Origin of the sequence: Pedobacter steynii, assembly GCF_900103665.1 — a bacterium.
Lineage (GTDB): Bacteria > Bacteroidota > Bacteroidia > Sphingobacteriales > Sphingobacteriaceae > Pedobacter > Pedobacter steynii.
Genome location: NZ_FNGY01000014.1, coordinates 115,343 through 173,013, shown reverse-complemented (window position 1 = coordinate 173,013; position 57,671 = coordinate 115,343). Strand labels below are relative to the sequence as shown.

Below are 57,671 nucleotides of genomic sequence, written 5' to 3'. Positions count from 1 at the left end.
TCCGCTTCGTGGTTAAACTGTTCCGGCAGGTTCAGACAAATACAACCACCCTCAGCAGTGGTGATGTTCTTCACGGCATGGAAGGAATAGATGGTAATGTCGCTGGCCAATGCGGCAGATTTACCGCCATAGCGGGCACCGATAGAGTGGGCGGCATCTGCGAGGAGTAAAATCCTTCCTAAAGCACGTTGTTTTTCTGAGGCGGGGATAAATTGTTCCTGAATCTCTGGCTGTTTGAGGAGGGTATTGATGGCCTGATAGTCGCAGGGCAATCCTGCAATATCTACAGTAATGATGGCTTTTGTTTGGTGATTGATGGCTTTCCTGATCTCGGCCGGATCGATGGTCAGGTCGTCGGAAATGTCGACCATCACTGGTTTTGCACCACAATGTAATACGCATAAGGCAGTGGCGCAATACGAATAGGCGGGTATAATGACCTCATCTCCGGCTTTAATGCCAAACCATTTCAGCATCATAATGGCACCTGAAGTCCAGGAGTTTACGCATACTGAGGCTTTAGACCCGGTCAGTTCCATCATTTCTGCTTCAAGAGCTTTCACTTTGGGACCTGAGGTAATCCATCTTGATTCCAGGGTGTCAACCACTTCATCAATTACATTTTGATCAATAAACGGAGGTGAGAATGAGATGTTCATAGCTTTATAGGTTTAGATTTTAGTACTCCTGCGGATCAGTTCCAGCCATTTGGCTGAAGTGTTAGCGAGAGAGTTGGTTTCGTTGATTCGTTTGGCATTGAGGGCAAGCTTTGCTTTAAGGATCGGGTCGTCCAGGACCATTTTTATGGCAGTAGCCATCTGGTAGATATTCCCTGTTTTGATCAGAAGTCCGTTTTTTCCGCTTTCGAGAATGTCTGAAGGGCCATATTCACAATCCGTGGCGATACAGGCGGTGCCCATGCTCATGGCCTCCAGAAGGGCATTGGGATAGCCTTCATTCCTGGAAGAGAGGACAAACAGTTCCGCCTGACGGTAATAGTCCTGCATGTTTTCCCGGAAGCCAATGAGTTTTACACGCTCACTTAAACCGAGTGCGCTGATTTGCTCTTCCAGCAGGGCCCGTTGTTCTCCTTCCCCGGAAATCAAAAGGTGTACGTTTTTTTCTTCCACCCTCCGGAAAGCCGCGATGAGCAGGTCAAATCCTTTTTGTGGACTCAACCTGCCGGCGGCAAGGATAAACCTGCCCGGATAGACAGGCTCCTTGGTCGGGATGGGAAATTCGCTGATAGGGTTGTTGATCACCTCGAAATTGCAAAGCTTTTTAAAGGGACTGGTCTTCCGGAATCCCTCAATCATCCCTTTTGAGGGGAGCACCACTGCCTTTGCCCGTTTGTAAACCGCGAAAGAAAGCCGTTTTAATAAAGGGTTAAACCGGTTCAGGGTATAGTCCGGAGTAATGCGTTCAGAAACAAGGTAAGGTATGTTTAAGGAGAGGCAGGTCAGCCCGGTCCAGATGTTGGCAGAAGTCATAAAAGAGATGGCACATGCCGGTCTTTCCTTTTTTAAAAAGCGCCGTAGCCGGGAAAAACTGAGCCCGGCATACCAGATCCGAAAGAAAAGACCTGTTCTTCTTGTGCTGCTGACCAGGGAAATGACCTGGATGCCCTCCGACAAAAAATAGGCCGGTTTGGAGGCATTCAGGCAAACGATGCTCACCTGAAATCCTGCCGCATCGTAGTAATTGGCGAGGTTGGAAATGACCCGTTCCGCACCACCGCCATGAAGGGAGCTAATGGCAAAAAGTAGTTTTTCAGGAGATTCGGTTACCATAATGCGGTAATGGTTTTAATGGCTTTGTTAAACTTGAAATAGCGGAGGTCAAAAAGAAGATACTGGCGCAGGTAGATTTTCAGCAGCGCTCTCTTTTGAAGGGAAGAGCATTTGAAATTCCGGATCATCAGGTTGAAATCACTGACCATCCTTGATTTCCTGATTTTAGGGTCGATCATGCTCCAGATTCCGCCGGTATGGAGGCGGTAACAAGCCATGACCTGAGGGATGACATAAATCTTCTTCCCGGTACTGATGGCGTGTAGTTTGAACAGGGTATCAGAACCGTAAGTCTGGTAATACCATTTCTTTAAGCCGATTTCCCGTACTTCCCGGCTGTTTCTAACCATCAGAGAACAGATCCTCGTTTCATCTCTCCGGCCCAGCAAGAGGTCTTCGTAGCTGAATTCCATGCTCACCGGAGTAGGGTGCAGGTAAACCGTCTGATCGTAATCATTGATCACCCGGGTATAATGACAGCAGATGATGTATTCCGGATGGCTTTCCAGAAAATCGACCTGCTTTTGCAGTTTGAAGGCATCGGTCCAGAAATCATCCCCATCACACATCGCAATGTATTTTCCACTGGCCACATTCATCGTTCGCAACTGGTTTTTTATAGAGCCTACATTTCCGTCGGACGTTACCATATGGATGAGGCCGGGATGCTTCCGCTGGTAATATTCCAGGATGTTTTTGGTGTTGTCGGTAGAATGATCTTCGCCAATGATGATTTCAAACTTGAAATTGCAGTCCTGCATTAAAAAGCTTTCTATGGTCTGGGCGATGTATTTTTCATGGTTATAGGTGATACAGCAAATGCTGACCATGATGTCTGTCTGAGGTTCCATATCAGGTTCGGATTAAAAAGTATGACCATTGATTCTTTGAAGGTTATTGTCGGCGGGATTGGTTTTGATCTCTTTTCTCTTCAGCAGGACGGGTTCCTGGTAGTTCTGAACCCTCATGATCAACCTGCAGATGAGGTCAAGATCTGCGGTCGTCAATGTATGGTAGAGTGGCAGACAAAGAATCCGCTTCACGACATCATCGCAGATTGGCATTGCAGTTTGGTTCACATAATGCAAACTGGAGAGGGAAGGATAGAAATACCTCCGGCAGTATATTTTTGCACCTTCCAGCTTTTTCATGCATTGCTGCATGAGGACCTCAGAGTCAAAAAGAACGGGGAAATAAGCAAAGTTATAGTCCATGTCTGCATTGAGCTTAGGGAATTTTCCTTTGATATTTTTTAACCTTTTGAAGTAATGGTAGGATAGCTTCCTCCGGGTTTCCAGAATCTCTTCAATGTGCTTCAGGTTACAAAGCCCCATTGCGGCACGGAATTCACAATTTTTAGCATTGATGCCTGGCCCGGAAAAGGATTCAGGGCCATTGTGGCCGAAGTTTCGCATGCCGGCCATGATTTTCAGCAGTTTAGGACTTTTGGTAAATACAGCGCCGCCCTCAATGGTATGGAAGAGCTTGGTGGCATGAAAGCTGGCCGTACTGATGTCGCCGTAAGCAAATACGGATTTGTTTTTATAGGTCGTCCCGAAACAATGGGCCGCATCATAGATCACTTTCAGCTGATGCTTGTCGGCAATGGCTTGTATGGCATCAATATCACATGGGTTTCCATAAACATGCGTGGCAAGGATAGCTGTGGTTTCGGGCGTAATAGCGGCTTCAATTTTAGCAGGATCGATATTGAAAGTTTCGGGATCAATGTCTACATATACGGGGGTACAACCTTCCCACACAATACTGCTGGTGGTGGCTACATAGGAGAAGGGTGTGGTGATGACCTCTCCCTGAATCCCGAGTGCTTTGATGGCGAGTTGAATGGCAATGGTGCCATTGGATACATATAACAGGTGTTTGATGCCCAGATATTCCTGAAGTTTCAGCTCCAGTTCATTCAGGAGGGGACCATTGTTGGTCAGCCATTGGCGTTCCCAAATGGTATCTACATAGCGTTTAAAGTCTTCTGCTTTTGGAAGAAATGGTTTAGTTACCGGAATCATTTTTTAGCGATTAGTTGTTTGAAATCTGTTATTGCAGTAAGCCGGAAAAGGTTGCTCATCAAGAGGTAGATCAGGGCGTAAAATAAACCGCTGATCAGCATCCTTGACCAATCCTTCAGCTGTAAGGATCCGGCGAGGTAGGCATCCAGGAAATAGCAGCACAGTCCAGTGATGGCGGCCATGCCGAGGATGGGCAACAGGTCTGCTACCTGTTCCATAGTCGGGTAATTGATGAGTTTGCCGCTGTAACTGGAGTTGATATAATACCCTAAAAAGTTAAACAGCAGCTGGAAGTATAATAAGCCATAAATTCCAAAACGGATGACGCTGAGGATCCCGATCAGGCTAACGGTTTTCTTGACGACTTCCAGTTTCAGCAGGAGGTCACTTCTTCCTTTTACTTTCAGGATGTTCAGGTTGTAGGCATGCAGGGGGTACATGATCCCGGCGATACAAAGAATCTGAAAATAAGGAACTGCAGGGAGCCATTTTTCGGTGAGCATAAAGCGAAACAGCGGCTCGGCAATAATGCTCAGGAAGATCAAGGCCGGGGCATTCCAGAAAATCACCTGCTGCATGATTTTCCGATAGACGGTCTTCAACTGGCCGTTATTTTCTGCGATCTCGGAAAACATGGGATAAGTCACCTTATTGATGGCGTAAGAAAGGTTGGAGACCGGCAGCTGGCTGATGGCTTCCGCTCTGGAGTAATAACCCAATGCGGTAACGGAATAAAACTTTCCGATAATCAGCACATAAATGTTCTGATGGATGCTGTCAATAATGCTGGAAAGGGCAACCTTATAACCGAAACCAAAGTGATACTTTAACTGCTGCTGGTCGATAATCCATGAGGGCCGCCAGGGAGAAGCCATCCAATGCATCACAGTAGCGCAAATGGCAGCAAAAAGATTCATCCAGACGAGGCTCCATACGCCATATCCCATTCTGGCCAGGATCACGCCAAGGATACCTCCGGCGATGGCGGAGGGAATCTGGATATTGGTTTGCTTCCGGAAGTTCATTTCCTTGGTCAGGATGGTGTTCTGAACGGCAAAAAAAGCGTTTAATATAATGATCAGGCCATAGACCCTCAGTACTGCGCTGAGTACTTCCTGCCGGTAAAATTGCGCCACGAGGGGGGCAATGAAGAACAGGAGGAAATAGATGAAGATGCTTCCGCACAGGTTCACGAAAAATACAGTCGAGTAGTCTTTCTGGTCTGCCTCCCTGGTCCGGATGAGGGACGAAGTTAAGCCGCTGTCCATCAACACATGGCCTACGGATATAAAGACAGATAGCATGGCAATCAATCCGAATTCTGCCGGTGCGAGGATTCTGGCCAGCAGGATAGTGATGATAAAGCCCACAATCTTAATACTGAACTGTTGGCCCAGCGACCAGAATACTCCGGCAATGGTCTTTCTCTTTAATTCCATAAAGCCGTCTTTTTTCCAGCGTTGCTGAGGTAGTCAATCACGGGTTTTTCAAACCAGGTGGTGATCAGGTAGGCGGTCAGGACCATGATAAAAATAGGCCAGAGCAACAAAAGGTAATAATTCGTGATTCCTTCCCGGATGAGCCACAATTGTATGGTATGACCGATATGCTGATGGATCAGGTAAAGCGCATAAGAGATCTCGCCGATAAAGACCAATGGGCGGAACCGGAGGAAACCGGCCTGTCTGTACACAAAGAGGTAAAAGAGGGCACAGAACAACGCAGTAACGATAAAGTCGATGCGATGTGGCGAAAATAAGCTCAGCAGGAGCGCAACCAGAATTTGTAAATGCCAAAGCCAGCTTTTGTCGCCCTTCCAGATCTTATAAAAACTGATCCCCATCAGGAATAAACTGCCGTAATACAATTCCGGATGGTATTTATGCCAGAAGCAAACGGCAAAGTAAAAGAGCAGGAAAGCAAGGCCAACATATTTCATTTTCGGAACCAATTGGAGCAGGAGCAACAGCAGCATAAAGCCATAAAAACACAATTCAATGAGCAAAGACCAGTAGACGCCATCAATTGCCCTGGTTCCGAATAAGGAAGGAACCATACTGATGTTGACGAGCAGCTCTTCTGTTGTCCGCTTCAAAAGCGCCGGGCCAAAGTATTTCATAAGGAAAAATGTAAGGGCCATGCAGAACCAGAAGGTTGGATAGAGCCGGATAAAACGTTTATAGATGAATTCTCCCGGATGTTTTACTTTTTCTATCGTCATGAAGATGACAAAACCACTGATGATGAAGAACAGGTCTACGCCATAGCGGCCATATTCAAATTCCCAGACCGTTCGGGTCAGGTTGGTGTCGAACTTCTGCCCAAAACGGGTGGTATAGTGATAGAGTACTACAGCAAGTGCGGCAATGCCTCTCAATCCGTCTAATTCTGTGATTCTTAACCTAAGGTGTTTCATGTGGCTTCAGGTTAGTGGCGGATGAAAGTGTTTGCAACCAGAGAGGCCTTTGCAGTAGGAGGAGTCTTTGCAGCAAGAGGAGCAGGGTTACTGCTGCTTAACATGACATCAGAAACCGGGATATTGCTCAGCAATGCACAATGCAGGTGGTCAAAGACCATGATGACGTTTTTCCCCTGTACTTTGATAACGGTACCTTCCTGGTTGTAAAAAAGCCCGTTTTTTACCCGAATCCTGTCGCCGGTACTGATTTCACGTAAGCTGACTACTTCTGCATCGGAGCAGTATTGGATGTAATGTTTGATCTTTTCAATCACCTGGTCACGAATCACCGCAGGCTTCGCCATATAATAGACGAAGTTGAGCACCCCCAAAGTCTGACGGACTTTATATTCTTCGCGTTCATTGATGCAGACAAATACATAGGAGCTGAAAAGCGGAAGCTCAACGGCCTTTTTCCGGTCTGTCCATTGACTGATCACTTTTCTAACCGGACAGTAGGATTCAATTCCCTGCATTTGCAAAAGGCGGTCTACTTTTTTCTCCCATCTCGGACGGGTATAAATCACTAACCATTGTTGTTTCATAATGAAGGCGTTTTGTTGAGAAAAGGATACAGCTTCGCTACCTCAGTCACATGAGTGGGTTTGTTGGGCTGGAAAGGTTAACGTTTTGGGTATTAGTTGTTCAGTTGTAATCCGTAGCCATAACCGTATCCGGCGTAGCCATAATTGCGTTTATTCTCGTTTTTTGTATCGTTAAACACGACCATAGGGTTGTTTAACTTTTTATGGTCATAGATATCCCTAAGGATATTCAGATGGAGTTTGTCTGTATAATTGTACCTGACCAGGTAAATACTGGCATCGGTATAGGAGGCGAGGCTGAAGGCATCTGCCACCAACCCGACGGGTGCAGTATCGATGATGACGTAATCAAATTTTGTCTTCAGGGCCTCAATCATTTGACCTATCCTCGGGTGCATCATAGTCTCCGCCGGATTTTCTGGTATTTCACCGCAATCGATCACCGAAAGGTTAGGGGAGAGCTCCGACTGCTGAATGATCTCCTCTATTTCCATATCTTTCTGCTCCAGGTACCCGGTGATCCCAATGCCTTTTTTCATTTTCATTTTTTCAAGGAGGTCGGGCTTCCGCAAGTCAAATTCCAGAATCACCACCCGCTTGTTGACCGATGCGAGGGTCATGCCCAGGTTCAGACTGAAAAAGGTTTTTCCTTCTGATTTCATGCAGGAGGTGACGAGTAAAACCTGATTGGGCATTCCTGAGTTCATAAAATGAAGGTTGCTCCGGATGTATCTGAACAATTCAGACATGGTAGAACGGCTGTTGCTCTCCATCACTTTCGTCTCATTTTTATCAAGATGGCTGAGCACACCGAGCAGCCTGACGCCAGTTAACAGTTCAATGTCTTTAGGGTCTTTCACCTTATTGTTGAGGAGTTGTTTCCCATAAATGGTTGCCGCAGGAACAAGACATCCAAAAAGAACGGCGGAGAGGTAGATCAGTTGTTTTTTTGGCGATACCGGGATAGAATGGTAGGCCGGTTTGTCTATGACCTGCGAGGTGGGCACGGTTCCGGAAAGAGAAAGTGTGGTTTCTTCTCTTTTTTGAAGCAGGTATCGGTACAGGCTCATCTTTACCGCCTGCTCACGACTCCTTTCGAGTAAACCCCTTTCTACTGCTGGTGCAGAATGGATTTTGCTGCTGAATTGGGAGGCCATAGCGCTCAGGTTGTTCCTTTCAATCAGAATTCCCTGTTTGATGTTGTGCAGGTTTTCCTCAATATTGGATTTCAGGGTGATGAGCTGATCGGTCAGGTTCAGCACCAAAGGGTTGTTGGCATTCGAGGTGCGCAACATTCTGTTCCGTTCCTGTTGCAGGGTGTTGAATTTGCTGGTCAGTTCGTTTAACGTAATGTTGTTAATGCTGAGGGAACTGGGCACCATTTTAAACTGATTGTTGTTCTGCCCGAGGTATCTTTCCAAAGATTCGATCACGCGGAGCTGCACTTCGGCAGCAGACAACATTTGACGGTATTCTCCGGATTTAACCATATTGATCTGTGCATCGGCACTCACATCGGTCACCATGTTGTCCTGTTTGTAGCTTTCTACATCCTGTTCTACATTCGATAAATCCCGGCTCAGGTAGGCGAGTCGTTTGTCTATAAAGTTGATGGTGTTGACGGCAATGATGTTTTTCTTAGTCACATTCTCATCGTTATAAGTCTTAATGAGCGTGGTCAGAATGTCGATCCCACGCTGAGGAACGGCATCCTCAAGACTCACCACGACGGTGTTGGCGTCTTTTATGATGGGAAGTACGCTGAGCCTGGTCTGACTGTAAGCTTCGGTCATGGTGTACATGTTATTGAACTTAATCCTCACCGGACTGTTGTTCTTCCACTTTGCAGGTCCTTTCTGAACACGAAATGCATATCCTGTCCTCCTGATTTCTTTTCCGTATTCATAGACCTGATGTTCATCTTTGTCGCCGAGCATAAAGCTGCTTTCGTTTACCGGTTGTATGGTTAATGACTTGGTATAGGCCAGTGGACTAAGTGCAATGACGGTTATTTTTAAGGGTAAGGAGTTTCCATAGAGCTCTTTGTCTTTTAACCCTTCTTTCCGAAAGTAGGAGGTTTCCAAAGAAAGGCTTTTGAGTACCTTATAAATCAGTTCTCTGGAACGCAGTACCTCCATTTCATTGTCTACTTTTTTATCGGTATGGAACATGTTCAGGTCGCTAAAGGCGGTTCCTTTGAGTTCACCATCGCCTTTTTTGTCGTCCTGCATTAATAAGGTACTGCTGACTTTGTATTTGGGGGCAACGGTGCTCAGGTAAAAGAAGGCTGTGGCCATACTGATTACAATAGCGATCAGAAAGGCATACCAATACTTGAGGTATTTCATTACCGATTCCTTCATGTCTTCCGACAGGCCCGTCATTCTATGGTTGGTAGTCATGGTGATTATTTTTACGTTTTTGGAGATGGGTTTACCTGATTAAGGCGGTAACCAGGACGGCGACTGCAGAGATACAGGCCGTGACAATGGGCAGTGCACGGTTATTCGGACTGAATTCTTTCTCTTTCGATTTGTCCGGTTCCACATAAATGACATCATTCTGTTGTAAATGAAAATATGGCGACTGAAATACTTCCTGTTTGTTCAGGTTTAGCCGGACCATGTTGCGCTCCCCATTGATCTCACGGATCACGAGGACGTTTTCGCGCTTACCATAAACCGTCATATCTCCGGCCATTCCCAACGCTTCGAGTAAATTGATCTGTTCGCCGGGAACGGTGAAGGAAGCAGGTTTGTTGACTTCCCCGATCACAGTGATCTTGAAATTAAGGAGTTGTACATCTACAACCGGAGATTTGACGAACTTATTCAGTTCCTGGGTGATCAGCTTCTGGGCATCCTCAATGCGGAGTCCTTCAACTTTCAGACTTCCTACTACAGGGAGGGTCACCATGCCACTATTATTCACTTTGAAACCAGGTCTTTTGTTGCTGCCATCTGCATCTGCCGCTCCGGTACTGCTGGCAAATAAAATATTGGATTCTGTGTTTAAACTATTCACAGATATGCTCAACAAATCATTCTTCTGAATCTTGATTTCTGATTCATACATCCGGATCTGACTTTTGGAAAGTTCAGACAGATTGCTGAAATAAACCAGGTTTCTTTGTGGTGTGCATGCGCATAATGCCAATGCGAATAGGACCAGTGAGCGTTGTAGTTTTTTCATGATGATACGGCGGTTATTCTTTAATAAATAATGTCATTTCTATAAGGTGAATTAAAGTTATGTATTTATAAATCAGAAGAATGTGATGTGATAATGTTGCAGGTAAACTGTTAAATCTGGGCAGGGTATTTTACAGAATTCCGGGGCAGCTGTGCAGGCGATTTACAGTGTTTTACAGGAACGATTTACAGAAGAAAGATGGTGAACGGGGAAAGTACCAACCTGTTTTGCCAGTTTTTCTGTCAGAAAATTTGTCGTTTTGCTTTTTATTGAATAAACCTGAGCATTTATGATAAACCGCAATGAGCGAACCGGATACTGATGTTAGAATAACAGAGGTTGAAAATATTTTATTGAATTGTTATAGGTGTATTTGTTTAGGCAATAATTTGATTTTATAGATAAATATTTGTTTAAAGGAAATTTGTTTAACTCGTTATTGCTATTTAGCTTAGTGTGGTATTTGTTTTTTGTAAAAATATCATTGTTATCATACCGAAAACTTTAAATTATGCACTACAATCATTATGTTATTTTAATGCTGATCATGTTGGGGTCAGGATTACTTGGAGGGCTCTCCAATTACTTTATTCTTTCTGCTGAAGAAGGAGCATCGGTAACGTCTGGAAAGGGGTTTTTGATGAGAAAATCGTTGATCCTGGGGATTACCGCTTCATTTATGGTGCCTTTATTTTTAACCACGATTTCCAGTGATATTCTGGCCAGGCCCGAAGATGGGACATTTGATAAGAATTACCTCGTTCTGGCGGGCTTTTGTCTATTGACGGCAATAATGTCAAAACGTTTTATTGAGGGTTTATATGAGAAAGTGATGAAGGCAGAGGCCAATGCCAACCGGGCAATGGATAAAGCAACGGAGGCCATTGAAAAACTGGAAGCCGTGGAAGAATCACTGAGCGAAGAAGAGCATGATGGGGTGGCAGCTCTTTCTGCTGTTTTTAAGGCTAAAGACCTTACGGATGAAGATAAAGTGTTAAGTTCATTTACGAACAGAAAGTATCTTTACCGCTCTGGTTCAGGAATTGCATCAGAATTGAAGCTGGACCGGATAATCGTAAAAGATACCTTGTCTGCATTGGTTGAAGAAGGAAAAATACGGACCAAATTCAATAAAAGAGGACACCTGCTTTATGCGTTAACGGGCAGTTGATCTTTTGGTTAATTTATCTTTTTTTTGCATTGATCTTAATTTGTAATATGAGTTCAAATTTTTTATATTAGGATTGCACTATAAACTGATCCGCTTCTAAATTTTTGAATTTATGTTTGATGAACTAAGTAAATATAAGCAGGGAAGCTTCTTTTTCCAGTCGACGGACAGTTTGGCAGAGGTATGTAACGTTCCCAAAAATAAGTACGGTTTATATCTGGTATACGCACTAAGCAAGGGAAGGGTGGAGTTGGTTTACATTAACAAATCAGGTCCACCGGAAAAAAAAGGTGCAGTAAAAGACCCCAGGGACATTGCCGATGACCTCAGGGAAAACCTGTTGAATGGTTACCAGTTTGGCGAAATTGAACGTAAAAACTCCTGGCCGGTTCAATTGATGATTGAAGATATAGAAGCACTGCATGTTCATTGGTATGTTACTTCTGATGAGAAGAACAACGATTTACCTGCAACGATTAAATCAAAGATCCTTCAGATCTACAGGGGGATTTATGGACATCTGCCACGTTGGAACGAAGCCTGAAAAAGGTTGTTTATTTTACATAAACCGTTTTGATGTTTACAAATTCCCTGATGCCAAATGCGCTGAGCTCTCTTCCGTAGCCGCTTTGGTTGATTCCTCCAAATGGTAATCTTGGGTCCGACTTCACCAATGAGTTTACAAAACATGAGCCTGCATTTAAGCTTTTAGCTGCCAGTTCTTCTCCATGTTTAACATTAGCGGTGAATATTGCGGCACCCAGACCAAATGGGCTATCGTTGGCAATTCTGATGGCTTCTTCTTCATTTTTTGCGGATAAAATCAAGGCTACAGGACCAAATATTTCTTCTTCATATCCAGGCATCCCTTTCCTGATCCCCGACAATACCGTAGGCGTATAATAAGCATGCTTGCCCTTGAAATCCGGGATTTTGCCACCAAGAAGACATTTTGCTCCGGCTTCGATATTGTTCTTCACCTGCTGGTGGAGCTCGTCTCTCAGGTCTGTTCTCGCCATTGGGCCAAGGTCGGTATGTGCATCAAAAGGATCACCTGTTACCTTCGACTGCATTTTTTTCAGAAAGATGCGGGTAAACTCTTTTTCAATTTCCTTTACCAGAATAAATCTTTTTGCCGCAATACAGCTCTGGCCGTTATTGATGAGTCTGCTTTGCATACAGATTTCAGCCGCCTGCTCCAGATCTGCATCTGCTAATACAAGGTATGGGTCGCTGCCACCCAATTCCAGAACTGTCTTTTTTAAATAATATCCTGCCTGTTGGGCCACCTGTTTACCCGCTTCCGTACTTCCGGTTAGGGTAACCGCTTTTACCAAAGGGTGGGCAATCACCTGTTTTACAAATTTACTGCTGATGACGAGTACCTTGAAGATGTCTTTTGGGAAACCTGCTGCAGTGATCAGTTTTTCAATCGCGACTGCACATCCCGTTACATTGGAGGCATGTTTTAACAATCCGCCATTGCCGGCCATTAATGCCGGAGCCAGAAAGCGGAAAAGCTGCCAGAAGGGGAAGTTCCATGGCATTACGGCCAGAACGACACCCAATGGCTGGAAGCTGACATAGCTTTTGGAGGCTTTCGTTTTTATGGCTTCGTCTTTCAAAAATTCTGCGCCGTTAGCGGCGTAATAATCACATACCGCTGCGCATTTCTCGATCTCCGCAATCCCGGCAGGAAGGGGTTTCCCCATTTCTTTGGCCATCAATGTGGCCAGTTCCAGTTTCCTTGTCAACAGTAGGGCAGCAGCATTTTTTAACAGCTCAGCGCGTGTTGAAAAAGAGGTGTTCCTCCATTTCAACCATGCTGTATGTGCTTTTTCGATTTTTCCGGAAACTTGTTTTTCGGAATCTTCTTTGTAGGATTTGATTAATTTTCCGTTGGCCGGATTGATGGAAATGATACTCATTTTAAATGTTATTGGTCATAAGATAACACTGATTATGGCTTCAGGTTTTCTTTAATAAAAACGAGTGGATTGAAAAAACGCAGGTCCAGTTGTTGTTTATTCATGGTTAACCAGCTGGCACATCCATAATCATCAAAGCTTTTCCGGATTTCGAGGTGTAAATGATGGTAATCACCTCCATATTTCCTGGATTCTGCCGGGGTAAACAAGCGGGCGATTTTTACATTTTCATCTACCTGCTGTCCATTGCTCACATAGACTTCTTTTAAGTGTTTGTAGGAAGTAAATATGAATTTACCATTGGGTAATTTATGTTTCAGGACTACCGTTCTCTGGTTTTCGCCCAGGTGTACCGAACAAACAATGCCTTTTGCCATTGGATAAACGCTCACCAGTTTGCTTTTGGGTTTTAAAGGATTGATGTCTATTGCGGTATGCACATGCCCTTTAAGGTAGCTGTCGCGATGGTCTCCGAAAATACTGACCACTTTAATTTGTTTAGGGTCTTTGCGGTTGGCGACGTCAAAAGGAAGATACCAGGTACTGGCTACCGCTACCGGCGCAGTAGCTGTGTAATAAGGTTTCCATCGGTCTTTATCGCGTTCAATGGTCATAGGTAGGTCTGGAGCCAACCATAAAAGTAACATCGGGAACAATAATAATTTCATATGCTTTGATTAAATAAGACGCTTCAATGCGAGGATGTATCCCAAATGAATGCCTTCGTGTAGTGGTAAGTAACTGATGATGTCGTTAATGTTGTTCAATTCCAGTCCCATACCATTTACCCATGGGGTATAGTTATCGAACTTATGGTCTTCCAGGTCGGCTTCCAATTGTTCTGCTGTGTTGACCAACAGGGATTTAATGAATTCAATGTCTCTCGCTGAGACCTGTTGTTCCGGTTTTGTACCGGGCTTATAGGCCTGAATGAATCCTTGGGGTACCAGGGGGTCTTGTCCTGCTTTGACATAACAAAGATTCTGCTGACTGGCAATTAAATGTGCGATGTTCCAGATGATGTTGTTGTTGAAACCATCGGGGACCTTATTTAATTGTTCCGTGGTTAATTGTTCTACCGTTTTTAATACGGCAAACCTTAGTTTTTTTAGGGTAGTTGCCTGAGGGAAACTTTCGTTGGGCATGACGCGTAGGATATAATGTTTAAAATCGAAAAAATGGTAACTATAATTATTTTGAAAGATAGTTATTTTCTAATTTCAGACAGCTGATTCCTTGAAATAATATCTTCTGCAACGCCGTTTTTTTACTGGTGTAAACCTTTAGTAGGAATACTATAACTGTATAGTTACATCAGGAATAAGCTCGTAAATCTGACCTTGGAAACTGATAAAATTCAGCTTCGGAACATCGAAATACCTGCTTTTACCTAAGCTAGGTCTGACCAGGCTCTAACCTCGGTCTATACTCGGTGCTAACTCGGTCAGAAGCGTATTAAAGGCGGGTAAGCAACGTGTGTAAAATGAGCTTGAAATGCGGATTTCAGTACGCAATTATGGTCTTGTCTGAATTGAGTCAAAATGAGGCCGAAATCGTGGAGTTTAATACGGCTTTTGGAAGTTTAGATAATGCCCTAACTTGATTAAGTTCAGTCCTTCTGATACTGAAAATGAACGGTATGTCCCGTCGGTTCAAAAATGACAAAAAAATGAGTAAGGAGCTGGATGTTATGCCTTTCTATTGTTTTTGTGAATATTACGAGATAGCAGGAAAGAAGGGTGTCAATATACGCAATAAAATTAGATGCAATGAAATTTTACCTCAAATCGATCTCTCCTTTTTGGGCCTGTTCAAAAAAGAGAGAAATAATTAGGGAAATATCTGATTTTTTGAAGTATTATTTGATTATGTATTGTATTTTTGCACAAAAATTCAAATAAATGACTCGTAAGAATAGTAATTCGGAAAAAACTGCGGATGTTGTATTGATTGGAGCAGGGATAATGAGCGCAACACTAGGGATGTTACTCAAAGAATTGCAGCCGGATATCACCATAGAAATTTTTGAAAGACTGGACGTTGCTGCGGCAGAGAGTTCTGATGCCTGGAATAATGCAGGAACAGGACATTCTGCTTTTTGTGAATTAAATTATACCCCACAATTGGCTGATGGTTCAGTGGAAACCGCAAAGGCAGTAGCCATTGCAGAATCTTTCGAAGTATCCAAACAGTTTTGGTCCTTCCTGATTGAAAATAACCTTGTAGGATCGCCGGAAACATTTATTAAGAGCATTCCTCATATCAGTTTTGTATGGGGAGAAAAGAACGTGGAATTTTTGAAGGAGCGTTATGCAAAGCTTCAGGAAAGCCTGCTTTTTCAAGGGATGAGCTATTCTGAAGATCCTAAACAGTTAAAAGAATGGATGCCATTGGTGATGGATCAGCGTGATCCTGCCGAAAAGGTAGCCGCAACAAGAATGACGCTGGGAACGGATGTGAATTTTGGCGCTTTAACGAGAATGATGTTTAATCACCTTCAGAAAAAGGAAAATGTAAACATGCATTTTCACCATGAGGTTAAAAAACTGAAACAGAAAAACGGACTTTGGGAAGTAAAAGTAAAGGACGAAACAACCGGAGATAAAAGAGTTGTAAAAGCAAAATTTGTATTTATCGGAGCGGGTGGCGGATCTCTTCCATTATTGGAGAAGTCTGACATTCCTGAAGGAAAAGGTTTTGGTGGTTTCCCGGTAAGCGGGCAATGGCTGAAATGTATCAATCCGGATGTGATCGCAGAACATGATGCAAAGGTATACGGTAAAGCTTCAGTAGGTGCGCCACCAATGTCTGTTCCGCATTTGGATACCCGAATGATCGACGGAAAAAGAGCTTTGCTTTTTGGTCCTTATGCTGGTTTCTCTACCAGATTTTTGAAACATGGTTCTTTGATGGACCTTCCGTTATCAATTAAAGTAAACAATATCCGCCCGATGATTTCTGCCGGACTGGATAACCTGCCGCTGACAAAATACCTGATCAATCAGGTACGTCAATCTCCGGAAGATAGGATGGAGGCATTAAGAGAATATTTGCCAACTGCTAAAATGGAAGATTGGGAACTGGAAACTGCTGGTCAGCGTGTTCAGGTAATCAAGAAAGATGAAGAGCACGGTGGAATTCTTGAGTTTGGAACAGAAGTGGTTACGGCTGCGGATGGTTCTATTGCTGCATTGCTGGGCGCTTCTCCAGGTGCATCTACTGCAGTATCCATTATGATTACGCTAATGGAGCGTTGCTTTGGCGACAAAGTGAAAAGCCCGGAATGGCAGACAAAGCTGAAACAAATGATCCCTTCTTATGGACAGTTGCTGAGCAATAATGTAGAAATGACGAAAGAGATCAGGTCAAATACGACGGAAACTTTAAACTTGCAGGCTACAGGTTAAGGGTCGACTGATCGAAAAATATAGAAAGGGCTTTTGGTGTTAAAACCAAAGGCCCTTTTTAGTATGTACTTTTTTTATGATTTTGACTGTGATTGATTATGTTTGGTATTTAATTTTAGTGTAATTATTTATCTTATTATTTAATAATAAATTTGTTTAAGTGGAAAGTGAATCGCTATAATTGGTTGATTGTTTTTTTTGATAGGAAACTTTAAGCTGTGTTTTATTGGAATCTGCTGTAGATATTTATGGGAAACTTTTGATTGCTGTTTTTAGCTTTATTGCTCCTTCAATGACCTTGTTAATGGGGCTTTTTGGAACAGGAATAACGATATATAGAAAAAAGAACGAAGATTTTTTAAGACAATCAGAAGACCTGTTAACAAATACCAGTAGCCTTCCTGGTACCAGTAATGAGAATAAAATCAGTTTTATTAGGGATAGAATTAAAAACTTGGATCTGATAAAAAAGGAAATGGAAAGAGATAATAATTTATTAAGCCCAAAACGACAAGTAAAGCGGATTTTTATGCCATTGTTGCTGTCTACGATTCTATTAATAGTTTATTATTACATCAATGAAGAACACTTAAAGGCCCTTGTCTTTATTAGGATTGATCATCTTTCATTATTCTTAAGCTTCTGTTTATTGTTTTATGCAATTGGGGTATTGTGGCAAATTTTTTGCAAAATTATAGAAGTTAAGAACTTTGGTGAGATAGGAAATAAAAGAGAAATGTTAGTAATATAGATTTTGAATAATTTAACCTTGTAATGAAATGACTAGATTTAAAGTAATTGAGATTGTCGATATTGATGTGATTAAGTTGTCCCCTGATTGGAAAGTGATAGAGGATGGTGTTGAAATTTCCGGACAAACGGTAAAAATATTGGGTTATACTGCAACCAGAACAGAAGAATTTGAAGTTGAATATACTATGGATAAATTAAAAATACTACTCCTAAACAAAAGTGTATTTCTTGCAAATCCTGTTTTAATCCCAGATGATGAGAATATGCAGGCAAAAATTTCTTGTAAAGTACTCCTTAATGATATTGATATAGCGAATTACTTTCCGGAATACAGGCCAAAATCGTTACATCTAATCTAAGTAGGTAAGCGCGCAAATTTCCTGGCTGTCAATCTGTGGCAGCCATTATGCATCTCCTCTTGTTAAATATGCTATATTAGTTGTTCATCTAAATAACAAAATGAGATCAATATCCCTTGTCATTCTGCTGCTTTTAGCGCTCAAAAGTTACTCCCAACGCAATCTATATACTTTTAACAATGGCAGTTTTGTAGAGGAAGACAAAATAAAGTTATACTTTGATGCAGCAAAGAAAACACTGCCATCTACCCATGAGATGACAACAGTCATTTATCATAAATTGATGAAGAAGGATACTGTTATCAATTATATAAGTTTTTCAGTTTCAAAGAAAACATCAAATAAGGAATCTGCAGTGTTTAAATTTGAATATAAACAAGATTCTACATTTCTATTGCTAAACCAGATGCTTCCTGCATTCAAATTGAGGGATATGAATGGGAAAGAAATTTCCTCTACCCAGCTTTTGGGTAAACCAACGTTCATTAACTTCTGGGCCATCTATTGTGGTCCTTGTATAGCAGAAATGCCTCAGTTAAGCAGGCTTAAAGAGCGGTATAAGGACAAAGTGAACTTTGTATCTATTACGGAGAATAGTACAGCGGACGATCACCTGTCTGACTTTTTGAAGAATAAAGATTTCAATTTTCAAGTACTGGATGGTGGTCAGGCTTATAAAGATGAGTTGAAAATTGCGGCCTTACCCAGAAACCTTTTTATTGACAAGAATGGGGTATTGAGGTACATACAGGGTAATTATCCAGCGATTACAGGGACAACAGATATGGCCATTGATGACAAGGACAATTACTTTACTAAAATTATTGAGGAGCTGATTAAGAATTCTAAATAGCTTCTTCTTGCTCTGGACATGTGTTTGCATTATAAAAATGATGGTGCCGACACGACCAGCAAAAGTGAGGAATAATCTGGTGAACCAATCTTTTAATAAATAAAGGCAGTACGCAGAAATCCAGATCTTTCCATTCAAATTTTCAATTAAATTTCATTCTTTCCCAGCCATAACCCCAATGCTTCATTACGGTTTTCCATAGTAAGTTCAACAGCCAAATAGATAGTTTTATTGATGACCTTATTACTTTCTCTTACTTTGAAAACAATAGCTTCTGCTTACATCTTTTAAATTCCTTTCTCTAATTTACATAAAAATGGGATCTAAGTTTTTACCTCAAATCCCATTTACACATTTTTTTGGATACTGTCTTCATCTGTAAACCTTGGTTATAATCCTTTTTTACGATGTACGTAAGTAGATGACAAAATTGTTATTGGTGATTGTTTTAAGACCAGAATGTCATTTATCTACTTTACATTATGTTATTGACTTCAATTTAAGTTTCTCAGCCAGACCACTTGGTAGGACGGATACATACCACCTAACTCCAATTCATGCGTAATATTGAGATTAAAATTTGCTTTCTATACGTTTATAAAAAGTCTCTGATAGATATTTAGATTCAATAGAGATTATAAAAGGAGTATTAATAAGTAAATCTCTATCAGAGGTAAACAAATATGGAATTTGTTTTTTATCAAAATCAGGCAGTAAAGATTCCTCAGCAGTTTCATAAATATTTAATTCTATACCTGACCGAAGCAAGAAAATTTTGATTTCATCATCTAAGTGATCTGTTAGGAGAATAATTCTGTCTCTTCCAATTTTCCGTCCCAATAGATTAAGTGAATTTATTTGATCCTTTATGCAAGATGAACATGCAGTCCTGAAAAACCTAAATAAAACCTTTTTGCTGTTTAATATATTACTCAATTTAACATACTGACTTTTTGTTTTTTTTGGATCAAGAAGACTATACTGTATCTGTTTCACTTGAATGTCTCTTATGGGTAATTGTATGATATCTAAATATTTAAGTACAGATGATAAAGAATTCTTTGCTTCAGTTAATTCAGATTTCTGATTAGCAATTAAGCCGTTCATTTTGATTTGATACTGAGCTATTTTGTCTCTGCTATTTGATTTATTGTATAGTAAAATTCCATTACAAATAAGTAAAATCACAAAAAGATATAAGTATATATTTCGCATAATTTTAGTAGTTCCTAATAATAAGTATTCTATATTTTGATTTATTTTAAAGAGTATACCATGATAGCAGGATTCAAATTTTCTATGCCTTGTCTTTTTTGACTGTTTAGAAAAGTTAAACTGCTCATTAATTTTTCTTTGATTTTTTGATCCTTGGTTTTTAATAGCGTATTTATATAATCAATATTAGATGAAATATCATCAGGACGATATACCCCAAATAATTCATGTTGAGATTTACCAACGACAGTAGAAAAAAACATGTAGTTTAAGTCATTAACAATAGTACTTCCATAAATTGGAATATTGTTTTTTTTATCATAAAAGCAGTAATGCTTAACGAAATTAGAAGTAAAAGAAAAGTATGCTAAGTCTTGAAATTCGTAGAAATCGGTTACATTATATGCATATTTGTTTTTAATTAGCGTGTTTAATCTCTTATTCTTGTCATCACCAAAAAGTATTCCAATATCATCCTGTTTTACCTTATATCTTCCAAAATCTATATAATATTTACTGGACATTTTTTCCTCTTTGTGAAAAAAAACGGTGTCGCAATAGGGTTTGGTAACATCTATTCCGTTATTAAAATGACTAAACATTCTTTCACTGAATAAAGATGAGTAGGATGGAATTGGCTTGAAATAGTATTCTTTATTTGAGTTCTTCATCCCATTTACAAAAAGATCACCTATGCCAAAAGAACTATTATTCCGATAGATATAAAATATGTCGTTATTTATAGCAAAATTATCTCCCCAGTGGTTTGTCACAAGTGACTCAATATATACACCATCGGAATTATATTGAATAATTTTATTTTGGTCGTTATCATACATATACAACTTACCCGAATATTCATCTATATCAAAATCTGTTAAATTGATATGCTCTGAAGGTCCCTTGCCAACTTTTCCAATCTTACCCACGTATTTTCCATTCAAATTATACACAAGTATTCCTGAATTGTTTTGTTCATCCAAGATGTAATATCTGTTCTTGAAAGACATTATTTTTTTTATTTTACCAATGGTACTTTCTTTCGAGTATTCGAGTGAAATAATTCTAACGTTATTTGCAAAATTTGATAGATTAATTTCAATGCCTTTGCCTGGATCGGGAATTGATATTGCCTGAATTTTAGTTGAATCTATATCAGGGCGTTTTTTTTTATGATTACATCCAATACCAATCATAGATAAGCAGAAAAAAATAATCATTTTTTTTATATTTTCCATTAAGAAAAGTTTAGCAAGTAGAAGGGTTTCAAAGTAGAATTGGAATAGCCAATCCTACTTTGAAAAAGAAATGATTTAATTAGTGTGGCTGAAAAGATTTTATGTAATCTCCGCAAGAATAGCCTGTACATGAAGAGAGTTCGCCTCCTCTTTCGCAGTTATATGCTGCTTCCGGGATTTCAAATAAAGCACTCCCCGTGCTACCTATGGAAACTGTAAAGAGACCAAATATTTTTACACTAGTATTTGCTTTCGCGGTAACTTTGACGGTACAATTTCTGAATACCTTTTTATAGGTTTTGTTACCATTAAGATCTGTACCTGTGCTTGTATCTGTGCCTGTGTCTTCCTCCGTATCTGTATCGGTTTCGGCACCTTGTAGTTCAATTTCCGGCTCATCTTCCATAGCTGCCTTCTGTTGATGGGAAGATGTTGTCTTTAACCGTAATTCTCTGGCGAAATTGGAATTTACGTTAATGATCATCGCAATTGCAAACGCAATTACAGAAGCAATTTTTAAAAATTTGTTTTTCATTTTTTTCATTTTTTTGTTTAAAAATCTGTTATATATGATGGTGTGCACTACATCCAATTGTATGTGTATATTAAAGTATAGGTCATAAGGCCAATTAGGTATATTGCAGTTATCAGATTAAGAAGAACTTTTCTGACTGGTGGAAGACTGTCTTTGAAATTTATTGTGATGAATGCCAGTATAAAAAAGAATCCTACAGAGCTCAAATAAATATATCTGTCTGCAATAAATGCTTTTCTAGCCATTGGAATGATATGTAAAGCGAGTACAAGATTGATTAGGAAAAAAAAAGATCCAAAAATTATATGCCGTTTATTTTTCTTAAAACACTCGTATAAAGCAGCAAAAAATATGAAGGAGAGAAATGGATAGAACCAATATTTTTCCGGGAAGGGTTTTCCAATTTGCATTGGAAATTTGTAGAATTTAGCAAGATTTATTGGAAGAAATAGTTTAAACAGATATTCACTGAAACTAAAATTGCTTAAAATTAAACGCTGCCAGAAAGGATAATATTTATGCGCTAAAGTGTGATGAAAGCCGGTATTTTGTGCCCATATCTCAATAAAACCAAAAGTAATTGCCAATAGGAAAAATGGAATCTTTTCTTTAATGACATTTTTGCTCAGAAGATTACGATTTAAAAGATAGTCTACCGCTACCAAACAACAAGGAAATACCACGGTTTGTTCTTTTGCTCCAAACGACAAAATAAACAGGATCATAGCTAAGTAATAATTACTAATTTTTTTTTCTTCAATGAATTTCAAATAGGAGATAAGACCAAGTAAGAATAAAAATGAGTACAACAAAATCTTGGATGCTGCTATCCAGGCGACGGATTCGACCTGCATTGGGTGAATGCCGAAAAGAAGAGCTGTAAAAAAAGCGATTTCAACCACTCTGGTTTCAGGAATTTTCTTGTTTTGGTGATTTAATAATGAGAGATTAAGGATCTTTTTAATAAAACAAAATACCAATAAGACATTTGTAATATGTAAAAAAATGGAGGTCAGGTGATACCAAAAGGGCTTTAATCCAAAAAAAAAGTAAATTACCCCATACATTAAAGTATTTACAGGAGAGTATTGTCCGGAATGAAATGTACTGAAGTATTTGATAATATTTTCAGCCGAGAGATTATAGATCTGATAGTTGTTGTATAACATCCATGGATCATCTGTTTTGGAAAAATCTTTCGTTAAAGCTGGTGAGAATAAAATTAAGACAATAAATATTAGGCAGATAGATTCCTTCTGTTTTGAAACGACTTTAAGGTACGAGGCTAATTTGAGATCGCGCATATGAATTATTCTGTTTTTTTTTGATTGATTTTTTTTCCAAACTGCCTCGGATAATATACTAATGAGGTCATAAAGTATTGGCGTAACACATTTTGTGTTCCCAAAACCTGATTGTTTGCAGTAATTCTGCTAATAATGCTCGTATTCTGACGCAGCAGATCCAATGCAGAAAACTTAAACTCCATATTGTTACCTTTTAAGAAACGATAGGATGCACTTGTATTCCAAATGGTGTAATTAATGGGTTTTAATCCGGAGGAGGTATTGCGATTAAAACTAATGTTGTTATTGATGGAAAACTTTTTGGTTAATTTATAACTGGCACTTATGGTAGTCAAGCTATTTACATTGTCAAATTGGACATGGTTAAGTCCGGCCTGTTTTGAGCTGTAAGTGCGATATTCCTCACTTAATTCGAGAGCCAGTAAATCTTTTAGCGTATAAAAGATCTTAATACGACTGGTTGTGCCAAAAAAATTCGAATAATTTAAAACGCCATTGATATACCCCGGATTTCTGCTATGGCTGAAAGAGCTGGAAAGACTGAGCTGAATTTCGCTTGTCTTCAGTTTATAGGCTTTATTTATGCTCCCCCCATAGCTGATATATTTGCTGCCATCTGAATTGACTACATAATTTGTCCTTATATTTTGTGCATCAATAAGCATACTGTCTGTTAAATTGTTTTTGATCATTGCTGCCTCAATAGCCAAACGATAATCCAGCTTGTTTTTCGTTCTTAAAATCCTATTCTCAAAACTGAATGACAATGACTGGGTGTAAGAGGATTTCAGATTCAAATTCCCTTTCTGGATATAATATAAATTAGTACTGTCGACCAGCGGTGCCAGCTGCTCTATATTTGGAATATTCATTTTAGTGGAATAGCTAAGGGAATACTCTTTATAAGAGTGGCCAAATTGGTTATCTGTAAAAATTGCTGAGGCAAATGGTAAGAATCTTTTGTATAAAAGATCTAAATTTTGAAAAGACTTTTCGGAACGATTGGTTTGGGACAAGAAATCCACTTTTGCCTGTACTGAAATTGCCAGGCGTTTAATATATCGGTTTGCCATTCCCTTTGCATAAAGCTTCTGAATTGTAAAAGCCGGCGATTCCCTGATTGACCTATAAGAACTGACATTAGTTAAATGAGGGTTAACTACGTAATCATTTAAAGATGGATTTATATCTTTTATATTGCTCTGCTCTTCTTTATTGAGCAATGTCAGATAATTAACTAAATTTAGAGATACCCGGGGGAGCCTTTTATCTCCAAACAGGACCGTTTTTAAATCAGAGAACGACAGTTTAACTTCCTGGTTTGTATTGGTTGATTTTAGATCATACAAACGGTCAAATCTTTTGTTCTGTTGATGATCAATAAAAGAAATAAATTCGGTAATGTTGTTTTTTGAATTGTGATTTTGCTCGGTTGAGATTTTGTAATTTAAATTAAAACCAAGCGATTTATTTGGACCTAAGAGTTGTTTCTTCCTGGAATAAGCCGGACTTAAATTATAGTTTATACTAAATGTTAAATTTGTCCCATCTCCACTCGAGTTATCTTTACTATTGTTCGTACTTATCAATTGATGCTTTTCATTTTGTGAACTCCTGGAAGTTTCCCCGGTGCCGATGTTATGATTGATACCAATTGAATGCGAAAAATTTACGTTGCTATATTCGTTAGCCCATTTATAGCTGGAGTTAAATATTTGGTGTGTTCTTTCTTTATTGTCATTGCTGCTGGCATTTTCAATTACAGTATTGGCATTCGCTAAGGCGGTAATCGTTTGTGTATTAGACGATGCTTTTTGGTTGGAATTTTGAAGAAAATAATTGCTGGCTAATGTACGCTGCTGATTGGGACCTTTATTGTCTGCGAAATCATAATTGAAAGTAAATCCACCTTCAGTAGGACGCTTTATTCCCGAAAGTCTAAAGTCTGGCATATAGTCAATACCTGCATAAACGCCTTTAAACGTACTGTTTTCGAGTAAAGTACTGATATTGGAAGCAACTTTATTGACATTATTACTGGCTCCTGCGATAGTTAGTTGCATTTTCGGCGAGAATAAATTCAAACTGGCATCAGTTTCATATCTTTTATCCGTTCCAAGCCCAATTCCGATCTTCCCAAAATACCCTATGTTTTTGCCTTTTTTGAGTTTTAAATTCATCTCAAGAGTTGAATCCTGAGGATTGTCTTTAGGGGCTGTATTGTATACCTGTATTTTTTCGAGCGTATTTTTTGGCAAATTTTGTGTCGCAATCTTAGGATTACCACCAAAAAAGGGTTTGCCATTGACCAATACACTTTTCACCTCACGTCCGTTCACCGTAATTTTTCCGTCTCCCCAAAGTGTGATATTGGGTATTTTACGCATTAAATCTTCAACCACAGCATTGGAATCCAGTTTAAATGCGGCTGCATTAAATTCTAATGTGTCACCATTCATGGTGATGGGTGGTACCGAAATGCTGACTTCCTTTAGCGTAACCGTTCCGGGACTGACCTTCAGGGTTTTTAAATCAATAAATTTGGTGTTTTCAGGGATGCTGAAAATTTTGTTAATTGTCTGGTAACCAATGTGACTGGCTTCAATTCTTAAAGGTGTATTCAGAGGCAGATTTTTGAAATTAAATTCTCCATTGTTGTTACTTACCTGATAACTCAACAGGCTGGAATCTGCCACTTTATAAACAGATAAAGTGGCGGAGCGAAGTAGATAGTTACGAACAGTATCCCTGAGGATTCCTTTTGCCGATCCGATGTTCACGGGGATTTTCTGTTGTGCGTATACCGGATGAGCATGGAAAAAAAAGGCAATGATGATAATGATGAGGGGACGTAGCCACATTTTAGTTAATTTTTAATAGGCTTTAATTCCACGATTATCGGATTACTTTTCCTACTCTCCTTATCAAAAAAACGAATCAATTCTGGATTGTATGTTATATTTTTGTTGTCATTAAGTTCTTTCATTTTGAAAAAGGCGTAAGCACTGAAATGAGTATATAAATAATTTCCATCGAAAAAATCAAAATTGGAATTGGAAAACCCATTTCTCTCATTCAGGTCGGTAACAGGTAAAAACGACGATAAACTATCAGGTTCTATATGGCTTATCGAAATCAGGTTCTCAGCTTTGAGGTCATAGATAAAAGCGTCATGATAACTTGACTTTCCATATTCTGCAAGCCGAAAGAATAGTTTGGAGTCAATTTTAAGGACATCAGAGACACCTGCAAGTTTTTGATCATTCCGAAAGTATTCCTGGGGCATCTCTTTTATAGTTAAAGCGGTCTGCTCAAAATCAACTGGCAAATGATACATTGCCGGAAATACAACTCTATACTCTACAGTCAGGCTTTGGGGCGTAGCCTTATAGATCTGGTAATCAAAACGCCTTGTGAAGAAAAGCTCATTGTCAATGTAGGAGTTGTTGAGCCTTGCGTCGATATCGGCTATAAATTCGGAATTTTTATATTGATTTTTCTGATATGGGAAATAGCTGTTTAAAATTTTGTTGGCTTTAAAGGATACCAAACCGTAGCAAGTACTATCTTTCGTCGGATAATTGGTTTGAAAAAGAGTCCCTTCAGAAAAGCGATGCATTCTTGAACGAGGAGGTAGCTTGCTGGATTCTTTTCTAACCAATTGACATTCCAAATTGTAAAAAAGGGAATAATCTCCTACAGATACTTGTATTAAAGGAGATTCCTTATCATCAGTTAGTTCCATTTTACCAACCCGGTAAGAAGCATTGAGCCCGGCATCAGTTCTGATTTTTGATCCGCTGACTTTTTTATAGAACTTTCCTGTTTTATTAAATATTAAAATAGATCCGGTTGAGATATCAAGAATTACAAAGTACTTTGAGGTTGTTTCCAGTCGGTCAATATCACTAAAAAAGCTATCCTTACTGGTTTCCAATGGGATGAAATTTACTTTCTCAAATAATTTTGATACGGTGGTACCATTTGCATTTTCGGGGTCAATACGTAATATTTTTATATGGCTTGTGTCAACTGAAGCTGTTTGTCCAAATAAAGAATTTCCACTATTACAAATAAGTAATGTAACTACAATAAAAACAGTTGTTTTATAATTATAAAACAATAGAGAGCATCTCGTTTTTAACATTTAATTTATTATCATGTCTATTAATGATGATTTTATAGAAGTAATTAAAGTAGTTGTATGTAGTAAATATTGAGAGAGTATTTGTTTACTTAAACTTTTCTATGGGTCTAAGTTATATATTACGCGAAATATTTTTCAGCAGGATACTGGACATTTAAGGAATTGCCCGTTATCATTTAGAATTTATTAGTTATCACTAGGAATTCAGATATCCGTTTCGGTAGAAGTGGAGTTGTAACAATAAAATGGACATTCAGTTAAGCTGCAATATTTTGTTTACTTAAGTTTCATCGATAATTCTTCTGGGGACATGTATGCCAATGCTGAATGTAGTCTTTTACGATTGTACTATGTTTCACATATTCAAATATTATGAGCCTTACCTGCTCTTTATTTATAAATAATCTGGTCAAAAATGCAATTCGATCAGCGTATTTGGGCAGAAAAAAAATCCAGTTCGCGGGTAACCATAAGGATGCAATAGAATAAAAGACCACTATCCTCAAAACTTTAAGAATATAATCCGTTAATCAGATATCTAGTTGTAGGGCGGATGCGAATATCAAATGTTTTAACAAGCCAAGTTATCCGGTTTTTTCGTTTTAGAGCGGCCAACTTTCTTAGGATGACGTAAAATTCCGACTCATTTCGATACTATTCTTAACCATACGGCGGTAATTCTTAAAATGGGTTATTGTCATATCTATTCTCTTTATAAAGGATATATATTTGGGGTAATCTACCTGAGTTTCTTATGTGGCTTCATGTGTGTGATTTAAAATTAAAGTATTATTGTTATTAATAGGTTGCATGAATAATATCTGTTTAGATGCTAAGTATACTAAAAGTTTAGAGGGAATTTTACAATGTAGTCGTATGATTGGCGTAAATGCGAGCGTCCGAAATATTGACGGACAACTATTAGGCAGAATGAGCGTAAACGTCGTTGCTCAACAGCTATTATCAAAGCAATTGACCATTCCCAAAAATGTGGTTTTGGACAGACAGGTGAGAAAAGTAGTTTTTATGGTCAATGGTAACAAAGCTTTCTGGAATTACGTAGAAATTGCTTACGAAAATAGTTCGATATATGTGATTAAGTCCGGTCTGAAACCTGGTCGTAACGTCATTTACGAAGGAAATTTCAATCTTACTCATGATAAATTGATGATATGAATTGTGCAATCCTGTTGGAATCACTTAAACAACCTTTTACAAGGATATTATTAAGACCGTTTTCTTTTATAGCTGTGTTCCTGATTTTTCACTTTTTTAATATACAGTTTGAGCCAGGAGGATATACGTCCCTGTTCATGTTGTGTGGTATTGTTATCAGGGCTAAGGCCATGCTCATTTTGGTGACACAGTTTCTACTATTTTGAGTCTGATCCCATTTTTAATCAATGGGGAGGATAAGGGCTTTTGGTTGAGCTTATCTCTGTCTGATCAGGAGAGTGCAGCTGAAAAAAGGCTGTTGTTAAACTAATTATAGAATGATGATGAGTGAACCACATCCGGAATATAAATTGATTTTGCAAAGAATGCTTGATTTGTTTTATCCATTGTTTAAGTCATTTATATCGCATCGTGTTTATCGGTATTTAGCGGTAGGAGGGGTTTGTTTTTTGATCAACTTCTGCGTCTTTCACTTTTCATATTATTTAGTTTGTGCACATGGGAATTATAGGGTCCTCTTTTTAAAGCCTCATAATCAATCCGTCTTGACTTCGCTATGTATTACATTGCCAATTGGCTTTTATTTGAATCGGAATTTTGTTTTTAAGGATTCCATGCTTGAAAAGAACATTCAATTTTTTAGATATATAAGTTCAACGATTATTAATGCCGGCCTATTTGCTTTTCTGATAGATTTTCTGGTCACTAAAGTTCAATGGAATGTAACGCTGATTTATATGTTTGGTGTGTTTGTTGTTCAGTTTTTTAATTATTTTATACAAAGAGATATTTCATTTAATAAATAGTTTTAATTAAGGATTTGGTTCAATTGGTGGTAATAAAGTTAATCTGTGTGAAGGAATTGGATTTATCACTAATGAACGATGGTAAAATTGAAAGAAACGCTCTTGATAGAGCCTTAAAACGACGCAGAGAAACCTCTGGAAAACATACCATAAATCTGTGCATTAAGTAATCAATCATATACCATGAAGATCTGCATTATAGTACCCTGTTTTAATGAAGAAGATAATATTACTCCTTTTTATGACGTGTTGAAATCAACGGTTGAAAAATATAATCATCAAATCCTATTCGTAAATGATGGCAGTACGGATAAAACATTGGAGCGAATCAAAGGATTAGCTAAAATGGATTCCTGTATCCATTTTTTAAGTTTTTCAAGAAATTTTGGCCATCAGAATGCACTTAAGGCCGGGTACGATTACGCGGATGCTGATTGTGTGATTTGTATTGATGCCGATCTTCAGCAGCCTCCCTCAGTTATAGATCAACTGATACAAAAATGGCAGGAGGGGTATGAAGTTGTTTATACCATTAGAATTGATGGAAATGATGTTTCTCCATTAAAAAAGATAACTGCGTTGCTCTTCTATAAGTTTCTGAATTATATTTCTAAAATTGAACTGAAAGCGAATGCGGCAGATTTTAGATTGATTGACAGAAAGGTGTTAAAAGCTGTGAAATCTTTTAATGAACAGAATATATTTTTTCGGGGACTAATTGCCTGGGTGGGCTTTAAGCAGTTTGGACTTGAATATAAGGTTGAACAAAGGTTACATGGTAAAAGTAAGTATCCGTTCAGAAAAATGCTTTCTTTATCGCTTTCGGGAGTAACATCTTTTAGCATTAGCCCATTGAGAGTCGCTTCGGTTATCGGATTTTGCTTTTCAGGCTTATCATTTGTTTATGGGTTTTATGCACTATATCTTCATTTGTATACACAACATACCATACCTGGCTGGACCTCAATGATCATGAGTTTTCTTTTCATAACCGGTTTGCAATTTATTATGATGGGTATTATCGGTGAATATTTGGGGAAAGGACTTATGGAAGCTAAAGGACGACCGAATTATCTGATTAGTGAAGATAGCTTTTCCGAAAGAACCCCTTTTACTGAAGTGAGGACTGCCATAGAGCATCAGGTCGACAGCCATTTTCTAATGTAGATTGATGAACCCTTTAAATCATCATTTTGTACCGAAAAAATGAATAGTTCATGTATCCAGGAATGAACTACTTCAATCGTTATCGAGCGTGTCTTTATATATACAAATTATAGTTTGAATATGAAATTGCAGAAGATCTGTTTAATATTAAAAAAGCCCATTGTTATTCCACTATGCCATCTGCTTTTATTGAGTATTTGTTATTGTATACTTTTTAAATATGGATGGATTAAAATAGCTCCTTCAGATACAAATTTAAACAATTGGGATGCACAATGGTATTATTCCATCATGGAGAACGGATATAGTTATATTCCCGGGCATACCTGTAATATGGCATTTTTTCCTTTGTTTCCCCTTTTTTGGGAACTCCTGAGTCTCTCATCTACAGGGATATCTATTGTTAATGCTTTAATCTTTGCTTTCAGTTACGCTTTTTTAGTAAGCAGACTAGGATTAAATTATAGATATAGTCTGGTTTTAATCTCCATCCCTTCCTTCATTTTTTTTGGATTACCTTATTCTGAATCCTTATTCTTTTTATTTGCTGCCATTCTAATTATAGGCTATAGAACGAATTCCAAAGCTTTTCTGATCATTGGTTTTTTAGGAACCTCACTCATAAGATCTGCCGCAATGATCGCCATTCCGGCAATTATCATCACTGAGATTTTTAGCTGTGATTCCGGGAAAACCCTATCTAAAAAAGTGTCAAATGCACTCATTTGTATTGTTCCCTCGTTTTGTGGCTTAATGTTGTCAGCAATATTACAAGCCAGTCACACAGGGATGTGGTTTTATTTTATAGAAATTCAAAAATATTGGAAAAGGCATTGGCTTGTACCTAAATTTCCTTTGACAACCTATTCGCCAAGTAGGATTTTGGCGATAGATGGCATCGCATTTGTCATTGGGCTATTGTCTATCTATTTTTGTTTTAAATGGAGCTACGAATCCTTAAAAAAAAGTAGAGAACAAAGAACATTTGCGGTAAGTACAATCAGCAGATATGTTTTTTTTTCTGTGTTATACCTGGCGGCCGTGACTGTGTTAGATACTTTTTTTACGTTTGACCGGAATGGTTATACCAGTATTTGGAGTATTAACAGGCATTTATTGTGTACCCCATTTTTTTTGGTTTTTGTAACGTGGTTATTTAAAGAATTTGAGCCAGGTAAAATTGATAAGATGGTGATTATTGGTGTAATTATCAGCGGGATCTATTTCACCGGAGTTTATCAGTATGTTGGAATGGTTACCTACTATATATTATTTTTTACCAGCTTTGTTTTGTTGAGATCGAAATCTAAGATGGTTTTATGTGTAGCTTTTTTCTATCTATTGAATTTCGCAATTCAGCTTCAATTTTTTCAGGACTTTTTGATGGGCAGGTGGATTGCATAAATCATCCCCACTGAATAGTTATATCCCAAAATATTTGCCTATACTTGAATCGGGGGCATTTTGTAAATCTATTTTATTGTTTGCTACTTTTTATAAACTACGCATTGCGCTAAGTATTTAATAAATATTGGTTGTGGAACAGTATGCTGAATTTTCGGAAACAGAGTTGTTGAACCTGATGAAATCAGGGGATCAAAACGCGTTTGAAAAGATCTATAAAGTGTACAGTCTTAAGATCTACTGGAATATATTAAAAATGGTAAAATCAGAAGAGGATGCCAATGAATTATTACAGGATGTCTTTTTCAAGGTATGGGAAAAAAGAGAATTAATTGATCCCGAACAATCTTTTAAATCTTATCTGTTTCAGATTTCAAAATTCACAGTTTACAATTTTATCAGGAAAAAGAACCTCGATAAAAAGCTTAAAGACTATCTCAGTCGGGAAAGTACCGAACTCTATACCCATATTGATGAATCAATTGCCTATAAGCAAAGTGATGAATTTATTAAGGACCTGATCGAACAATTGCCTCCACAAAGGAAACAGGTATATAAACTTTGTAAAATAGAAGGAAAGAGTTATGAAGAAGCAGGGAAGATTCTGGGTATTTCCAGCTCCACCATCAGTGATCATATTGTGAAAGCCACAAAGTTTATTAAAAACAGACATTCATCGCTTGACAATACCATGCTATTGGCAGTAGTTTCAATTCTCTTTCTGGATATCTAATTTTAATTATCTGTATTTCAGTGTCTTGTGATTTAGTTGCTGGTAATTTAAATTTGGAGCAGAGGACAGCTGCTTTTCAAGTGTATTATCATTAAAACCTCAGACTTTGGATAACTTAGATCAACTTAGAGCATCATTTTTCAAATACGTTAACCACCAGGCGGATATAGAGGAAGCGCGGTTGTTTCTGGAGCATTTGAAATCCGGAAAGGATCAGGAAGAACTATTAAGTTTAATAGAAGAATGTCTGGATAGTCCTGTTGCGGAAGAAGTGACGGTCATGCCGGAGGTATTAGCTGCTTTAGATCATTCTTATAATGCAGTCAAAAGTCGGATCAATGCCCTTCCCAAAAAACGCAAATTGTTTTCATTTCCCCGTATTGCTGCAGCGGCGGCAATATTGTTGGTGACGACTGCTGGATTGCTGTTCTATCTCGCCAATTCGGCACCAGGAATTCAGGATACTTCTACTTATGCAAATGACGTTAGTCCTGCCCAAAATGGGGCGACACTTATACTGGCCAACGGGAAGAAAATAAGGTTATCTGAAGTGTCAAAGGGAGAGCTGGCCAAGGAGGGGGGAGTGATCATCAGTAAAACGGCAGACGGACAGCTAGTGTATCACATACAAAATCAAGAGAAGCAGACCGGAAACCAAATAAATACACTTTCCACTCAAAATGGAGAGACTTATATGGTGGTACTTCCTGATCAATCAAAAGTCTGGCTCAACGCCGGTTCAACTTTAAAATATCCTTCTAAATTTTCTGAAAAGGAAAGGGTAGTTCAGTTAACCGGAGAAGCTTATTTTGAAATTGCCAAAGCTAAATTACCTCATTCCCGACTGGCATTGCCTTTTAGTGTGCAGACGACCTCACAAACCGTGGAAGTGCTGGGCACCCATTTTAATGTCAACGCTTATGCGGATCAGCCTGATACGAGAACTACTTTGCTGGAAGGTTCGGTTCATATCGCTCCCCAATTTGCTAAAGACAAAGGAGTAATGCTGGTGCCTGGACAGCAATCTGTACTGAAAGATAAAGATCGTATTGCAGTGAGGGAGATTAACCTCAATAAAGCAATCGCATGGAAGAATGGAAAATTCGTTTTTGATAATGAAAGTATAGAAGATATTATGCAAGAATTGTCTCGTTGGTATGATGTAGAAATTAAGTATCAGGGTGATGTCAGTAACCGGATCTTCACTGGTAGCATGAGCCGGAAAATGGGCCTTGCAGCAATCCTGACTAAAATTTCCTATACCGAAGCCGTTCATTTTAAAATTGAAGGAAGGAGGGTGACCGTCATGCCGTAGTTTTACCAGCTGAGGGCAGCCGGGAACAAAAAAACGGGAGTGCTTCGACCTACTCCCGTTTTGACGCCTGGTCTGCTGTATTAAAATCTTTTGGGAGAAATCAATCAACTATTACCAAACAACCAAAACTAATGAAAATTAACCATTATTTGGCAGGGTACTGCATGCGCAGTTATTCCCGTCAGGTTTTAAGAATTATGAAGCTAACCACACTCATAATCATCACTTGTCTGCTGCAGCTCAGCGCTGCCAGCCGCGCACAAATTTACCTGAAAGCAGATCGGATCTCCTTACAAAATGTACTGGAATCCATCAGCCGGCAGAGTGGGTACGATTTTGTCTATTCGGTACCGGATCTTAAAGATCTGAAGCCTGTAAGTCTGAACTTAAAAAACGCAGACCTGGAAACAGCTTTGAAGATTTGTTTCAAAGATCAGCCTCTGGTATTTGATATCGCAGACCGTACGGTAGTTATCAAGAAAAAGAAACTCAGCTTGCTGGATCGGATTGTCAGCTATGTAGAAGATAAGGAGATTGACATTAAAGGAACGATTGTCGATGAGACAGGTAAGCCCTTGCCCGGGGTCAATGTGAGCATTAAAGGAAGCACGACCATTGTACGGACAAATGCTTCCGGAGTTTTTAACATTCGGGCGGATATCGGCAGTACATTGGAAATTACCTGCATTGGGTATAAAAAACAGGAGATTTCTGTGCAGGCCAAAACGCTTATTATTCAATTGATACAAGATATTGGTAACCTGGATCAGGTACAGATCATCGCCTATGGCGCGGTTTCAAAACGTTTAAATACGGCAACTGTAGGTACGGTGACGGCAGAAACATTGGCGCAACAGCCGGTTAATAATGTATTGAGTGCATTGAATGGCCGTTTGTCAGGAGTGCGTGTAACTAGTAATGCGGGAGGAGTTGCCGGTGCCGGGATCTCGGTAAAAGTAAGGGGAGATAATTCCTTCGGAATCTTCGGCTCGAGTTCGGGAGACCCTTTATATGTGATCGATGGAATTCCACAGGCATCCGGAACACGTTCTGACTCACAAAACAGCAATTCCAATATCAAAGGCTTGACTGGTGCTACCAATATGTTTAGCATTTTGAATATGGAAGATGTGGAGCAGATCGATGTGCTTAAAGATGCGGATGCAACTGCGATTTATGGGGCCAGAGGCGCAAACGGAGTGGTGCTGATCACGACTAAAAAAGGAAAGGCAGGCAGGGTGAAAATAAATGTAGATCTGAATGCAGGTGCAGGGAAAGTTGGGCATTATATCCCGATGATGAACACGCAGCAATACCTGGAACTTAGAAGAGAGGCTTTTAAAAATGAAGGAATCACCCCTACAGCAGAAAACGCACCTGATTTAACGAGCTGGGACCAAAATGCTGATACTGATTTTCAACGCAGGTTGCTGGGCGGTACTGCTGCCATGCAAACAGCTAATTTAAGTGCTTCAGGTGGCTCTGATCTTGTAAATTACTATATCGGGTTAAATTATCGTAAGGAAGGAACGGTGATTGCTAAAAATCAAAATGTGAACAGGGTTGGCGGACTCATCAATATCGGTTTTACCTCAGCAAACCGCAGGTTCAATGCGCAGATTTCAACCAATTATGCGGTAGAAAAAAGTAACATGACCTCAGATCCGTTTTATGTCGAGATGATCGCTTTACCGCCAAATTTTTCGCTTTATAAAGCGGATGGCACTTTAAACTGGGATAATAACTTTGACAATCCAATGGCTTCATTATTGAGTGTTTATACTGCCAATAATGCTTTCTTATCTGCAAATACAAATCTTAGTTATAAAGTAGTTACCGGATTGACCTTAAGGGCGACTGCAGGATATACGTTAAACCGGTTGGAAAATTCATTCCGGATTCCGGCAGTGAGCAATAATCCGGTAGCTCCGAAAGCAAGCTGGGCCTGGTTTGCTGATTCTCCAAATAGTAATTATACCATTGAACCACAGATTGAATATACGGCCATGACCGGCCCCGGAAAACTGACCGCCCTGCTGGGAGGAACCTTTAGCGAAGCCATTTCAGAATACACTAAAATGAAGGGCGAAAACTATACCTATGATAGCCAGCTGACTAATATTGAAGGTGCAGGTCTGGTGACTACAGAGTTTGATGAGCAGAAGTACCATTATGCTTCGTTATTTGCACGTTTAAATTACGACATCCAGAATAAATACCTGCTCAATCTTACCTATCGCAATGATGCTTCTTCCAGGTTTGGTACCAATAACAGATTGGCGAATTTTGCCGCGGTAGGCGCTGCGTGGCTTTTTTCTGAGGAAAAGTGGATTAAAGAAAACATTTCTTTTTTGAGTTTTGGTAAGCTAAAGATGAGCTATGGTACTACAGGTAACGACCGGATCGACAATTACCGCTATCTGCGTACCTATAGTCCGGGGCTTAATCCCTATCAAAGTATAAGTACGCTTAAACCAAGTTCTGCCGCAAATCCGAACCTCAAATGGGAAAGCACCAAAAAAGCAGAGCTGAGTCTGAGTCTTGGTTTTTTCAAAGACAGGATCCTTTTTAATGGAAATCTTTATCGCAACCGTTCTTCGAATATGCTCAATTTAACGGCATTGGCTTCACAGTCGGGTGGTGGTGGATTGATCACCAATCTGGATGCCGTTGTGCAAAATAAAGGATTGGAACTGGAACTGAATACCCGGAATATTACCGGGGGTGATTTTGGTTGGAACAGCAGCTTTAATGTCTCTTTTGAACGTAATGTATTGCTGAGCTTCAAGGACAAGGATAAGGCAACTTTGGGCGCTTATTATGTAGTTGGCGAAGCTGTGGATGCTTTTCTTTACAGGTCTAAATTTAAGTTTAATGGCATTGACCCGGTAACAGGTGCGCCAACCTATGCCGATCTGGATGGACAACCTGGAATGGGGGTAGGCGACCAGTATGTTGCTGGCTTAGGACATCCATTTTATGGAGGGTTGAACAACAGTTTTACTTATAAAGGGCTCAACCTTGATGTGTTTTTTAAATTTGAAAACAGTAGAGGGGTCATCAATATATTACCTTATGGCATTGCGCCGGGGGGGCTGATGAATCAGAATCAATCCGTATTGGACAGGTGGAAGAAAGATGGAGATACGGGGACACAGTGGCCCCTGGCTGTAACTGGCGCCGGTGCTGCAAGCGCTGCATATGGACTCCTGCCTTCTTCTGATTTTACCTGGGGAAATACGAGTTACATCAAGCTGAAATCAGTAAACCTGAGCTATAACCTGCCTAAGCGCTGGCTGGAAAAGGCCAAGTTTCAGCAGGTAAAATTGAGCCTGCAAGGGTTGAACCTGTTTAGCATTACTAAGAACAAGTATGTGCTGGACCCTGAATTTGGACCAAATGTCTACCCAGGCCTGCGTACATGGATGTTGGGTATCAATTGTACACTTTAATCTTATAGAAATGAAATTAGTCAATAAAAATATAGGTGCTTACCCCTTGTATATCAGTATTCTGGTTTTATTCAGTGTGTTGGTTTCCTGCAAGAAATTTGTAGACGTTTCCCCTCCGGATGGCATGTTGGATTGGGAGACTACTTTTAACAACGAGGGGTCTGCGACCGCTGCCGTAGTGGAACTTTACCCAGCTTATGATAAAGATGTTTTGCCCTTTCTCAGTTATTTATGTGGGCTTTCCGCTGATGAATTGGTCTCTACTACCACTGCATCTGCTGAATTCTTAAATAACAGCATTACCATTACAAATACTAACAATTCTTCTGACTTATGGGCTACCGCTTTTTCGAACATCCGTAAATGTAACCTGGCTATAGAAGGACTGAATCGTTCCACGAATTTAACTACAGGAATAAAGAATCAGCTGTCGGGAGAGATGAAGTTTATGAGGGCAGCATTGTTGTTTAACTTATTGAATTTGTATGGGAAAATACCTTTACCGTTATCAATCGATGAGCTGGAAAATGCGAAGTTGCCGCGTGCCGGAACAGAAGAAGCCTGGTCGAAAATCTTAACCGATCTGCAGTCGGCAAAAGCTTTGTTGAAAGCAGAATATCCTTCTGCAGAACGGGCAAGGGTAAATAAATATGCCGCATCAGCCTTATTGGCCAGGGCATATCTCTATCATAAAGAATGGGCAAAAGCAGAAGCTGAAGCTTCTGAAGTGATTGGTTCGGGCTTGTACACGTTAGGTAATCCAACAGGAACTTTTAAGAAAGGAAGTAATGAAACGATCCTGCAGCTGTATGCTCAGACCGGCAGAAGTCCGCTTGCCACTTATTACGTTCCAGGTAATGCAGGCATAACGCCAAGATACTTCCTAAGAGCAGGTTTTGATCTGGCTTTTGAAAAAAACACTGCTGGAGTGGATGATTTGCGCAAGAGCAATTGGACAGGTAAAAATAATGCAGGCGTCTATTACGTCAACAAGTATAAGATCCTGACGGGAAGTGGAGATGAATATAGTATTTTCCTCAGGCTTGGAGAACTGTATCTGATCCGTGCCGAGGCCCGCGCACAGCAGAATAAGCTTAATCGATCAGGCAGTGCAGAGACAGACCTGAATGTGATCAGAGCACGGGCCGGGCTGGAAGATAAGACAGGCCTGAACAAGGCTGCTATGCTGGCTGCGGTAGAACAGGAGCGTAAGCTGGAACTATTCGGCGAATATCCGCACCGTTGGTTTGACCTGAAACGCAGCGCTGGTTTTGCTGACGCTTCTAAAAGCAGGGCGGATGAAGTACTGATGCCACTAAAGGGGGCTTTTTGGCAATCTACAGACGTGTTGTTTCCAATTCCTTCAGGTCAGATCAGAGTAAATCCTGCCCTGGATCAAAACGCGGGTTATTAACCAGTTTCTAATAATTTAAAAAATCAAAAAAAATATGATCAGAAAGATATTATTCATGTTGACACTTTGCCTGGGCGCAAGTGTGGCATTTAGACAAAAAAGTGAGGTAATTGTAACAGTTAAAGCTACTGCTGCAAAGGCAGATTCCATCTGGGTATCAGATCCAGCAAAGGGGAAAGTGTTTTTTGTGAAACCAAATAAAGAAGGAGAATTCCTATTGTCATTTGCCTCCGATTTCCCACGCACGATAAAATTTGGAATTGATCATCCAAAAAAATGGAGCCTCAGCTTGTTCCTGGAGGAGGGAGATCAGTTAAGTGTGGCAACTGATTTTGATCAGAATACATCGTTTTTGGGTAAGGGAGCTGAAAATGCCAGTGTATTAGAGGAATGTACAAGAGCTTATGTTTCTGCTTATAATAAGAAAGAGCAGGAAATTGGTAAGAAAATATTGAGCCCGGCAGACGCTATTGACACTTATTACGGGCTTGGGCAGATTTCGATAAATACACTGGAAGCCAATAAGCAAAAAGTCAGCCCGGCATTTTATCGGGATAAATCTGTTTCCTTTTTATATCAAAAACTAAACATGCCGGTGATACTTCCAAAATTCTACGCCATGTCAGGGAAAAAACTTTCTGAATGTATTCCTGCCAGCTATTGGAATTTAGAAAAAGAGGTAAAAATAGATGATGAACTTCTTTCAAATTCTGACTACTCTGGATTTATGACAAGTGTTTTTCCTGTTTTTTTGAGCTTTCAGGAAAGGTTTAAGCGGGGAACACTAGACAGTGTGATCTCGGCTGAGGCTGAGACCAGGCTTAAATTGAATCTGGTGGAAAAGATGTACACTGCCAAAGTTAAACATGTCGTCATTATGGGAATCATCAAATCTGCACTAAATAGTTCAAAAAAATTGACTGAGGTTAAGCCTTTAGTCGACGAGTATAGTGCTAAATATGCGACTGAAGCTGAAGCAAAAGACTTGCAGGAGACTTACCGCAAACTGGACAATTTATCCGCAGGAAAAACCCCTCCTCCCTTTACGCTAAAGGACCTGAACGGTAAGGATGTAACCTTAAAAGATTTTGCAGGTAAAGTGGTGTACATGGATTTCTGGGCAAGCTGGTGCTCTCCATGTCGTTATGAGATGAAGAATGGTAGTCCTAAATTACATGCGAAATTTAAAGACAATAAGGATGTTGTTTTTCTTTATGTGAGCCTGGACAGTAAGGTTGATGCCTGGAAAAAAGCGATTAAAGATGATAAAATAGAAGGTGTTCACCTGCTTTCTCAGGCGAAGTCAGGCGTGGATAGTGCAGTAGGGAAGGCTTTTAATATCAGTGGCATTCCGCGTTACGTGATCATCGGTAAAGATGGAAAGATCTTTGACAATGATGCGCCGAGACCGAGTCAGGACATCACTCAGAATAAAATTAATGAGGCTTTAGCTGCTAAATAGAAAGAGCAGTAACAGGAATCCAGTTGAGCAATTTGCATTAGCCTGTTGCCCGACTGGATTTTTTAGTGCAGAGCATATGTCTGAGCTGTTAACAATGAATGAAAATACCGCAAACATTTTTCCTATTTTAGGTATTATATTATCCTAACTAATCAAAACATCATATGACCCTAGTAAAAGCATATGCCGCTCAGAAAGCAGATAAACCACTTGAACCTTATCAGTTAACCCGTCGTGAGCCAGGTGCCGACGATGTGGAGATCAAAATTTTATACTGTGGCGTATGCCATTCGGATATTCATACTGCAAGGAATGAGTGGGGAGGTACAATGTATCCAACGGTTCCCGGACATGAAATCGTTGGAAAAGTAAGTCGTGTTGGCGGCAATGTGACGCGTTTTAAAGTGGGTGATACGGTAGGTGTAGGCTGTTTTGTAGATTCCTGCGGTCATTGCAACAATTGTAAAGACCATCAGGAACAATACTGTGAAAACGGGCATACCCAGACCTATAATTCCTTTGAACAGGATAAAAAAACAATTACTTACGGTGGTTATTCTACCCATATTGTGGTGACACAAGGTTTTGTGCTGAATATTTCGGATAAGCTTCCTTTAGAAAAAGTTGCGCCTTTGTTGTGCGCAGGAATTACAACTTATTCTCCATTGAAATATTGGGGCGTGAAAAAGGGTGATAAACTGGCGGTTGTAGGATTGGGTGGCTTAGGACACATGGCTGTTAAAATTGCTTCTTCTATGGGTGCTGAGGTAACGATGTTGAGCCGTTCTCCGGGAAAAGCAAAGGATGCAGAGGAACTAGGGGCACATCATTTTGCCCTGACTACAGATAAAGAAAAAATGAAGGAGTTGGCGAATAGCTTCGATTTTATCATAGATACGGTTTCTGCCGAACATGATTATAATGAATACCTGGCCCTGCTGGGTACGAATGGTGTGATGATTTTGCTTGGCGTTCCGCCAACACCATCGGATGTGCAGGCATTTCATTTGATTTTTGGACGTAGGAGCCTGGTGGGATCACTGGTAGGAGGAATCAAAGAAACTCAGGAAATGCTGGACTACTGTGCAGAACATAACATCACTTCTGATGTAGAAATGATCCGTATGGACCAGATTAATGAGGCTTATGAAAGAACTTTAAAAGGAGACGTTCATTATCGTTTCGTGATTGATATGGCTTCCATAGATTAGGAATAAACACGTAAGGCGGATGGGCTTTTCATCCGCCTTACGTGTTTATTTTATAGATTTCTGGTCTGATAATTTCTTACCGCAAAGCTGAAAATCAACAGCAACGCATTTATCATAAGGATGATCACCATCATTCCTGCATAGTTTTCAAAAGCCAACGCGCCAAGGTAATGTGCCTCAGGTATTCCCTGAAAAACGATATAAGTCAATGCAAAAAATAGAATTTCGAATAACTTCTTGCTGCCGGTAAGGATCCCCAGACAGACGCTAAGCAATACAATTAGCATGGATCCATTCAAGACCTGGAGCATGCCCATGAGATTTGAGGCCATTAACAAGCGAGCTATGACCGGCAAGGCCAATACCACGAGCAGGCAGAAAGCCGCAATGATTTGTGCCGGAAGCATCCTTTGTAATGGTTTATACGAAGCATAAGTGAAATAATGAACCCGGTTTGTTTTCTCCTTTGTGGTCAACTCTGATATTCTGCTGACTTGTAGAAAGAGGAGAGCCGGTAGTAAAAAGGAATAGGCAAAGGTTAAGGGAACAAACAACGTTGCTACCCAAAGACCGATATTAAGGGCCCAAAGCCATTTTGAGTCTTTTCTGACCATCAGCATCAATTCCGTTTTGATGAATGGAAAGATGCCATAAGCCGGTATGATGGCTGGGAGTGCCGATTTCTGAAATCCCGAGTATGGAACTGCTGCATTGAAAAAGTCTTCCTGAGCTTTTTTCTTTTCTTTTTTTACCGCCTGTTTAAAGTCAAAACGGTGGAAGAAGAAAGACGATAAATAAACCAGCGCGACCGTCAGGCTGATCCATAAGGCCCTGCTGAGCAGGAATAACCAGTCCCAGGAGACACCTTCCCATACAAAAGTTTTAAACGTCCGGTTTTTGTGAATGACATAACCGAGAGATACATTGTTAATGTTTTCATTAAACTCGGTGTTGACCTTGTCTTTAACACTGTTAAAGACTGTTCTTATGCCAAGGGCATCGGTAACCGTCACCATAGAATTTTTGGTGTTGCTATTGACATTGCTCATTAAAACACCGAAAAGAACGAAAAAGATGAGGTATTGAAGGATACTTTTCCGGCCCAGAAATACCTCTGCCACTATCGCCAGTCCGGAGACCAGAAACATTGCCGGAAGAACCATGAATAAGTAGGGGAAGAGAAAGTCGCCGATATGAAAAGGATAACCCGAACTTCTGACAAAAAACATCAATATTCCTACCAAAAAGGCGAGGCCTGAAATCGTCAGCAGGATCAAAAAGTTACTGAAAAGTTTACTGAAGAGATAGCCGAAATTTGAAATGGGAGTAGTCGCGATGATCAATCCAACCTCCGTGTCAACGTCTTTTTTTATCCCGCCAATCACAAGGAAAAAACCACACAGGGAAAGGACGAGCGTACTCATCAGGGCGGTCACATTGCCTACCCAGGCGGAGTTGTAAACGCCTTTATAGCCGAACATCGTCAGGGTCGTATAATTGGCTTCAGGAGGGGGAACAAAAGACCAGGCGGCATAAATGGTCACCGCAATGGTAATGAGAAAGGCATAACTGCGGCTGCGTTGCAGGTAGTCTGCTTTAATGATGGGATATAGATAATTCAAGGCCTTAATGCTAATTTTGAGTTAAAAATAAATAGGCATCTTCTAAACCTGCAGGTACATTTCTGGCTCCTGCTTCGATTTCCTGGAAGCCGGAAATGTAACGCAGTTGTGTTTTATCACCTTGTCTGCTGGTATCGATCACGAGATGTTTTGCTTTAAAAGCCGGAAGATCAGCGTTTGAAATGACGGTTTCAAAGACTTTGTTTTCAATTCTTTTGATGATTTCTGAAGGAATGGCTTTGCCGATGAGTGTCCCGGTTTTCATAATGGCGACTTCATCGGCAATGCTTTCAATATCGGAAACAATATGAGAGGAAAGGATGATAATGGCATCACTGGCCATCTCCGAGATCAATTGACGAAAGCGGACCCTTTCTTCCGGATCAAGACCTACGGTAGGTTCATCGAATATCAGTATTTTTGGATCGTTGAGCAGGGTCTGGGCAATGCCGATTCGCTGTTTCATTCCTCCTGAATAACTGCCTATAGGTTGTTTTGCAGCTGCGGTAAGGTTCACCCCATCGAGGAGCATGTCGATCCGTTTGCGCAGACCAGATCCTCCAACGCCTTTCATAGCTGCAATATATTCCAGAAACTCGTAGGCATTCAGGTTGGGGTAAACACCAAAGTCCTGAGGCAAATAGCCTAGTATTTTTCGGATGGTATCCGGGTTTTTGACAATGTCTTCGCCATTTAGAAATATCGTTCCATGCGTTGGTTTACTGATGGTGGAAATAATTTTCATCAGGGTTGATTTTCCCGCGCCGTTTGGTCCGAGCAGTCCCAATACGCCCTTTTCCATAGTCATAGAAAAATTGGATAATCCTGTTTTTTGTTTGTTGTATTTTTTGGTTAGGTTTTTAATCTCTAAGATCATGGATTTCGTATTTATATAGGTAGGACACCCGGAAAGGCGACAAGGTTACAGATTGCCGGTTAATTGAGGCATATTTTTTGTATTATTGATACTATTCTGCGTTTATCCTGCTTAAAAACAATTTACTGCTCTAAAACGTTAGCTACTTACATGGAAAAACTGCCTCGCTGGTCTAAAATTACGCTCAAAATATTCGGAGGCCTTGTGGCCCTGGTCTTAATTGTTTTTGTTGCTATTGGCCTGTATGTCAATGCCAATAAGAAAACCCTGTTGGAGACGATTACCAAACAGCTGAATAAAAACCTTAACGGGACATTGACCATCGGAAATATGGAGCCTACTTTCTTTAAAGGTTTTCCAGGAGTTTCCATTAGTCTCAAAAATGTAGTCATGAAAGACAGCCTTTGGAAAACGCACCAGCATACTTTGCTCGACGCAAAAGATTTTGATGTTGCCGTAAATACTATGGCGCTGCTCACCGGGACGATTGAGATCAAAAAGATAGAGATCAGCAATGCTAAGATTTACGTGTTTACGGATAGTAATGGCTATAGCAATACGGCGATCTTCAGAAAGAAAGACAAAAAGAAAAAACCGGAAACAGAAGAGGAAAGCTCAGATGCGAGGCTTAAAAAGTTTAGCTTAAAAGAGGTAAGTTTTGTGGTCGACAATAAAAAAGGACACAAGCTTTTTCAGTTTGATGTAGCGATGCTGAATGGAGAGATGGATTATTCCTTTTCGGGATGGGAAGCAAGGCTGAAGCTGAAGACCATGGCCAGAAGTCTGGCTTTTAATACGAGAAGAGGTAGTTTTATCAAGGATAAGATGCTGGAAGGGCCTTTTAAGATCAATTACAATGAGAATACCGGAATCATTGATGTGGCAGAAAATCAATTGAACATCGGAAAAGATCCTTTCCTGATCGGCGCTAAATTTGATACTTCCAAAGAGAATACTGATTTTTCCATCAACATCAAGGCTCCGGGGATTTTATGGAGGGATGCTGCGGCCTTACTTGCACCCAATATCAGCGCAAAACTGAATATGTTCGACCTGAAAACACCAATAGATGTGACTTGTACGCTGGCCGGAAATATGGGGCCTGGTGGTGATCCTGCCATCAATGTCACGGCACTGGTAAAAGACAACGTGCTGACCACCCCTGGTGCGGTCATTGACAGCTGTAATTTCAAAGGGGTCTTTACCAATAATTACCTGAACGGGCAAGGTTTTACCGATGCGAATTCGGCAATCAAACTTTACCAGTTTAAAGGGAGCTATTCGGAGATGCCTTTTTCTATTGATACGATGTTTATTCACAATCTGGATAAACCCATCGCTACAGGTGTCTTCAAATCGAAATTTGAGATCTCGAAGTTGAATAAGGCGATAGGAGAGGAAACTTTGCATTTTACCAAAGGAACGGCAAATGTGAGGTTGGCTTATAAGGCAGATATTGTAGATTTTAAATTGTCAAAACCGATCGTGACAGGCCTGGTCGACATTAGCAATGCGGATGTGAGCTATGTGCCAAGGAAACTCAATTTTACGAATACAGCAATCTCACTGAACTTCACGAGTTCCGATCTTTTTATCAAAAATATCCGTTTGCAAAGTGGTAAGAGTGTGATCCTAATGGATGGAACAATCCGTAATTTTCTAAACCTTTACTATACGGCACCGGAAAAGATTTTGCTGAACTGGCAGATTAAAAGCCCGGAATTGCATCTTGGCGAATTTCTTGGTTTTCTGGGGAGCCGTAAGCCCGCAAAGAAAGCAAAACGACATGCCAAACACAGTAATTTTTCTGAAGATATGAACGAGCTCTTCGAGAAAAGTAAGGTGGACATGCATTTAAGGGTAGCAAAAGTATATTATAATAAATTTGTGGCTACTGATGCTACCGCAGACCTGTTCCTCTCTGAGGCGGGAATCGGATTGAAGAACGTGAGTGTTAAACATGGGGGAGGTTCACTGAAAGTAGATGGAAATGTTTCTCAGAAAGGCAACTTAAATCATTTTTCTATCAATACAACGCTGAGCAACGTAGATATTAAGAATTTCTTTTACTCTTTTGATAACTTTGGAATGACCAGCCTGACTTCAAAGAACCTGAAAGGATTTCTCTATTCTAAAACAAAGATTGCCGGAACCATTACCGATCAGGGGAAACTGGTCACGAATTCCCTGAATGGAAAGGTCGTGTTTGATGTTAAAAAAGGAGCTTTGCTGAGGTTTGATCCGATTAAGAACGTCGGGAAATTCGCTTTCCCTTTCCGGGATCTTGACAATGTTACTTTTGAAAACCTGAACGGTAACTTTGATATCCGTGGCCCAAGAATCACCATTAATCCGATGCAGATCAATTCCAGCATTCTGAATATGGATGTTGCCGGGGTATACTCCATGTCTAAGGGAACGAACATCGCATTGGATGTGCCACTTAGAAACCCTAAAAAGGATGACGATCTGACGGATAAAAGAGAAATCCAGTCGCGCAGAATGAATGGAATCGTACTTCATTTACTGGCGACCGATGGCGAAGACGGAAAGATTAAAATCAAGCTCAACCGTAACCGCAATAAGGGGAAATAACAAGGCTTTCTGCATCTTTCTCCCAATTCCAAAAAAATATTTCATTAAATTTCAATACGCAGGCAACCTATATCAGGTTGCCTGCGTACTTGTTGGTATAGATGATTTAAATTTTTTACGTGGACGAACCAATCATTCAGGAATTAATCGATGGCTGTAAGCGAAAAGACCGGAAAAGTCAGAAAGGACTTTACCAGGGATATTACAGCTATGCCATGAGGATGTGTATTCGCTACGCGAAAGATAAGGATGAAGCTATTGAACTCGTGAATGATGGCTTTTTGAGGGTGTTCATCAATATTCACCGATACGATAAAACAAAACCGTTTAAACCCTGGCTAAGTACGATCATGATCAACACCTCGATAGATCATTATAGAAAGCAAATAAGGCGAATGGAAATGGAAGAGTTAAATGCAAAACATGAGCTGGAGGATCAGGAAAGTATCCTTAGTCACATACATTATGAAGAACTGATCAGGCTGGTGCAAAAGCTTTCTGTTGCTTACAGGACTGTCTTTAACCTGTTTGCCATTGACGGTTACTCTCATGAAGAGATCTCTTCCATGCTTTCTATTTCTGTGGGAACGTCGAAGTCGAACCTCTTTAAGGCAAGAGAACAATTGAAAAAGATGCTTAAAACAACCTGATCAGATTTTGAGAATAAAATATAATATAAACGTTTTAAAACACCATTATGGAATTAAACGATAACGAGTTTGATGCCGCCTTTAGAAAAAGGGTGTTTGATGCTGATCCTCAGTTTGAGGAAGCGGCATGGGACAAAATGGAGGGCAAGCTCAAAAGGAGGGAACGGATTGTGCTTTTCAGGAAGGGGACTGTGGTGTTGTCGTTGTTACTTTTAATAGGATTGATCGGTTACTATTCATTTGATAAAAAAACGGAAAAGAAAGCGAAGTCTGAACTGGCAACAGCAGGAAAGCATGTGGAAGAGCCAGGTAATGGTTCGTTGCAGGTCGATACTACTGCGGGTAGGAAAAAAGATCTGATGGTTAAGGATCAAAAGAATGGTCTGGGGGCAGAGGAACGGGGTGTAGGTGCCGGAAATTATAAGGACGAGCACGCCGTAGCGAGTAAAACAGGCGTAATTCGTCGCATTGCACCCATCAAAAAAGGAGTTGAATACGCTAAAGAACAGCTTGCCGGAAATGAAGTATTGGTTGCCGGGAACAATAATGGGAACAATAGCATGGCCCTAAATAGAAATCTGGCGGATTTACAACAAAGAGATTTTAGTCTTGCAAAGGGGATTGGGGAGCCGGGGGGGGCGTCCCTTTCTCTGCAACTGAATTCAAGTGAGGCAGGAACTTCAGTAGTTCAAAAGAATACGGCGGTATCGCCTAAAAAGAAAGTGACTTTCAAAAAGCGTGTTCCCATGAGCCTGGCGTTGAGTGCGGGACCTGAATTCAATTCTGCTGGGGCACTGATTGGAGGGAAAGGGGGCTTTAGTGCCGGATTAACCTTTAGTCTGGGCATTGCAAAGAATTTTAAACTTCAGACGGGATTGAAGTATAGTGCTAAAGATTATGCCACCGACAGCTATGCTTACCGCATCAGGAACCCCAAAATTCAGGGATTGATTTCCGGGATTGATGCTTCCTGCGTGGTACTTGAAATCCCTGTGATCGCCTCATATACGGTCATGGAGGATAGAAAAAGAAGCATAGACCTGAATGTCGGACTGTCCAGTTACCTGATGTTGAAGGAGGATTATACCTTCAAGTATACACCGGCATCGGGGATTTCAAACCGTCTGATAGAGAAAACGAATGCCAATCAGCACCTGCTGAGTGTAGTTGATCTTTCCGCGACTTACTTTATAAAGCTTAAAACCGAGAAATTTAAAATAGGGGTTGAACCCTTTGTTAAAATACCCTTAACCGGGGTTGGTGAAGGTAGAGTAAACCTGAAATCAAGTGGGATTTCTTTAAAAATACGTTATGACCTGGATAAATAACATCAAAAGATTACTCCTTTCCGGAATCTTTTTCGCCATTCAGCTGAATGCGATGGCGCAGACTTATACCAGCAAAAACATCAAGCTGGCGCTATATTCTTCGACCCCGCTGGAAGACATCCGGGCGGCAACGGATAAATGTACCGGTGTGATCATTAAGGACAGCAGGGAGATCGCTTTTCAGGTCGCTGTAAAGAGTTTTGAGTTCGATCGTAAACTAATGCAGGAGCACTTTAATGAGAATTACATGGAAAGTGACCGATACCCTTATGCAAAATTTAAGGGGGTTCTGGATCAGCAGATCGATTGGAATAAAGATGGAATATATAATGTTACAGTAACGGGAATGTTGACGGTTCATGGGATAGATAAAAAGCGGACGGTTCCCGGAAAGATCAGCATCAGCAATGGACAGGTAGCCGTCAGCACGGAGTTTAAGGTAGCTTGTGTAGATCATGGGATTAAGATTCCAAAGCTGGTGTTTACGAAAATTGCAGAGCAGATCAATATTAAAGTCTCGGGGAAATTTAATCAGTTAAAATAAGAGAAATCATGAATAAATTCAGACTATTACCGGTCGCCATTTTACTCATGGCTGGCGCAGCCCATGCTCAAAATGCGGATTCATTGTTAAAGACTTTGGATACCGCAGACAAAAGGGAAACTGTAGCTGCGACCTTTAAATCTACCCATGTGGTGCTGTCTCATTCCTCTGAAACGGAAAAGAAACATGACCTGGATCTGAGAATCCGCCATCATTTTGGGGATATTGGCGGACAGTTTGGAAGTGCCCATACCTTATATGGCCTTGATGTGGCCTCAGACCTTTTTATCGGCCTGGATTATGGGGTGTCTGACCGCTTTACGGTAGGTGTGGGAAGAAGCAAGCAGGATGAAATGTACAACTTCTCCGGAAAATATAAACTCCTGCAACAAAAGGTAAACGAGCACATGCCAATAAACCTGACCTTGTTTGCACAGATGGGCTGGATTGCCCGTGAGCCTTTTAGCAATAGCGAATTTTCTAAATATACCAACCGTTTTTCCTGGTTTTTTCAATCGATCATTTCCCGTAAAATCTCTTCCAGGCTTTCTTTGCAGGTGATGCCGGGACTGACGGTAAGAAAGAATGTGTCTGATACCCGTGATCCTGAAGCATTGGTTTCGGTAGGCTTTGCAGGAAGAATGAAACTCACTAAAAGGTTCTCATTTGTGGCTGATTATACACTGGTTAATGGATTATCGAGACCTACAGATTTAAGTCAGGCTTACTACAATCCTTTAGGTCTGGGGCTGGAAATTGAAACCGGCGGACACATATTTTCCCTCAACTTTATGAATTCCGAATATATACTGGAGAATAATTTTATTACCAATACTAAGAAATCATGGACCAAGGGTGGGGTCAGATTCGGCTTTACGATCTCCAGGAATTTTACACTGTTTAAATCAAAAAATAAAGACCCCGAAAAACGGTCAGATATCTACTAAACTAAAACGAAAAATTATGGAACGTGACGAATTTATCAAATCATTAGGATTTGGCCTGGCATTGGTATGCACAGGATCCTGCTTTCAGGCATGTGGTGGAAAAGGCAATACAGGTACGCCGGACCCCAATCCAAACCCTCCGGGAGGAGGAGGCAGTACTGCTTCTGTTAATCTGGGCTCTCAACTGCTGGCAGTTGGAGATCAGGCGACCGCAAATGGCGTGTTGTTTTTTAGAATTGCAACGGGTAATGCCAGCAGCTCATTTGTAGCTACCGAGGCGGTTTGTCCGCATCAGCAGGGGGCACTGGTCTGGAAACAGGCTTTAAATAAGATTCAGTGTCAGTTGCATTTTTCAGAATACGGAACAAATGGTGCCGTACTTCAGGGGCCACAAAATACGACAGGCAGTACGAGAACTTTAAAAATATACAGTACCGCTGTTAACAATGGAACACTGACGGCGACTATCGCTTAGATTTATAGGGGAGAAGGGGGATTGAAAAATCGCCCTTCTTTTTTAATCATAATTATCTTTTTGTAATGTGTTTGGCTTATCTTAGCGCAATTAATAATCCAAACGCTATCTTCTATGAACAGATCTTTTCTTGCCGTTTTATTTTCGCTCTCCTTTACAACTGCCTTTTCTCAAACCAATACCTTTCCTTCAAGTGGAAATGTTGGAATAGGTACTGATCAGCCAGGCGCCAAATTGGAAATTAAAGGTGCGCCATACTGGACTTCTCATCATTGGGGGAAAGCTATTAAATTGAATACAGGCAATGCCATTCAGTTTACGTCTGATGGAGGTAATTTTGGGATTGGTGCCACTAATCCCGGAGGATTGTTTTTCTTTACGACGACTGCAGAAGATACCAGTCAGCCTGCAAACCATTTAATGACAATAATTGCTAATGGGAATATTGGAATAGGAACGATAACACCCGATTCTAAATTAGCTGTTAACGGTAACATTCGTGCACGTGAAATTAAGGTAGAAAATGGGAACTGGCCGGATTATGTCTTTGCCAGGTCTTATCAGCTGCCAGGTTTAGCGGAGACAGAAAAGTTCATTAAAGAAAATGGGCATTTAGAAGGAATCCCTTCTGCTTCAGAGGTAAAAGCGAATGGAATTGATCTCGGAGAAATGAATGCGTTATTGCTAAGGAAAATAGAAGAATTAACACTTCATATGATTGAAATGCAAAAATCGAATGAGCTTCAGAATACAAAGAATGAGAAAGAAATTGCATTCCTGAAATCCAAAATCAAGTAAAAAAGATTTGTTTATTTTTTGTTTACAGGAATCTCAAAAAGTGCCAGTTCAATGTTCTCATAATGCTTGGGAAGTATGTTTGAAACTTCAGGAATGATATTTCCGAGGTACTTGAATCCACATTTCTCATAATAGGCGATCAGTCTGGGATTGTCTCCCCAGGTATCCATCCGAATGTATTCTTTTCCTTTCTCTGCCGCAAAAATATGCGCCCAGGAAACGATCTCATTAACGAAGTTTGCCCCTCTGAATTTTGGATTGGTCACAATGCGGTGGAGGTAAATGGAAGGGTCTGCGTCTTTCTCTTTCCAGATCAGCGGATCGTTAAAATCTATCGCAAAAATACAGGCCACCTGTCCGTCGATGAGGATTTTCCATTGCCGTTGCTCATTTAATTCTCTTTCAACCAGGCTGCGCTCGAAGCCCTGCCAGTGTTTGTTGAAGACGGTCTTTTGGTAAGCAATGGCATCATCGTATAAGTCGAAAATCTTTTCTATATCGTTTAAAGTAGAGGGAACGACCTGCATATTTTTTAACATGTTGCTTAAATTGAATTAATGACAAAAATCGTAAATTTATCTGGAGCAGGACAGGTACAAATCTGATTGATTTTATGAGTACAGTTTTTTATTCCTTCAGAGATATTCCAGCGCGTTTGTGCCTGGAAATTCCTGTAAAATGATAAATTTGAGTAGAAAGACCAACCCTAAAAAAGAACAATTATGAAACGTAATGCAACAGCCGTTTGGAATGGCACAATTAAAGAAGGTGCAGGTCACCTGAGTACGGATAGTAAAGTCTTAGACCAGACGCAATACTCTTTTAACAGCCGTTTTGCAGATGGAATAGGAACCAATCCGGAAGAATTAATGGCCGCTGCACATGCCGGTTGTTTTACCATGAAGTTAAGCCTGGACCTGACTGAAGCTGGTTTTACGCCTGGAACTTTAGAAACCAAGGCAACGATATCGTTGGATAACGGCGTGATCACGAGCTCACACCTGGTGTTAAAAGCCAGCATTCCCGGCATCACTGAAGATCAGTTTCAGGAAATTACCGCAGGTGCAAAAGCAAACTGTCCGGTAAGTAAAGCGTACAATATGGAAATTACCCTGGATGCGGCTTTAGTTTAAACAAAAGGAATTAAAATTTTTGTTTAAAAAATATCCCTGACTCTTCAAAGACTGGAATCTTTGCCCTGAAGGGGGCAAATCTTCCTATGTCTTTTCTGAGCAGGGATATTTTTTATTTTAAATTATTGACCAAATATTGGAGAATGATTCCATGCAGTATTTGGTGCTTAAACCTTTAACCTCCAAAAAAGTTAAACAATCTCTATGAAAACTATGAGGGGCCTTCCAGGAAAAAGATGCGTTCTAAGAAAAGGCCTAGGAAGATTTGCCCCCTTCAGGGCAAAGATTCCAGCCTTTGATTAGTAATGCTTCTTTTTCACGTATTATATTCTCATTTTTTTGTCAGTGCTAGATAATTGTGTCAAATGATCCTGCTGAATTCCTGAAAAATCAAGGTAAATTTTCTATTTTCGGGTTTTCAACCATAAAAATCTCAACCACAAACAAATGAATAAGCCGATACTTGTTTTGAAATTAGGTACAGCCTCCATTACAACTCCAAAAGGAGAGCTTGATGAGGGGGTAATTGCCGATGTTGCTGCACAGGTTGCGAAGCTGGCCAAAGATTACCGGTTAATTCTGGTTTCTTCGGGCGCTGTTGCTGCAGGAAAGCAATACATCAAAAATTACAAAGGTAAAATCTCCGAAAGAAAGGCCGCTGCGGCAATCGGAAACCCCATTCTGTTAAACACCTATTCAAAATATTTTTACCCCTACGGCATTCAGATGGCGCAGAGTCTTTGTGAGCGCCGGCATTTTTCCAACAGGACCCAATTTCTTCAATTGAAAAACACTTATGAAGAATTGTGGAAAAACGGGGTGATTCCTATTGCCAATGAGAATGATGTGGTGAGTGACCTGGAGATTAAATTTTCAGATAACGATGAACTGGCGACCTTACTAGGGGTCGGTTTCGGTGCTTCGATGATTTTACTGGGTACTTCTGTTCCCGGAGTATTGGATAAAGAAGGAAAAGTTATTGACAAGATTGATTCCATCAATAGTGATGTCTTTTCACTTGCCAATAAGAAAACTTCGGACCTTGGATTGGGTGGGATGGTTTCCAAGCTGACCTTTGCGCACCTCGCTTCGACGATGGGCATTAAGGTGGTGATCTTTGGAATCCGGACCGTCAATGGAATTCTTGATGCCGTTAAGGAGAAAACAGGAACGTCATGTACACCTAAAAACGCATCCATTTCTGCGAGAAATAAATGGCTGGCCAGTGGAAGCCTGGTAACGGGCAGACTGATGGTGGATGAAGGGGCCTGTGATGCGATCAGGAAGCGTAAGAGCCTGCTGGCGGTAGGTGTAATCGATGTTGTCGAGCAGTTCGGTAACGGAGAGATTTTTGAGGTCATTGATGCGGAAAAGAACATCGTGGCAGTAGCCCGGGCAAAGGCATCTTCGGCCGCCATCCTGAAAGATTCAAAACAGCATAACCTGGAAATTGCCAATGCCAGTGACATCGTTATTTTATAAGCAGCAAATGGAAACTATAGAAAATCAATTGATCAATGCGAAAAAAGCCAGGTATTCCATTGCTTCTTTAAGTGATAACGGCCGACAGGAAATCCTGATCCGCCTGGCAGCAGCCATCCTTGCCCAATCGGCAGAGATTATCGCAGAAAATTTAAAAGACCTGCAAAAGATGCCGGATACGGATCCTAAAAAGGACCGCCTGCTCTTAAATGAAACCCGCATTCTTGCGCTGGCAGAAAGCCTGAAAGATGTGGCGGCTTTGCCAGACCCAACCAATAAGATCATTTCTTCACAGACGATGGCGAACGGCCTTTTTATACAAAAGAAAACGGTGGCTTTAGGGGTGGTAGGCGTGATCTATGAATCGAGACCCAATGTGACCATTGATGTGGCTTCCTTATGCATCCGATCAGGAAATGTTTGCCTGTTGAGAGGAGGACAGGATGCTTACCATACCAATCTTTTCCTGGTTTCCATTATACAGGAAGTACTGAGCAGCGGCGGACTGGATAAAAATGTGGTACAGCAATTACCGGCAGAGCGAAAATATATCCTGGATATTCTGAAAGCAGAGAAATATATCGATGTGATCATTCCCCGGGGCTCAAACGAACTGATTGATTTTGTGCGTAAAAATGCGCTTGTTCCGGTGATAGAAACCGGTGCGGGGGTATGCCATACCTATATCGAAAAAACCGGGAAACTGAGCGAAGGAGCGGAGATCGTTTTCAATGCAAAGGTTTCACGTCCATCGGTTTGCAATGCTTTGGATACGGTATTGGTAGATGAAGAAGTGGCGGATGATTTTCTGGGGATATTATCGCCTTTACTTGCAGCGGGGAACGTGGAGATTTTTGCCGATGAAACCGCTTTCCGCATATTGGAAAAAAACAATTATCCTCAGCTTGTTTTCGCTGCTCCGGAAGATTTCGGAAGGGAGTTTCTGGACTATAAATGCTCGGTTAAGATCGTCAAAAATACAGCCGAAGCATTGGCACATATTTCGGAATTTTCATCGAAGCATTCGGAGGCCATTGTTACCGAAGATGCGGCGCAGGCAGAACGTTTTCTGGAAGAGGTAGATGCTGCAGTAGTTTATTTAAACGCATCCACCAGGTTTACTGACGGACAGGTATTTGGACTGGGAGCAGAGATTGGAATTTCCACCCAAAAGCTCCATGCACGAGGTCCTTTTGCCCTGGAAAAACTGGTGACAGAGAAGTGGATCGTTAGAGGGGATGGGCAAATCAGAAGTTAGCCGGTAGTTCCTTATTTCCCCACTTGGGGAAAAAAGAAGGACAATATTTTCCTCATAATTATAGCTGAATACCTGAATATAGGTATTCTTACCTATTTATTTGGCTATGGCTTGAATTTTGAATATCATTAGGAAAAACCATCCCTGATAAATGCAAAATAGTTTAAGCAATCCTCAACCCCTGCTCTTAAAAATGCTGGGTGGAATAGAGGATTATGCAATTCTGCTTCTTGACAAGCTTGGAAATGTGGCCAGCTTGAATAAGGGAGCTGAAAAGATTAAAGGTTATTCTTCAGACGAAATTATTGGTCATAATTTCAGAATATTTTATACGGAAGAGGCCCTTAAAAATAAGGTGCCTGAATTGCTGCTGGAAAAAGCCCTGCTTAAAGGAAAGGCTCAGCACCGGGGCTGGCGGGTTAAAAAAGATGGCAAGACTTTCTGGGCCCATGTGACGATTACCACGATTTACGACGAACAGAATGAAGTGATCGGGTTTTGTAAATTTACGCGTGATCTGACCGACAAGCTAAACGCGGAAAAGGCGTTAAGAGAATATGCACGCTTACTGGAATTCAGAAATAAAGAACTGGAACAGTTTGTCTATATTGCTTCTCATGATTTACAGGAACCTTTATTAACGGTGAACAACTTTGTGGGATTGCTAAAAAAGGAGTATGGAGATCAGTTTGATGAAAACGGAGCCTTATACCTGAAATACATCTCTGAATCTACAGAGAAGATGAAATATTTAATCAAAGGTTTACTGGATTATGCAAGACTCGGGACTCCGGCAGCTAAGGAGCCTGTGAATTGTAATTTTTTAGTGGAATCGGTGAAACAGGAGCTTTCCGACCAGATTGCTGCTACCGGAATGACGATTCAATACGATAACCTGCCTGTAGTTTATGGATATGCGGCAGAATTAAAACAGCTTTTTCATCACCTGATCAGCAATTCTCTGAAGTTCAGGAAAAAGGATATACTTCCGGAGGTCCAGATTAGGGCGACTGAAGATGATCAATACTGGAATTTTGATTTCAGTGATAATGGGATTGGTATTGAAGCACAGTATAAAGAGAAAATATTTTCTATCTTTCAGCGCCTGCATAGTCATGAGGATTATGAAGGTCATGGGATCGGGCTTTCTCATTGTAAAAAAATAGTGGAGCTTCATGGAGGGGATATTTTTGTGAAATCTGTCGTAAATCAAGGCAGTACTTTTTGTTTTAGCCTGAAAAGCAATATATACCAATGAAACAATGAAAAAATTTAAGAACCTTAACTGTGTGTTGCTGGTAGATGATGACATCCCAACCAATTATATCCACCGTAAAATAGTTCAGAATACCAATATTGAGGTGGATGTAAAGTCGATTACTTCGGCAAGGGAGGCATTGGATTATTTGACATTTTCGGGGAAATATGCAAACGATGAAGATACCCAAAGACCGGGCATTATCTTCCTGGATATCAATATGCCGGGAATGAGTGGCTGGGATTTTATGGAGGAATATCGTAAAATTGATGCCGCACATAAGGCAAGAACGGTGGTAGTTATGCTCACTACTTCTTTGAATCCAGATGATGAATTAATGGCCTCTGCGAATCAGGAAATCGTTAATTACATGCATAAGCCACTCAATGAGGATGCATTTGTTAAAATTGCAGGTAAATATTTTGAGGAGATTAGCAATTAAATCTATAGATTGGCGGTAAATTAATTTACAAATGAAACCTCCATCTATTAAGGATATTGCAAAAAGAGCAGAAGTATCCATCACTACCGTTTCCTTTATCTTAAATGGTAAAGCGGAAAAGATGCGCATCAGTAAGGAGGTCATCAAGCGCGTAGAAGAGATCATTCAGGAGCTTGGCTTTAAGCCAAACCAGGTGGCACGAAGCCTGAGGACCGGAAATACAAAGACCATTGGTCTGATCGTAGAAGACATTTCAAATCCGTTTTTTTCCGCCATTGCCAGACTTATTGAAGATAAAGCGTATAAAAAAGGATATAAGATCAGTTATTCCAGTACAGAAAATGACCCGGTTAAAGCGAGAGAGCTGATCGAGATGTTTAAGTCGCGGAAAGTAGATGCTTATATCATCGCACCTGTTCCGGGAATTGAAGAAGACATCAGACAGTTGCTGGCAGAACGGATTCCGGTTGTCATATTTGACAGGAACCTGCCCGACCTGGATGTCAACTATGTCGTAGTCGACAACCTTGAAGGAGGATATTCTGCGACAGAATTCCTCATCAAAAAGGGAAGAAAGAATATTGCCTTTGTAACGGTAGACGTAGAAGTTGACCAGATCAACAACCGTTTTCTCGGTTATCAGAAGGCATTGAGAGATCATGGAATGACGGCCAATGCGCATACACTGGTAAAAATTCCTTTCGATGCTACCGAAGAAGATACGAACAACAGGCTAAAGGTTTTATTTGAGGAGAATCCTCAGATTGACGCGGTATTTTTCTCTACGAATTACCTCGCAGTGCGTGGATTGTTCTTTTTGAAAAGTATTCAGAAACCGATTAATGACGGCTTTATGATTGTGGCCTATGATGATCAGGATGTATTCCGGATTCATACGCCTCCAATCAGTGTGGTTGATCAACCCATAGAACAGATCGCCGAAAAGATCATTGATATCATTCTTCAGGAACTTTCTGCGGATCGATCATTACCCCAGTCTGAAAGAAGTAAGGTAAGTTTACCTACCAGATTTATTGAAAGATGATTTAGAGGCTTAAGCCTCTAAATCTTTCATAATCGCTTTAACTTTATCGCCCAATCTGGCGTCAGTTTCTTTAAAGCTTTCTTTGTCTTTTAATGGTGCATTCACGCTGCAATAGAACTTGATTTTAGGTTCTGTTCCCGATGGTCTTGCGG

At 40.3% G+C, this 57,671-nt stretch carries 51 protein-coding genes (2 of these 51 running past the window's edge); 28 read left to right on the top strand and 23 right to left on the bottom strand.

The window, feature by feature from the left end; all coding sequences use genetic code 11:
* From BLQ87_RS29700 to BLQ87_RS29660, 9 genes are all read right to left on the bottom strand, one after another.
* On the bottom strand, positions 1-659 hold the 5' portion of the coding sequence (locus tag BLQ87_RS29700; protein WP_074612531.1) for a DegT/DnrJ/EryC1/StrS family aminotransferase. It extends 580 nt beyond the left edge of the window; only the first 659 of its 1,239 coding nucleotides appear in the window; the start codon lies at positions 657-659; its stop codon lies beyond the left edge, outside the window.
* Between the two features lie 12 nt (positions 660-671).
* The gene (locus tag BLQ87_RS29695) at positions 672-1,790 is read right to left on the bottom strand and encodes a glycosyltransferase family 4 protein (protein ID WP_074612530.1); all 1,119 of its coding nucleotides are present in this window, start codon (positions 1,788-1,790) and stop codon (positions 672-674) included.
* Positions 1,784-2,641, bottom strand: a complete 858-nt coding sequence (locus BLQ87_RS29690) for a glycosyltransferase family 2 protein (protein ID WP_074612529.1) — start codon at positions 2,639-2,641, stop codon at positions 1,784-1,786. Before BLQ87_RS29690 ends, BLQ87_RS29695 begins: the two co-directional genes overlap by 7 nt.
* A gap of 12 nt (positions 2,642-2,653) precedes the next feature.
* On the bottom strand, positions 2,654-3,817 hold the full coding sequence (locus tag BLQ87_RS29685; protein ID WP_083362122.1) for a DegT/DnrJ/EryC1/StrS family aminotransferase: 1,164 nt from the start codon (positions 3,815-3,817) through the stop codon (positions 2,654-2,656).
* Positions 3,814-5,256 carry a lipopolysaccharide biosynthesis protein gene (locus BLQ87_RS29680; RefSeq protein ID WP_074612528.1) on the bottom strand — a complete coding sequence of 481 codons (1,443 nt, stop codon included), beginning with the start codon at positions 5,254-5,256 and terminating at the stop codon, positions 3,814-3,816. Before BLQ87_RS29680 ends, BLQ87_RS29685 begins: the two co-directional genes overlap by 4 nt.
* Positions 5,247-6,233 (bottom strand): acyltransferase family protein, encoded by a 987-nt coding sequence (locus tag BLQ87_RS29675; protein ID WP_074612527.1) that lies wholly within the window; start codon positions 6,231-6,233, stop codon positions 5,247-5,249. Before BLQ87_RS29675 ends, BLQ87_RS29680 begins: the two co-directional genes overlap by 10 nt.
* 11 nt (positions 6,234-6,244) lie before the next feature.
* Positions 6,245-6,820 (bottom strand): UpxY family transcription antiterminator, encoded by a 576-nt coding sequence (locus BLQ87_RS29670; RefSeq protein WP_074612526.1) that lies wholly within the window; start codon positions 6,818-6,820, stop codon positions 6,245-6,247.
* Positions 6,821-6,912: 92 nt separating this feature from the next.
* The gene (locus BLQ87_RS29665) at positions 6,913-9,222 is read right to left on the bottom strand and encodes a GumC family protein (protein WP_074612525.1); all 2,310 of its coding nucleotides are present in this window, start codon (positions 9,220-9,222) and stop codon (positions 6,913-6,915) included.
* A 31-nt stretch (positions 9,223-9,253) separates the two neighbouring features.
* Positions 9,254-10,012 carry a polysaccharide biosynthesis/export family protein gene (locus tag BLQ87_RS29660; protein ID WP_074612524.1) on the bottom strand — a complete coding sequence of 253 codons (759 nt, stop codon included), beginning with the start codon at positions 10,010-10,012 and terminating at the stop codon, positions 9,254-9,256.
* A 511-nt stretch (positions 10,013-10,523) separates the two neighbouring features.
* Here BLQ87_RS29660 and BLQ87_RS29655 point away from each other — a divergent pair.
* Positions 10,524-11,183: a YEATS-associated helix-containing protein gene (locus BLQ87_RS29655; RefSeq protein WP_143010587.1), complete on the top strand. Its 660-nt coding sequence runs from the start codon at positions 10,524-10,526 to the stop codon at positions 11,181-11,183.
* A gap of 112 nt (positions 11,184-11,295) precedes the next feature.
* A complete protein-coding gene (locus BLQ87_RS29650) occupies positions 11,296-11,727 on the top strand; it encodes a hypothetical protein (RefSeq protein WP_074612522.1) in 432 nt (143 codons plus the stop codon).
* A 10-nt stretch (positions 11,728-11,737) separates the two neighbouring features.
* Here BLQ87_RS29650 and BLQ87_RS29645 read toward each other — a convergent pair whose 3' ends face one another.
* From BLQ87_RS29645 to BLQ87_RS29635, 3 genes are read right to left on the bottom strand one after another with little or no spacing between them, the layout of a single operon-like run.
* Positions 11,738-13,111 (bottom strand): NAD-dependent succinate-semialdehyde dehydrogenase, encoded by a 1,374-nt coding sequence (locus BLQ87_RS29645; protein WP_074612521.1) that lies wholly within the window; start codon positions 13,109-13,111, stop codon positions 11,738-11,740.
* A 32-nt stretch (positions 13,112-13,143) separates the two neighbouring features.
* Positions 13,144-13,779: a M23 family metallopeptidase gene (locus tag BLQ87_RS29640; protein WP_074612520.1), complete on the bottom strand. Its 636-nt coding sequence runs from the start codon at positions 13,777-13,779 to the stop codon at positions 13,144-13,146.
* 9 nt (positions 13,780-13,788) lie between these two features.
* The gene (locus BLQ87_RS29635) at positions 13,789-14,256 is read right to left on the bottom strand and encodes a DinB family protein (RefSeq protein ID WP_074612519.1); all 468 of its coding nucleotides are present in this window, start codon (positions 14,254-14,256) and stop codon (positions 13,789-13,791) included.
* Between the two features lie 756 nt (positions 14,257-15,012).
* Between BLQ87_RS29635 and BLQ87_RS29625 the strand changes: the two genes are divergently transcribed.
* The 4 genes from BLQ87_RS29625 (at position 15,013) to BLQ87_RS29610 (ending at position 18,483) form a co-directional block, all read left to right on the top strand.
* Positions 15,013-16,518 (top strand): malate:quinone oxidoreductase, encoded by a 1,506-nt coding sequence (locus BLQ87_RS29625; RefSeq protein ID WP_074612517.1) that lies wholly within the window; start codon positions 15,013-15,015, stop codon positions 16,516-16,518.
* Positions 16,519-16,744: 226 nt separating this feature from the next.
* Positions 16,745-17,269 carry a hypothetical protein gene (locus tag BLQ87_RS29620; protein WP_074612516.1) on the top strand — a complete coding sequence of 175 codons (525 nt, stop codon included), beginning with the start codon at positions 16,745-16,747 and terminating at the stop codon, positions 17,267-17,269.
* A 28-nt stretch (positions 17,270-17,297) separates the two neighbouring features.
* On the top strand, positions 17,298-17,630 hold the full coding sequence (locus BLQ87_RS29615; RefSeq protein ID WP_074612515.1) for a hypothetical protein: 333 nt from the start codon (positions 17,298-17,300) through the stop codon (positions 17,628-17,630).
* A 100-nt stretch (positions 17,631-17,730) separates the two neighbouring features.
* Entirely contained in the window at positions 17,731-18,483 is a 753-nt protein-coding gene (locus tag BLQ87_RS29610) for a TlpA family protein disulfide reductase (protein WP_074612514.1), read from the top strand.
* 146 nt (positions 18,484-18,629) lie between these two features.
* Here the strand turns inward: BLQ87_RS29610 and BLQ87_RS34185 are convergent, their stop codons facing one another.
* The 7 genes from BLQ87_RS34185 to BLQ87_RS29580 all read right to left on the bottom strand — a co-directional run bounded on the left by BLQ87_RS34185 (position 18,630) and on the right by BLQ87_RS29580 (position 26,925).
* Complete coding sequence (locus tag BLQ87_RS34185) at positions 18,630-18,752, bottom strand: transposase (RefSeq protein WP_262502389.1); 123 nt, start codon at positions 18,750-18,752, stop codon at positions 18,630-18,632.
* 304 nt (positions 18,753-19,056) lie between these two features.
* Positions 19,057-19,698, bottom strand: coding sequence for a hypothetical protein (locus BLQ87_RS29605; RefSeq protein WP_074612513.1), 642 nt, complete (start codon positions 19,696-19,698; stop codon positions 19,057-19,059).
* A 41-nt stretch (positions 19,699-19,739) separates the two neighbouring features.
* Entirely contained in the window at positions 19,740-20,936 is a 1,197-nt protein-coding gene (locus BLQ87_RS29600; RefSeq protein ID WP_074612512.1) for a 6-bladed beta-propeller, read from the bottom strand.
* A 79-nt stretch (positions 20,937-21,015) separates the two neighbouring features.
* On the bottom strand, positions 21,016-21,480 hold the full coding sequence (locus tag BLQ87_RS29595) for a hypothetical protein (RefSeq protein ID WP_143010586.1): 465 nt from the start codon (positions 21,478-21,480) through the stop codon (positions 21,016-21,018).
* 38 nt (positions 21,481-21,518) lie between these two features.
* The gene (locus BLQ87_RS29590) at positions 21,519-22,775 is read right to left on the bottom strand and encodes a hypothetical protein (protein ID WP_143010585.1); all 1,257 of its coding nucleotides are present in this window, start codon (positions 22,773-22,775) and stop codon (positions 21,519-21,521) included.
* 5 nt (positions 22,776-22,780) lie between these two features.
* Positions 22,781-25,639, bottom strand: a complete 2,859-nt coding sequence (locus tag BLQ87_RS29585) for an outer membrane beta-barrel protein (RefSeq protein ID WP_074612509.1) — start codon at positions 25,637-25,639, stop codon at positions 22,781-22,783.
* Positions 25,640-25,644: 5 nt separating this feature from the next.
* Positions 25,645-26,925: a 6-bladed beta-propeller gene (locus BLQ87_RS29580; protein WP_083362121.1), complete on the bottom strand. Its 1,281-nt coding sequence runs from the start codon at positions 26,923-26,925 to the stop codon at positions 25,645-25,647.
* 876 nt (positions 26,926-27,801) lie between these two features.
* Between BLQ87_RS29580 and BLQ87_RS29575 the strand changes: the two genes are divergently transcribed.
* From BLQ87_RS29575 to BLQ87_RS29525, 9 genes are all read left to right on the top strand, one after another.
* A complete protein-coding gene (locus BLQ87_RS29575) occupies positions 27,802-28,101 on the top strand; it encodes an efflux RND transporter periplasmic adaptor subunit (protein WP_143010584.1) in 300 nt (99 codons plus the stop codon).
* Positions 28,102-28,418: 317 nt separating this feature from the next.
* The gene (locus tag BLQ87_RS34305; protein ID WP_074612505.1) at positions 28,419-28,907 is read left to right on the top strand and encodes a GtrA family protein; all 489 of its coding nucleotides are present in this window, start codon (positions 28,419-28,421) and stop codon (positions 28,905-28,907) included.
* Between the two features lie 183 nt (positions 28,908-29,090).
* The gene (locus BLQ87_RS29560; protein ID WP_074612504.1) at positions 29,091-30,074 is read left to right on the top strand and encodes a glycosyltransferase family 2 protein; all 984 of its coding nucleotides are present in this window, start codon (positions 29,091-29,093) and stop codon (positions 30,072-30,074) included.
* Between the two features lie 1,537 nt (positions 30,075-31,611).
* Complete coding sequence (locus BLQ87_RS29550; protein WP_074612556.1) at positions 31,612-32,211, top strand: RNA polymerase sigma factor; 600 nt, start codon at positions 31,612-31,614, stop codon at positions 32,209-32,211.
* Positions 32,212-32,317: 106 nt separating this feature from the next.
* Entirely contained in the window at positions 32,318-33,526 is a 1,209-nt protein-coding gene (locus tag BLQ87_RS29545) for a FecR family protein (protein WP_074612502.1), read from the top strand.
* Positions 33,527-33,657: 131 nt separating this feature from the next.
* The gene (locus BLQ87_RS29540; RefSeq protein WP_074612501.1) at positions 33,658-36,978 is read left to right on the top strand and encodes a SusC/RagA family TonB-linked outer membrane protein; all 3,321 of its coding nucleotides are present in this window, start codon (positions 33,658-33,660) and stop codon (positions 36,976-36,978) included.
* Between the two features lie 10 nt (positions 36,979-36,988).
* Positions 36,989-38,392 (top strand): RagB/SusD family nutrient uptake outer membrane protein, encoded by a 1,404-nt coding sequence (locus tag BLQ87_RS29535; RefSeq protein ID WP_172664995.1) that lies wholly within the window; start codon positions 36,989-36,991, stop codon positions 38,390-38,392.
* Positions 38,393-38,426: 34 nt separating this feature from the next.
* Positions 38,427-39,854: a TlpA family protein disulfide reductase gene (locus BLQ87_RS29530; RefSeq protein WP_083362119.1), complete on the top strand. Its 1,428-nt coding sequence runs from the start codon at positions 38,427-38,429 to the stop codon at positions 39,852-39,854.
* Between the two features lie 164 nt (positions 39,855-40,018).
* On the top strand, positions 40,019-41,065 hold the full coding sequence (locus BLQ87_RS29525; protein ID WP_074612500.1) for an NAD(P)-dependent alcohol dehydrogenase: 1,047 nt from the start codon (positions 40,019-40,021) through the stop codon (positions 41,063-41,065).
* Between the two features lie 50 nt (positions 41,066-41,115).
* Here BLQ87_RS29525 and BLQ87_RS29520 read toward each other — a convergent pair whose 3' ends face one another.
* Positions 41,116-42,687 carry a hypothetical protein gene (locus tag BLQ87_RS29520; RefSeq protein ID WP_074612499.1) on the bottom strand — a complete coding sequence of 524 codons (1,572 nt, stop codon included), beginning with the start codon at positions 42,685-42,687 and terminating at the stop codon, positions 41,116-41,118.
* A 10-nt stretch (positions 42,688-42,697) separates the two neighbouring features.
* Positions 42,698-43,564 (bottom strand): ABC transporter ATP-binding protein, encoded by an 867-nt coding sequence (locus BLQ87_RS29515; protein ID WP_074612498.1) that lies wholly within the window; start codon positions 43,562-43,564, stop codon positions 42,698-42,700.
* A 150-nt stretch (positions 43,565-43,714) separates the two neighbouring features.
* Here BLQ87_RS29515 and BLQ87_RS29510 point away from each other — a divergent pair, with 150 nt between their 5' ends.
* The 7 genes from BLQ87_RS29510 to BLQ87_RS29480 all read left to right on the top strand — a co-directional run bounded on the left by BLQ87_RS29510 (position 43,715) and on the right by BLQ87_RS29480 (position 50,901).
* Positions 43,715-46,159 (top strand): AsmA family protein, encoded by a 2,445-nt coding sequence (locus BLQ87_RS29510; protein WP_245723956.1) that lies wholly within the window; start codon positions 43,715-43,717, stop codon positions 46,157-46,159.
* A gap of 119 nt (positions 46,160-46,278) precedes the next feature.
* Positions 46,279-46,809: an RNA polymerase sigma factor gene (locus BLQ87_RS29505; RefSeq protein ID WP_074612497.1), complete on the top strand. Its 531-nt coding sequence runs from the start codon at positions 46,279-46,281 to the stop codon at positions 46,807-46,809.
* Positions 46,810-46,856: 47 nt separating this feature from the next.
* Positions 46,857-48,137: a hypothetical protein gene (locus BLQ87_RS29500; protein ID WP_074612496.1), complete on the top strand. Its 1,281-nt coding sequence runs from the start codon at positions 46,857-46,859 to the stop codon at positions 48,135-48,137.
* The gene (locus BLQ87_RS29495) at positions 48,121-48,681 is read left to right on the top strand and encodes a YceI family protein (RefSeq protein ID WP_074612495.1); all 561 of its coding nucleotides are present in this window, start codon (positions 48,121-48,123) and stop codon (positions 48,679-48,681) included. The genes BLQ87_RS29500 and BLQ87_RS29495 overlap by 17 nt, the downstream gene beginning before the upstream one ends.
* Before the next feature lie 8 nt (positions 48,682-48,689).
* Positions 48,690-49,628 (top strand): DUF5777 family beta-barrel protein, encoded by a 939-nt coding sequence (locus BLQ87_RS29490; protein WP_074612494.1) that lies wholly within the window; start codon positions 48,690-48,692, stop codon positions 49,626-49,628.
* Positions 49,629-49,644: 16 nt separating this feature from the next.
* On the top strand, positions 49,645-50,103 hold the full coding sequence (locus BLQ87_RS29485) for a QcrA and Rieske domain-containing protein (protein WP_074612493.1): 459 nt from the start codon (positions 49,645-49,647) through the stop codon (positions 50,101-50,103).
* 114 nt (positions 50,104-50,217) lie between these two features.
* A complete protein-coding gene (locus BLQ87_RS29480) occupies positions 50,218-50,901 on the top strand; it encodes a hypothetical protein (protein ID WP_074612492.1) in 684 nt (227 codons plus the stop codon).
* An 11-nt stretch (positions 50,902-50,912) separates the two neighbouring features.
* Here BLQ87_RS29480 and BLQ87_RS29475 read toward each other — a convergent pair whose 3' ends face one another.
* Complete coding sequence (locus BLQ87_RS29475) at positions 50,913-51,440, bottom strand: GNAT family N-acetyltransferase (RefSeq protein ID WP_216857880.1); 528 nt, start codon at positions 51,438-51,440, stop codon at positions 50,913-50,915.
* 183 nt (positions 51,441-51,623) lie between these two features.
* Between BLQ87_RS29475 and BLQ87_RS29470 the strand changes: the two genes are divergently transcribed.
* The 6 genes from BLQ87_RS29470 to BLQ87_RS29445 all read left to right on the top strand — a co-directional run bounded on the left by BLQ87_RS29470 (position 51,624) and on the right by BLQ87_RS29445 (position 57,519).
* Positions 51,624-52,034, top strand: coding sequence for an OsmC family protein (locus BLQ87_RS29470; protein ID WP_074612491.1), 411 nt, complete (start codon positions 51,624-51,626; stop codon positions 52,032-52,034).
* A 447-nt stretch (positions 52,035-52,481) separates the two neighbouring features.
* A complete protein-coding gene (gene proB, locus BLQ87_RS29465) occupies positions 52,482-53,516 on the top strand; it encodes a glutamate 5-kinase (protein ID WP_074612490.1) in 1,035 nt (344 codons plus the stop codon).
* A 7-nt stretch (positions 53,517-53,523) separates the two neighbouring features.
* Complete coding sequence (locus tag BLQ87_RS29460; RefSeq protein ID WP_074612489.1) at positions 53,524-54,774, top strand: glutamate-5-semialdehyde dehydrogenase; 1,251 nt, start codon at positions 53,524-53,526, stop codon at positions 54,772-54,774.
* Between the two features lie 151 nt (positions 54,775-54,925).
* Positions 54,926-56,032, top strand: a complete 1,107-nt coding sequence (locus BLQ87_RS29455; protein WP_245723955.1) for a PAS domain-containing sensor histidine kinase — start codon at positions 54,926-54,928, stop codon at positions 56,030-56,032.
* 4 nt (positions 56,033-56,036) lie between these two features.
* Positions 56,037-56,474, top strand: a complete 438-nt coding sequence (locus tag BLQ87_RS29450; RefSeq protein WP_074612488.1) for a response regulator — start codon at positions 56,037-56,039, stop codon at positions 56,472-56,474.
* Between the two features lie 31 nt (positions 56,475-56,505).
* On the top strand, positions 56,506-57,519 hold the full coding sequence (locus BLQ87_RS29445) for a LacI family DNA-binding transcriptional regulator (protein ID WP_074612487.1): 1,014 nt from the start codon (positions 56,506-56,508) through the stop codon (positions 57,517-57,519).
* Positions 57,520-57,528: 9 nt separating this feature from the next.
* On the opposite strand, the gene BLQ87_RS29440 is transcribed toward BLQ87_RS29445, so the two are convergent.
* A protein-coding gene (locus BLQ87_RS29440; protein WP_074612486.1) for a phospho-sugar mutase crosses the window boundary here: on the bottom strand, positions 57,529-57,671 show its 3' end. 1,591 nt of this gene lie beyond the right edge of the window; the window shows 143 of its 1,734 coding nt (coding positions 1,592-1,734); the start codon falls outside the window, past its right edge — the gene reads right to left on this strand; its stop codon occupies positions 57,529-57,531.

What these genes read in the sequence shown, in the direction of transcription:
- BLQ87_RS29695 (WP_074612530.1), bottom strand. Translation starts at nt 1,790, where the DNA reads ATGGTAACCGAATCTCCTGAAAAACTACTTTTTGCCATTAGCTCCCTT.
- BLQ87_RS29690 (WP_074612529.1), bottom strand. Translation starts at nt 2,641, where the DNA reads ATGGAACCTCAGACAGACATCATGGTCAGCATTTGCTGTATCACCTAT.
- BLQ87_RS29685 (WP_083362122.1), bottom strand. Translation starts at nt 3,817, where the DNA reads ATGATTCCGGTAACTAAACCATTTCTTCCAAAAGCAGAAGACTTTAAA.
- BLQ87_RS29680 (WP_074612528.1), bottom strand. Translation starts at nt 5,256, where the DNA reads ATGGAATTAAAGAGAAAGACCATTGCCGGAGTATTCTGGTCGCTGGGC.
- BLQ87_RS29675 (WP_074612527.1), bottom strand. Translation starts at nt 6,233, where the DNA reads ATGAAACACCTTAGGTTAAGAATCACAGAATTAGACGGATTGAGAGGC.
- BLQ87_RS29670 (WP_074612526.1), bottom strand. Translation starts at nt 6,820, where the DNA reads ATGAAACAACAATGGTTAGTGATTTATACCCGTCCGAGATGGGAGAAA.
- BLQ87_RS29665 (WP_074612525.1), bottom strand. Translation starts at nt 9,222, where the DNA reads ATGACTACCAACCATAGAATGACGGGCCTGTCGGAAGACATGAAGGAA.
- BLQ87_RS29660 (WP_074612524.1), bottom strand. Translation starts at nt 10,012, where the DNA reads ATGAAAAAACTACAACGCTCACTGGTCCTATTCGCATTGGCATTATGC.
- BLQ87_RS29655 (WP_143010587.1), top strand. Translation starts at nt 10,524, where the DNA reads ATGCACTACAATCATTATGTTATTTTAATGCTGATCATGTTGGGGTCA.
- BLQ87_RS29650 (WP_074612522.1), top strand. Translation starts at nt 11,296, where the DNA reads ATGTTTGATGAACTAAGTAAATATAAGCAGGGAAGCTTCTTTTTCCAG.
- BLQ87_RS29645 (WP_074612521.1), bottom strand. Translation starts at nt 13,111, where the DNA reads ATGAGTATCATTTCCATCAATCCGGCCAACGGAAAATTAATCAAATCC.
- BLQ87_RS29640 (WP_074612520.1), bottom strand. Translation starts at nt 13,779, where the DNA reads ATGAAATTATTATTGTTCCCGATGTTACTTTTATGGTTGGCTCCAGAC.
- BLQ87_RS29635 (WP_074612519.1), bottom strand. Translation starts at nt 14,256, where the DNA reads ATGCCCAACGAAAGTTTCCCTCAGGCAACTACCCTAAAAAAACTAAGG.
- BLQ87_RS29625 (WP_074612517.1), top strand. Translation starts at nt 15,013, where the DNA reads ATGACTCGTAAGAATAGTAATTCGGAAAAAACTGCGGATGTTGTATTG.
- BLQ87_RS29615 (WP_074612515.1), top strand. Translation starts at nt 17,298, where the DNA reads ATGACTAGATTTAAAGTAATTGAGATTGTCGATATTGATGTGATTAAG.
- BLQ87_RS29610 (WP_074612514.1), top strand. Translation starts at nt 17,731, where the DNA reads ATGAGATCAATATCCCTTGTCATTCTGCTGCTTTTAGCGCTCAAAAGT.
- BLQ87_RS29605 (WP_074612513.1), bottom strand. Translation starts at nt 19,698, where the DNA reads ATGCGAAATATATACTTATATCTTTTTGTGATTTTACTTATTTGTAAT.
- BLQ87_RS29600 (WP_074612512.1), bottom strand. Translation starts at nt 20,936, where the DNA reads ATGGAAAATATAAAAAAAATGATTATTTTTTTCTGCTTATCTATGATT.
- BLQ87_RS29595 (WP_143010586.1), bottom strand. Translation starts at nt 21,480, where the DNA reads ATGAAAAAAATGAAAAACAAATTTTTAAAAATTGCTTCTGTAATTGCG.
- BLQ87_RS29590 (WP_143010585.1), bottom strand. Translation starts at nt 22,775, where the DNA reads ATGCGCGATCTCAAATTAGCCTCGTACCTTAAAGTCGTTTCAAAACAG.
- BLQ87_RS29585 (WP_074612509.1), bottom strand. Translation starts at nt 25,639, where the DNA reads ATGTGGCTACGTCCCCTCATCATTATCATCATTGCCTTTTTTTTCCAT.
- BLQ87_RS29580 (WP_083362121.1), bottom strand. Translation starts at nt 26,925, where the DNA reads ATGTTAAAAACGAGATGCTCTCTATTGTTTTATAATTATAAAACAACT.
- BLQ87_RS29575 (WP_143010584.1), top strand. Translation starts at nt 27,802, where the DNA reads ATGATTGGCGTAAATGCGAGCGTCCGAAATATTGACGGACAACTATTA.
- BLQ87_RS34305 (WP_074612505.1), top strand. Translation starts at nt 28,419, where the DNA reads ATGATGATGAGTGAACCACATCCGGAATATAAATTGATTTTGCAAAGA.
- BLQ87_RS29560 (WP_074612504.1), top strand. Translation starts at nt 29,091, where the DNA reads ATGAAGATCTGCATTATAGTACCCTGTTTTAATGAAGAAGATAATATT.
- BLQ87_RS29540 (WP_074612501.1), top strand. Translation starts at nt 33,658, where the DNA reads ATGAAAATTAACCATTATTTGGCAGGGTACTGCATGCGCAGTTATTCC.
- BLQ87_RS29535 (WP_172664995.1), top strand. Translation starts at nt 36,989, where the DNA reads ATGAAATTAGTCAATAAAAATATAGGTGCTTACCCCTTGTATATCAGT.
- BLQ87_RS29530 (WP_083362119.1), top strand. Translation starts at nt 38,427, where the DNA reads ATGATCAGAAAGATATTATTCATGTTGACACTTTGCCTGGGCGCAAGT.
- BLQ87_RS29525 (WP_074612500.1), top strand. Translation starts at nt 40,019, where the DNA reads ATGACCCTAGTAAAAGCATATGCCGCTCAGAAAGCAGATAAACCACTT.
- BLQ87_RS29515 (WP_074612498.1), bottom strand. Translation starts at nt 43,564, where the DNA reads ATGATCTTAGAGATTAAAAACCTAACCAAAAAATACAACAAACAAAAA.
- BLQ87_RS29510 (WP_245723956.1), top strand. Translation starts at nt 43,715, where the DNA reads ATGGAAAAACTGCCTCGCTGGTCTAAAATTACGCTCAAAATATTCGGA.
- BLQ87_RS29500 (WP_074612496.1), top strand. Translation starts at nt 46,857, where the DNA reads ATGGAATTAAACGATAACGAGTTTGATGCCGCCTTTAGAAAAAGGGTG.
- BLQ87_RS29495 (WP_074612495.1), top strand. Translation starts at nt 48,121, where the DNA reads ATGACCTGGATAAATAACATCAAAAGATTACTCCTTTCCGGAATCTTT.
- BLQ87_RS29490 (WP_074612494.1), top strand. Translation starts at nt 48,690, where the DNA reads ATGAATAAATTCAGACTATTACCGGTCGCCATTTTACTCATGGCTGGC.
- BLQ87_RS29485 (WP_074612493.1), top strand. Translation starts at nt 49,645, where the DNA reads ATGGAACGTGACGAATTTATCAAATCATTAGGATTTGGCCTGGCATTG.
- BLQ87_RS29480 (WP_074612492.1), top strand. Translation starts at nt 50,218, where the DNA reads ATGAACAGATCTTTTCTTGCCGTTTTATTTTCGCTCTCCTTTACAACT.
- BLQ87_RS29475 (WP_216857880.1), bottom strand. Translation starts at nt 51,440, where the DNA reads ATGTTAAAAAATATGCAGGTCGTTCCCTCTACTTTAAACGATATAGAA.
- BLQ87_RS29470 (WP_074612491.1), top strand. Translation starts at nt 51,624, where the DNA reads ATGAAACGTAATGCAACAGCCGTTTGGAATGGCACAATTAAAGAAGGT.
- proB (WP_074612490.1), top strand. Translation starts at nt 52,482, where the DNA reads ATGAATAAGCCGATACTTGTTTTGAAATTAGGTACAGCCTCCATTACA.
- BLQ87_RS29460 (WP_074612489.1), top strand. Translation starts at nt 53,524, where the DNA reads ATGGAAACTATAGAAAATCAATTGATCAATGCGAAAAAAGCCAGGTAT.
- BLQ87_RS29455 (WP_245723955.1), top strand. Translation starts at nt 54,926, where the DNA reads ATGCAAAATAGTTTAAGCAATCCTCAACCCCTGCTCTTAAAAATGCTG.
- BLQ87_RS29450 (WP_074612488.1), top strand. Translation starts at nt 56,037, where the DNA reads ATGAAAAAATTTAAGAACCTTAACTGTGTGTTGCTGGTAGATGATGAC.
- BLQ87_RS29445 (WP_074612487.1), top strand. Translation starts at nt 56,506, where the DNA reads ATGAAACCTCCATCTATTAAGGATATTGCAAAAAGAGCAGAAGTATCC.